54 protein-coding genes and 2 pseudogenes (1 of these 56 running past the window's edge) are annotated in these 57127 nt (G+C 58.5%); 47 read left to right on the top strand and 9 right to left on the bottom strand.

Annotated features, from left to right (window positions below):
• The 24 genes from I6F37_RS33890 to I6F37_RS33775 form a co-directional block, all read left to right on the top strand.
• Window positions 1-813, top strand: the 3' portion of a protein-coding gene (locus I6F37_RS33890; RefSeq protein ID WP_225129652.1) for a hydrogenase expression/formation protein. Its footprint begins 42 nt before the window's first position; the window shows 813 of its 855 coding nt (coding positions 43-855); its start codon lies off the left edge, out of view; its stop codon occupies window positions 811-813.
• 100 nt (window positions 814-913) lie between these two features.
• The gene (locus I6F37_RS33885) at window positions 914-2008 is read left to right on the top strand and encodes a hypothetical protein (protein ID WP_225129614.1); all 1095 of its coding nucleotides are present in this window, start codon (window positions 914-916) and stop codon (window positions 2006-2008) included.
• The gene (hypA, locus tag I6F37_RS33880; protein WP_225129612.1) at window positions 2001-2342 is read left to right on the top strand and encodes a hydrogenase maturation nickel metallochaperone HypA; all 342 of its coding nucleotides are present in this window, start codon (window positions 2001-2003) and stop codon (window positions 2340-2342) included. Before I6F37_RS33885 ends, hypA begins: the two co-directional genes overlap by 8 nt.
• Window positions 2342-3280, top strand: coding sequence for a hydrogenase nickel incorporation protein HypB (gene hypB, locus I6F37_RS33875; RefSeq protein ID WP_225140385.1), 939 nt, complete (start codon window positions 2342-2344; stop codon window positions 3278-3280). Before hypA ends, hypB begins: the two co-directional genes overlap by 1 nt.
• A gap of 13 nt (window positions 3281-3293) precedes the next feature.
• Window positions 3294-5549, top strand: coding sequence for a carbamoyltransferase HypF (gene hypF, locus I6F37_RS33870; protein WP_225129607.1), 2256 nt, complete (start codon window positions 3294-3296; stop codon window positions 5547-5549).
• Window positions 5550-5598: 49 nt separating this feature from the next.
• Window positions 5599-5784 carry a HypC/HybG/HupF family hydrogenase formation chaperone gene (locus I6F37_RS33865; RefSeq protein WP_306469171.1) on the top strand — a complete coding sequence of 62 codons (186 nt, stop codon included), beginning with the start codon at window positions 5599-5601 and terminating at the stop codon, window positions 5782-5784.
• Window positions 5781-6923, top strand: a complete 1143-nt coding sequence (gene hypD / locus I6F37_RS33860) for a hydrogenase formation protein HypD (protein WP_225129604.1) — start codon at window positions 5781-5783, stop codon at window positions 6921-6923. Before I6F37_RS33865 ends, hypD begins: the two co-directional genes overlap by 4 nt.
• Complete coding sequence (gene hypE, locus I6F37_RS33855) at window positions 6920-7966, top strand: hydrogenase expression/formation protein HypE (protein ID WP_225129602.1); 1047 nt, start codon at window positions 6920-6922, stop codon at window positions 7964-7966. Before hypD ends, hypE begins: the two co-directional genes overlap by 4 nt.
• Before the next feature lie 392 nt (window positions 7967-8358).
• On the top strand, window positions 8359-9471 hold the full coding sequence (gene ald / locus I6F37_RS33850; RefSeq protein WP_225129650.1) for an alanine dehydrogenase: 1113 nt from the start codon (window positions 8359-8361) through the stop codon (window positions 9469-9471).
• 706 nt (window positions 9472-10177) lie between these two features.
• A complete protein-coding gene (locus I6F37_RS33845) occupies window positions 10178-10372 on the top strand; it encodes a 4Fe-4S binding protein (RefSeq protein WP_225129601.1) in 195 nt (64 codons plus the stop codon).
• Window positions 10373-10566: 194 nt separating this feature from the next.
• Entirely contained in the window at window positions 10567-12063 is a 1497-nt protein-coding gene (gene sufB, locus I6F37_RS33840; protein ID WP_225129599.1) for a Fe-S cluster assembly protein SufB, read from the top strand.
• A 65-nt stretch (window positions 12064-12128) separates the two neighbouring features.
• Window positions 12129-12881, top strand: coding sequence for a Fe-S cluster assembly ATPase SufC (gene sufC, locus I6F37_RS33835; RefSeq protein WP_225129597.1), 753 nt, complete (start codon window positions 12129-12131; stop codon window positions 12879-12881).
• Between the two features lie 19 nt (window positions 12882-12900).
• Entirely contained in the window at window positions 12901-14223 is a 1323-nt protein-coding gene (gene sufD / locus I6F37_RS33830) for a Fe-S cluster assembly protein SufD (RefSeq protein WP_225129595.1), read from the top strand.
• Window positions 14220-15467: a cysteine desulfurase gene (locus I6F37_RS33825; RefSeq protein ID WP_225129593.1), complete on the top strand. Its 1248-nt coding sequence runs from the start codon at window positions 14220-14222 to the stop codon at window positions 15465-15467. Before sufD ends, I6F37_RS33825 begins: the two co-directional genes overlap by 4 nt.
• 465 nt (window positions 15468-15932) lie before the next feature.
• Window positions 15933-17435 (top strand): nitrogenase molybdenum-iron protein alpha chain, encoded by a 1503-nt coding sequence (gene nifD / locus I6F37_RS33820; RefSeq protein ID WP_225129591.1) that lies wholly within the window; start codon window positions 15933-15935, stop codon window positions 17433-17435.
• A gap of 66 nt (window positions 17436-17501) precedes the next feature.
• Window positions 17502-19058: a nitrogenase molybdenum-iron protein subunit beta gene (nifK, locus tag I6F37_RS33815; RefSeq protein WP_225129590.1), complete on the top strand. Its 1557-nt coding sequence runs from the start codon at window positions 17502-17504 to the stop codon at window positions 19056-19058.
• A 95-nt stretch (window positions 19059-19153) separates the two neighbouring features.
• Window positions 19154-20800, top strand: coding sequence for a nitrogenase iron-molybdenum cofactor biosynthesis protein NifE (gene nifE, locus I6F37_RS33810; protein WP_225129588.1), 1647 nt, complete (start codon window positions 19154-19156; stop codon window positions 20798-20800).
• Window positions 20801-20809: 9 nt separating this feature from the next.
• Complete coding sequence (gene nifN, locus I6F37_RS33805; RefSeq protein WP_225129586.1) at window positions 20810-22219, top strand: nitrogenase iron-molybdenum cofactor biosynthesis protein NifN; 1410 nt, start codon at window positions 20810-20812, stop codon at window positions 22217-22219.
• On the top strand, window positions 22216-22611 hold the full coding sequence (nifX, locus tag I6F37_RS33800; RefSeq protein WP_225129584.1) for a nitrogen fixation protein NifX: 396 nt from the start codon (window positions 22216-22218) through the stop codon (window positions 22609-22611). Before nifN ends, nifX begins: the two co-directional genes overlap by 4 nt.
• Window positions 22612-22617: 6 nt before the next feature.
• Complete coding sequence (locus I6F37_RS33795) at window positions 22618-23094, top strand: NifX-associated nitrogen fixation protein (protein WP_225129582.1); 477 nt, start codon at window positions 22618-22620, stop codon at window positions 23092-23094.
• The gene (locus I6F37_RS33790; RefSeq protein WP_225129580.1) at window positions 23091-23291 is read left to right on the top strand and encodes a CCE_0567 family metalloprotein; all 201 of its coding nucleotides are present in this window, start codon (window positions 23091-23093) and stop codon (window positions 23289-23291) included. The genes I6F37_RS33795 and I6F37_RS33790 overlap by 4 nt, the downstream gene beginning before the upstream one ends.
• A 12-nt stretch (window positions 23292-23303) precedes the next feature.
• A complete protein-coding gene (gene fdxB, locus I6F37_RS33785) occupies window positions 23304-23600 on the top strand; it encodes a ferredoxin III, nif-specific (RefSeq protein WP_225129578.1) in 297 nt (98 codons plus the stop codon).
• An 893-nt stretch (window positions 23601-24493) separates the two neighbouring features.
• Entirely contained in the window at window positions 24494-25333 is an 840-nt protein-coding gene (locus I6F37_RS33780; protein WP_225129576.1) for a host specificity protein, read from the top strand.
• Window positions 25334-25811: 478 nt separating this feature from the next.
• Window positions 25812-26207: a Rieske 2Fe-2S domain-containing protein gene (locus tag I6F37_RS33775; protein WP_225129574.1), complete on the top strand. Its 396-nt coding sequence runs from the start codon at window positions 25812-25814 to the stop codon at window positions 26205-26207.
• Between the two features lie 8 nt (window positions 26208-26215).
• Here I6F37_RS33775 and I6F37_RS33770 read toward each other — a convergent pair whose 3' ends face one another.
• Complete coding sequence (locus tag I6F37_RS33770; protein WP_225129648.1) at window positions 26216-26806, bottom strand: hypothetical protein; 591 nt, start codon at window positions 26804-26806, stop codon at window positions 26216-26218.
• Window positions 26807-27069: 263 nt separating this feature from the next.
• Between I6F37_RS33770 and I6F37_RS33765 the strand changes: the two genes are divergently transcribed.
• The 4 genes from I6F37_RS33765 (at window position 27070) to nifT (ending at window position 29114) form a co-directional block, all read left to right on the top strand.
• Window positions 27070-27390: an iron-sulfur cluster assembly accessory protein gene (locus I6F37_RS33765; RefSeq protein WP_225129572.1), complete on the top strand. Its 321-nt coding sequence runs from the start codon at window positions 27070-27072 to the stop codon at window positions 27388-27390.
• The gene (locus I6F37_RS33760) at window positions 27390-27626 is read left to right on the top strand and encodes a NifU family protein (RefSeq protein WP_306469170.1); all 237 of its coding nucleotides are present in this window, start codon (window positions 27390-27392) and stop codon (window positions 27624-27626) included. Before I6F37_RS33765 ends, I6F37_RS33760 begins: the two co-directional genes overlap by 1 nt.
• A gap of 100 nt (window positions 27627-27726) precedes the next feature.
• On the top strand, window positions 27727-28893 hold the full coding sequence (gene nifS / locus I6F37_RS33755; RefSeq protein ID WP_225129568.1) for a cysteine desulfurase NifS: 1167 nt from the start codon (window positions 27727-27729) through the stop codon (window positions 28891-28893).
• Window positions 28890-29114 carry a putative nitrogen fixation protein NifT gene (gene nifT / locus I6F37_RS33750; protein ID WP_027571421.1) on the top strand — a complete coding sequence of 75 codons (225 nt, stop codon included), beginning with the start codon at window positions 28890-28892 and terminating at the stop codon, window positions 29112-29114. The genes nifS and nifT overlap by 4 nt, the downstream gene beginning before the upstream one ends.
• Window positions 29115-30019: 905 nt before the next feature.
• Here the strand turns inward: nifT and I6F37_RS33745 are convergent.
• Complete coding sequence (locus I6F37_RS33745) at window positions 30020-30202, bottom strand: hypothetical protein (RefSeq protein WP_225153930.1); 183 nt, start codon at window positions 30200-30202, stop codon at window positions 30020-30022.
• Window positions 30203-30319: 117 nt separating this feature from the next.
• On the opposite strand from I6F37_RS33745, the gene nifB reads away from it, so the two are divergent.
• The 10 genes and pseudogenes from nifB (at window position 30320) to I6F37_RS33695 (ending at window position 36654) form a co-directional block, all read left to right on the top strand.
• Window positions 30320-31819 (top strand): nitrogenase cofactor biosynthesis protein NifB, encoded by a 1500-nt coding sequence (gene nifB, locus I6F37_RS33740; RefSeq protein ID WP_225129646.1) that lies wholly within the window; start codon window positions 30320-30322, stop codon window positions 31817-31819.
• A gap of 9 nt (window positions 31820-31828) precedes the next feature.
• The gene (locus I6F37_RS33735; RefSeq protein WP_225129566.1) at window positions 31829-32053 is read left to right on the top strand and encodes a 4Fe-4S binding protein; all 225 of its coding nucleotides are present in this window, start codon (window positions 31829-31831) and stop codon (window positions 32051-32053) included.
• A 357-nt stretch (window positions 32054-32410) separates the two neighbouring features.
• Window positions 32411-32725, top strand: a complete 315-nt coding sequence (locus I6F37_RS33730) for a nitrogen fixation protein NifZ (RefSeq protein WP_225129565.1) — start codon at window positions 32411-32413, stop codon at window positions 32723-32725.
• Window positions 32722-32961 (top strand): nitrogen fixation protein NifZ, encoded by a 240-nt coding sequence (locus I6F37_RS33725; RefSeq protein ID WP_225129563.1) that lies wholly within the window; start codon window positions 32722-32724, stop codon window positions 32959-32961. The genes I6F37_RS33730 and I6F37_RS33725 overlap by 4 nt, the downstream gene beginning before the upstream one ends.
• Window positions 32962-32975: 14 nt before the next feature.
• Entirely contained in the window at window positions 32976-33335 is a 360-nt protein-coding gene (locus I6F37_RS33720) for a DUF3024 domain-containing protein (RefSeq protein WP_225129561.1), read from the top strand.
• A gap of 34 nt (window positions 33336-33369) precedes the next feature.
• On the top strand, window positions 33370-33639 hold the full coding sequence (locus I6F37_RS33715) for a DUF6129 family protein (RefSeq protein ID WP_225129559.1): 270 nt from the start codon (window positions 33370-33372) through the stop codon (window positions 33637-33639).
• 41 nt (window positions 33640-33680) lie between these two features.
• Window positions 33681-34181 (top strand): annotated as a pseudogene (locus I6F37_RS33710) (aminotransferase class I/II-fold pyridoxal phosphate-dependent enzyme); the annotation flags it as partial.
• Window positions 34182-34448: 267 nt separating this feature from the next.
• Window positions 34449-34670: a hypothetical protein gene (locus tag I6F37_RS33705; protein ID WP_225129557.1), complete on the top strand. Its 222-nt coding sequence runs from the start codon at window positions 34449-34451 to the stop codon at window positions 34668-34670.
• Window positions 34667-35140, top strand: a complete 474-nt coding sequence (locus I6F37_RS33700) for a Rieske 2Fe-2S domain-containing protein (RefSeq protein WP_225129556.1) — start codon at window positions 34667-34669, stop codon at window positions 35138-35140. The genes I6F37_RS33705 and I6F37_RS33700 overlap by 4 nt, the downstream gene beginning before the upstream one ends.
• Before the next feature lie 1166 nt (window positions 35141-36306).
• A complete protein-coding gene (locus I6F37_RS33695) occupies window positions 36307-36654 on the top strand; it encodes a ferredoxin (RefSeq protein ID WP_225129554.1) in 348 nt (115 codons plus the stop codon).
• 442 nt (window positions 36655-37096) lie between these two features.
• On the opposite strand, the gene I6F37_RS33690 is transcribed toward I6F37_RS33695, so the two are convergent.
• Window positions 37097-37840 carry an OmpW family protein gene (locus tag I6F37_RS33690; RefSeq protein ID WP_225129552.1) on the bottom strand — a complete coding sequence of 248 codons (744 nt, stop codon included), beginning with the start codon at window positions 37838-37840 and terminating at the stop codon, window positions 37097-37099.
• An 862-nt stretch (window positions 37841-38702) separates the two neighbouring features.
• Window positions 38703-38861 (bottom strand): hypothetical protein, encoded by a 159-nt coding sequence (locus I6F37_RS33680; RefSeq protein WP_225129550.1) that lies wholly within the window; start codon window positions 38859-38861, stop codon window positions 38703-38705.
• 410 nt (window positions 38862-39271) lie between these two features.
• Between I6F37_RS33680 and nifH the strand changes: the two genes are divergently transcribed.
• The 7 genes from nifH to I6F37_RS33645 all read left to right on the top strand — a co-directional run bounded on the left by nifH (window position 39272) and on the right by I6F37_RS33645 (window position 47126).
• Window positions 39272-40156: a nitrogenase iron protein gene (gene nifH, locus I6F37_RS33675; RefSeq protein WP_027571409.1), complete on the top strand. Its 885-nt coding sequence runs from the start codon at window positions 39272-39274 to the stop codon at window positions 40154-40156.
• 148 nt (window positions 40157-40304) lie between these two features.
• On the top strand, window positions 40305-41096 hold the full coding sequence (locus I6F37_RS33670) for a nitrogen fixation protein NifQ (protein ID WP_225129644.1): 792 nt from the start codon (window positions 40305-40307) through the stop codon (window positions 41094-41096).
• A 295-nt stretch (window positions 41097-41391) separates the two neighbouring features.
• A complete protein-coding gene (nifV, locus tag I6F37_RS33665) occupies window positions 41392-42579 on the top strand; it encodes a homocitrate synthase (protein WP_225129642.1) in 1188 nt (395 codons plus the stop codon).
• Between the two features lie 468 nt (window positions 42580-43047).
• Entirely contained in the window at window positions 43048-43389 is a 342-nt protein-coding gene (nifW, locus tag I6F37_RS33660) for a nitrogenase stabilizing/protective protein NifW (protein WP_225129548.1), read from the top strand.
• 970 nt (window positions 43390-44359) lie between these two features.
• Window positions 44360-45472, top strand: coding sequence for an electron transfer flavoprotein subunit alpha/FixB family protein (locus tag I6F37_RS33655; protein WP_225129546.1), 1113 nt, complete (start codon window positions 44360-44362; stop codon window positions 45470-45472).
• A gap of 11 nt (window positions 45473-45483) precedes the next feature.
• The gene (locus I6F37_RS33650; protein ID WP_225129544.1) at window positions 45484-46791 is read left to right on the top strand and encodes an FAD-dependent oxidoreductase; all 1308 of its coding nucleotides are present in this window, start codon (window positions 45484-45486) and stop codon (window positions 46789-46791) included.
• 38 nt (window positions 46792-46829) lie between these two features.
• On the top strand, window positions 46830-47126 hold the full coding sequence (locus I6F37_RS33645; protein ID WP_027571403.1) for a ferredoxin family protein: 297 nt from the start codon (window positions 46830-46832) through the stop codon (window positions 47124-47126).
• A gap of 237 nt (window positions 47127-47363) precedes the next feature.
• On the opposite strand, the gene I6F37_RS33640 is transcribed toward I6F37_RS33645, so the two are convergent.
• The 4 genes and pseudogenes from I6F37_RS33640 to I6F37_RS33625 all read right to left on the bottom strand — a co-directional run bounded on the left by I6F37_RS33640 (window position 47364) and on the right by I6F37_RS33625 (window position 50307).
• Complete coding sequence (locus tag I6F37_RS33640) at window positions 47364-47912, bottom strand: carboxymuconolactone decarboxylase family protein (protein ID WP_225129542.1); 549 nt, start codon at window positions 47910-47912, stop codon at window positions 47364-47366.
• A gap of 6 nt (window positions 47913-47918) precedes the next feature.
• Window positions 47919-48473 (bottom strand): peroxiredoxin, encoded by a 555-nt coding sequence (locus I6F37_RS33635; protein ID WP_225129540.1) that lies wholly within the window; start codon window positions 48471-48473, stop codon window positions 47919-47921.
• Window positions 48474-48645: 172 nt separating this feature from the next.
• Window positions 48646-49193: pseudogene (locus I6F37_RS33630) on the bottom strand (DUF2478 domain-containing protein).
• Window positions 49194-49635: 442 nt separating this feature from the next.
• The gene (locus I6F37_RS33625; protein WP_225129538.1) at window positions 49636-50307 is read right to left on the bottom strand and encodes an ATP-binding cassette domain-containing protein; all 672 of its coding nucleotides are present in this window, start codon (window positions 50305-50307) and stop codon (window positions 49636-49638) included.
• A 711-nt stretch (window positions 50308-51018) separates the two neighbouring features.
• Between I6F37_RS33625 and I6F37_RS33620 the strand changes: the two genes are divergently transcribed.
• Window positions 51019-51180, top strand: a complete 162-nt coding sequence (locus I6F37_RS33620) for a hypothetical protein (RefSeq protein ID WP_225129537.1) — start codon at window positions 51019-51021, stop codon at window positions 51178-51180.
• Window positions 51181-51480: 300 nt separating this feature from the next.
• Here the strand turns inward: I6F37_RS33620 and I6F37_RS33615 are convergent, their stop codons facing one another.
• On the bottom strand, window positions 51481-52551 hold the full coding sequence (locus tag I6F37_RS33615) for a cytochrome-c peroxidase (RefSeq protein WP_225129535.1): 1071 nt from the start codon (window positions 52549-52551) through the stop codon (window positions 51481-51483).
• A gap of 3893 nt (window positions 52552-56444) precedes the next feature.
• On the opposite strand from I6F37_RS33615, the gene I6F37_RS33610 reads away from it, so the two are divergent.
• Window positions 56445-56690: a hypothetical protein gene (locus I6F37_RS33610; protein ID WP_225129534.1), complete on the top strand. Its 246-nt coding sequence runs from the start codon at window positions 56445-56447 to the stop codon at window positions 56688-56690.
• Window positions 56691-57127: the final 437 nt, after the last annotated feature.

The raw sequence follows: 57127 nt of genomic DNA, 5'->3' as shown, positions 1-57127 counted from the left end.
GTGGCGAGCAAGCTTGCCATGGGCTCTGGGAGCCTCGATGTATTCCATGGCGGGTCGAGGAGTGCGCTCGCCAGCGGTTGGCGCGATGGCGACGGGCTTGCAAGGAACTATCCAAATGCCACCGCGCTCTTATCGAATGCCGCTGCTGCCGTTGCCAGCCAGAGAAGGGGCGCTCGGACGCAACAGTACGGACTCGCGAATCTCAGCGATCCCGAGCGCAAGCTGATTGGCGAAGTGCTCGGAGAAGGTGAGATTGCTGGCGTGGTTGCGCTGCCAGATGGCACTTTGGCGCAAATCCGGGAGTCCGTGCTTGCGGGAATCTGGCGCGTGCGCATCGGGACCGATCCGGCGCACGAATATGTCGAGGTCGGAGCGATTCCGCAAATTGTCCGGCGCGCCGCAAGTGACCTGACGTCCGCCGATATTGTGATCCGCGCGGCGCCGGACGGCGCGATGAACGTGCAACCTTTGCTCGCGGAAATACGCGAGCGGTCGCGCGTCTGGCGGTTTGGCATGCGCGCTCACGTCATCAATCTCACGTTGCTGCCGATGAGCGTTATCGATCTGGCATTCCTGCAGCTCAGCCTGGGCAATGGCCCGGTCCAGCTCATCTTCCGCGGTTACGGAACGTGCCGAGTGCAGGCGACCGGGATCAGGAATGTCTGGTCGGTGCAGTTCTTCAATTCTACGGACAACATCATCCTTGATACGCTGGAGGTCGGCGGCGTGCCGATTGTTGCGTTGGCTGCCGACGAGGATTTCCAGGACTCTGCCGAACGCATGCAGGAAATTATTAAGGCGTACGTCACATGAAGAGCTTGGAGAACGTTCGGCGTCCGGGGGGATCCCGTAGACGGCGCGTGCGCAGCGACCGCCGGCATACCTTGCGCAGGATGTTTGCGGAGCGGTGCGCATGAGCCTTGCTGCCCACAACAAGATCGATGTCACCGTATCGCTTGCTGCCGACGTAGTCGCCGCGGTCGAGATCCTGCCGCGAGTCCGGCCGCCGCTGGGGCAGCTGTTCGCTGGCAAACAAGCTTCGTCGCTGCTTAAGGTGCTGCCGCGGCTCTTCGCATTGTGTGCCGCTGCGCAGCAAACCGCACTGCTGTCCGCGATCGAGACGGCGCGCGACGAAGTGATCACACGCACAACAAAACAGCATCGTATTGCGCTTATCGTTACCGAGCGCATCGCGGACTTGCTAAGGGGCCTCTTTGTCGGACATCTTGCGCAAGACGTCATCAGTGCGGCGGCAGTCCGCTCCGTGATGCGGGAAATCTCAGCGCTTGTCGGCACCACCCAGCCACCCTGGGGCTCCACTCAATGCGAAGCAACGGTGCGGATTGTGGCTGCGCTGGCCGCGCTCGGCATACCGAATGAGGGTGGCGCGCTGACATCCGGTAGCCCATTGGCGCTTCGCATTGCAGCGCTTGATGAGATCGACCTGAAGTCAATTCCGGCGGAGCACTCGTTCCTGTCCGTTGCTGACGACCGCAACATCATTAAACGGCTGCTCGTGGATGACGCTACATTTTGCCATTGTCCCGATCTTGACGGACATGCGCCCGAGACGGGTCCATGGGCGCGCCAAATGGCGCGTGATCAACTCTCGCCGAGCCCCTCCGGAGCGGCCGAGCGGCTGAGGGCCAGAATTGCTGAAATCCTCCGGCTATGCGCCTGGCTCAAGGCCGGTGCTCAGATTGAGTCGGCGGAGCATGGGATTATCGAAAGATATAGGCTAGGGCCCGGCCGTGCAGCGGCCGCGGTCGAATGCGCCAGGGGGCGTCTCTACCAAGCGGTTGAGCTTGATCCTCAGGGCCGGATATCCCGCTTCGAATTCCTTGCGCCGACGGAGTGGAATTTCCACCGCCGCGGACCGCTTGTCCGCAGCCTGCAGGGCGCGGTGCTGACGGCTAGACGGCGTCGGGATGCAGTCCATGCAGTGATTGCATCGCTCGATCCGTGCGTCGGATTCACCCTCAATTTTCGCGAAATTGGCGATGCATGAAATGGCGATTTGTCTTGGCATCATTCAAATCATCGAGGAGGAGGCACGTCACCGATCGTTTTCGCGCGTACGGAGCGTCTGTCTAGAGATGGGAGCGCTGGGCCATGCTGCGCCTGAAGCGATCAGGTTCTGCTTTGCTGTCGTTGCAACGCGGACCGTTGCCGAGGGCGCGGTCCTTAATATCGTCGAACGGCCAGGCATTGTCTGGTGCATGAGCTGTTCGAAAAGCGTTGAAATTGCACGGCGCGGTGAGTGCTGTCCTCGCTGCGGCAGCTATCAGTTGCAGGTAACCGCGGGCGAACAGATGCGCGTGAAAGAGCTGGAGATCGATTGATGTGTACCGTTTGCGGCTGCACCGACGGGACGCCGTCGACCGAACGCGCCAAGGCGCATGACGCGGAGAGCCACGCGCGTTACTATGTTGATATGCAGGACGATTTCGATCGCGGTTACCATCCGCATGGCGACCAAGGCCTGCAACGTTCATACCATGTTCGCGACAGTCATAGTCACGATCATCGCTTTGCCCATCACCAGGCTCATGGCGGGCAGGCGCTGCTGAGCGGCGGCGCCGGGCCGGCTGGCTTGAAGGCTGCGGGCATGAGCAGAGAGCGGGTCATTCAGATCGAGCGCGACATTCTTGGCAAGAATAATCGGATTGCGGCGGACAACCGCGCGCTCTTCGTAGCTGATGACCTGCTTGTATTTAATCTTCTGTCTAGTCCTGGTGCAGGTAAAACGACCCTGCTTGTCCGCGCCGTGTCCGAGCTCAAGCGCAGCCGTCCGGTCGGGGTCATCGAAGGCGACCAGCAGACCTCGAACGATGCCGAACGCATTCGGGCCGCCGGCGTGCCGTCCGTTCAAGTCAACACCGGCAAGGGTTGCCATCTCGATGCTGCAATGATTGGCGAGGCTCATCGGCGCTTGCCGCTGCTGATTGGCGGTATTCTCTTCATCGAGAACGTCGGTAATCTGATCTGTCCCGCAGCCTTCGATCTTGGTGAGGCCTGCAAGATCGTAGTCTTGTCGATTACCGAAGGTGAAGACAAGCCGCTCAAATATCCTGATATGTTTGCCGCTTCTTCGCTCATGGTGATCAACAAGATTGATCTAGCCCCGCTGCTCGATTTCGATTTGGGTAAGACGATCGAATACGCCAGACGCGTCAATCCGAAGATTGACGTGCTTGTAGTTTCGGCTCGTACCGGCGAGGGGTTTGGCGCGCTCTACGCCTGGATCGATAGACAGGCGAGGCCCAGAGGCCCATCGTAGAGGACACAAGGCGATGAACGCCGCAACCTCCTGCGACCGAACACGGCTACGCGTGCGCGTGAGTGGGGCCGTACAAGGGGTCGGCTTTCGTCCTTACGTCTATGGACTCGCTATGCGGTACGGATTGGCGGGATTTGTCATCAATGGCCCCGACGGTGTTACGATCGAGGTCGAGGGGCATCGGGCCTCGGAGTTTATCGCCACGTTGCCGCTCGAGGCGCCGCCATTGGCACGCATCGACCACATCTGCGTTCGGGAGACTGCGGCGCTCGCGGCGAAAGACTTTTCGATCGGCACGAGCGAAGGCGGCAAATTGTCAACGCAGATCGTCGCTGATGCTGCGGTCTGCCAGCAATGTCTCAGTGAGCTGTTCGATCCAGAAAATCGGCATTACCTTTACCCCTTCATCAGTTGCTGCCATTGCGGCCCACGCTACACCATCGCCGAACGGCTTCCCTACGATCGCCGCAACACCGTCATGAGGGTTTTTAGGCTGTGCGCAGCCTGCGCGGCCGAATATGGCGATCCGGAGAGCCGCAGGTTTCATGCGGAGGCGATCGCGTGTCCGACATGCGGTCCTCGGCTCAGCCATGAGATCAGCGCCATTGTCGCGGCAATCGCGGGTGGACAAATCGTGGCGATAAAGGGGCTGGGCGGATACCAGCTGCTTTGCGATGCGCGTAACCAGGACGCGGTGCAGCGTTTGCGCAGGAGAAAGCAGCGCCTTCAGAAGCCGTTCGCGGTTATGGTCGATTCGATAGAGCGCGTCAGCGAGATCGCGGAGGCGAACGTGCCCGAGCTTGCGCTGCTCGAATCCGTAGCACGTCCCATCGTCCTTCTGCCTTCGCGAAACAACCTGGCGCCCGACATAGCTCCTGGCTTGTCACGTGTGGGTGTCATGCTGCCTATAGTGCCGCTGCATCACCTCATCTTTCATGCGCTTCGCTCGGCAGGTGCATGGGCGGGGGCCGGCGCGGTCATCGTGGCTACCAGTGCCAATCTTGGCGGCGAACCGCTCCTGATCGACAACGCGCAGGCGCTGCGGCGGCTCGATGAGATCGCCGACCTTGTCGTGACCCATGACCGCGATATCCTGACGCGTGCTGATGACTCCGTGGTGTCAGTGGTGGCTGGCCGGCCACAATTCATTCGTCGTGCCCGTGGCTATGTTCCCGAACCCATCAGGCTTCCGAAGTCTGTGCCCCCCGTGCTCGCCGTCGGCGGCGCGCTGAAATCGACCATCACCATCACGCGGGACAACCAAGCGTTCGTCTCTCAGCATATTGGCGATCTGGATACGGCCGAAGGCGTTCGTGCGTTCGAGGAGACGATCCGACACCTCACATCGAGCCTTGACGTGGAGCCTGTCGTCGTCGCCCATGATCTGCATCCCGATATGGTTTCTACCCGGTTTGCGGAAGCAAATGGCCGCGAGCTGGTGGCTGTCCAACATCACCACGCACACGCTGCCGCAGTGATCGCCGAGCATGGCCATGCGGGACCTGCGCTTGCCCTGGTGCTCGATGGCCATGGCTTTGGTTCCGACGGCGGCAACTGGGGTGGCGAACTATTGTTGTGCGAAGGCCCGAGGTGCCGACGCATCGGGCACTTAGCGCCGCTGCAAATGCCTGGTGGAGATCGTGCAGCTCGCGAGCCCTGGCGCATGGCGAGCGCAGTACTACACGGGCTCGGCCGGGGTAATGAAATCGGGCCGCGCTTTGCGGCGCAAAGGCGGGCTGGATGTGTGTCGGCCTTGCTCGATCAGCCGGGCGGGCCCACCACGACCAGTGCGGGCCGGTTGTTCGACGCGGCAGCGGCGCTGCTGGGGATTGCGAGTTTGCAGAGCTATGAGGGCGAAGCGGCGATGAAGCTCGAGGCGCTGGTGGGGCGGACTGCGATTCTCGAAGCCGGCTGGACGATCGACGGCGGCGTGCTGTCGCTTCGTCCGCTGTTTGCGCAGCTGATTGCACATGACATTGACGCCGTGGGCGGAGCCGGGCTTTTTCATGGCACCTTCGCTGCCGCCTGCGTTGACTGGGTCACACGCTCTGCGCGGACAACCGGCGTTAATACTGTCGTTCTGAGCGGCGGCTGCTTCCTGAACGCGGTGCTGGCTGATGAGATCCCGCGCGGTTGCAGCGCTGCCGGCCTTACCCCGCTCGTGCCACGGCGGGTGCCGCCCAATGATGGCGGTTTGAGCCTTGGCCAGGCCTGGATTGCCGCTCTGCAGATTGCTCAACGGTCGTCCGCCAGGGAAGGAACAGCCTGATATGTGCCTTTCAGTGCCGGCAAGGATTGTGAAAATTCATCCCAACGACATGGCTACGGTGTCCATCGATGGCATCAGCCTGGAGATATCGATTGCTCTCATCGACGAGCTCGAGGTCGGCGATTGCGTCCTTGTCCATGTCGGCTATGCGCTGGCCAAGATCGATCCGACGGAAGCCAAGCGCACGCTGGAGCTCCTGCAGGAGCTAGGCAGTGCAGGAGAACGCCGATCATGAAATATGCCGACGAATTTCGCGACAAGGCCATCGCGCAGGGAATTGCGCGTGCGATTGGCGCCGAGGTCAGTTCGCAAAGAGCCTATCGGTTCATGGAATTCTGCGGCGGACACACTCATGCGATCTCCCGCTACGGCCTGGAGGATCTGCTGCCCGCGAACGTTCGCATGATCCACGGGCCCGGTTGTCCCGTCTGCGTTCTGCCCGCCAGCCGAATTGATATGGCGATCCGGCTCGTCGACCGACCAGAGGTCACTCTGTGCGTCTACGGCGACCTGATGCGCGCGCCTGGGTCGCAAGGACAGTCCCTGTTGCGAGCCAAAGCGCTCGGCGCAGACATTCGGATGGTCTACTCGACGCTCGACGCTATCCGGCTCGCCGAACAGGCGCCGAGCCGCGAGGTGGTCTTCTTTGCCATTGGATTTGAGACCACTACCCCTCCGACGGCGGTGATGATCCGGATTGCCGAGAAGAAGCGGTTGAAGGGCCTCAGCGTGTTCTGCAATCACGTGCTTACACCCTCTGCGATGCACAGCATTCTCGAGAACCCCAAAATCCGCGACACCGGCGGGGTTCCAATCGACGGCTTCATCGGGCCTGCACATGTGAGCACCATTATTGGCACGCAGCCTTACGAGCCTCTGGCGGAACAATTCGGCAAGCCGATCGTGATCGCGGGTTTTGAACCGCTCGATGTGATGCAGGCGATCCTGATGCTGGTGCGGCAGGTGAACGAAGATCGCTACGAGGTAGAGAACCAATACAGTCGTGCGGTGACGCGTGAAGGCAATCGGCGCGCCAAGGAGGAGGTATCGCAGATATTCGAACTGCGCGAGCAGTTTGAATGGCGAGGGCTCGGACTCGTCCCCAACAGCGGACTGAAGCTGAAGCAGGCTTACGCGCAATTCGACGCCGAGACGCGTTTTGCGATCCACGACCTGCGTATCGCAGACAATCCGGCATGCGAGTGCTGCGCGATCTTGCGTGGCGCCAAGCGGCCGGTCGACTGTAAGCTGTTTGGAACCGTCTGCACGCCGGAAACTCCCATAGGATCCTGCATGGTGTCATCAGAAGGCGCTTGTGCGGCGTATTGGGCCTACGGCCGAGTTCGCGATGAACAGTTGAGGCGGACGTCATGAGCGTAAAGGCTTATCAACGCAAGCTCGACATCGAGAACGGACGCGTTGATCTTTCCCATGGATCCGGGGGCCGTGCCATGGCACAGCTGATCTCCGGCCTTTTTCACCAAGCCTTTGGTAATGAATGGCTCGCCCGCTGCAATGATCAGTCCGCGTTTGACGTTGCGGCAGGCAGGATGGTGATGACGACCGACGGCTATGTGGTTTCCCCGCTGTTCTTTCCGGGCGGTAATATCGGGTCACTGGCTGTGCACGGCACGATCAATGATGTCGCGATGTCCGGCGCGCGTCCCCTCTATCTGTCGGCCAGTTTTATCATCGAGGAGGGCTTCCGGTTTTCGGATCTGAAGGCGATCGCGGATTCGATGGGCGCGGCAGCGCGCGGCGCTGGCGTTTACATCATTGCCGGAGACACCAAGGTGGTCGAGCGCGGCAAGGCCGATGGTTTGTTCATCTCTACGACCGGCATCGGGATTGTGGCCGATGGGCTCGATCTCTCCGCCGACAAGGCAAGGGTCGGGGACCGTGTGCTGGTGTCCGGTAGCGTCGGCGATCATGGGGTGGCGATCATGTCAAAACGTCAGAACGTCGCTTTTCAAACCGAGGTCGTCTCGGATTGCGCAGCGTTGCATAATCTCGTAGCGGTCATGGTTGCCGCCGGCGGTAGCAGCATCCGGGTGATGCGCGACCCGACGCGGGGTGGGCTTGCCGCGACCCTCAACGAGATTGCGCATCAATCTGACCTCGGGTTCCATCTGGAGGAAACATCCATTCCGGTGAAGCCCGCGGTTGCAGCTGCCTGCGAGCTCCTTGGTCTCGATCCGATCCATGTCGCCAATGAGGGCAAGCTCGTTGCGATCGTCGCGCCTGATTTGGCCGATGCCGTGCTTGCAGCCATGAAGGCGCACCCGCTCGGGTCCGATGCAGCTGATATTGGCGAGGCGGTGGCTGACGATCGGAAATTTGTGCAGATGGCGACCGGTTTCGGCGGCCGGCGAATCGTTGATTGGTTGTGGGGCGAACAATTGCCTCGGATCTGTTGAACACGTTGCGCATCGTCCAGTTTTTTGGAAACCAAATTTATGATCAATGGTCATTAGCCAAGCGCCATCAGCTTTGGAAACGATCCCTTCTATGGGCAAGTCTACCCAACCGGCACACTGCGACTCGGCTCTTCAAGAAGTTTCGGCGAGGCTGGATTTCGGTTGTTAGCTTTTTCACGAGCCGAGAACGCAATTCGAAACTTCATCGCGATCACGCATTTTCGACGGTTAAGCTCAGCGAGCATGGTCACTCGATCCGCTCGGCACCAGTGGGTTTGAAATCCTGCGAAGCTTGCCAAATATCGCTGAATTTCTGCGTCATTTTGACGGCTGCGTCGCAATATCCCTGCTCGCTTCCGATTAGAAAGGCGCTCCAGGTAGGGAGTTTTCAAATGAAGGTCGGAGTCCCCAAGGAAATCAAGGCGCACGAATATCGCGTCGGCCTTACCCCGGGAGCTGTCCGCGAATACGTGGCAGCGGGCCACCGCGTGATGATCGAGACCAATGCCGGCGCTGGCATTGGTGCAACCGACGACGATTATCGCAATGCTGGCGCAACGATTCTAACTTCCGCAGTTGAGGTATTCGCATCGAGCGAGATGATCGTAAAGGTTAAGGAGCCTCAGCCGTCCGAATGGTGTCAGCTGCGGGAAAATCAGATCCTTTTCACTTATCTGCATCTGGCCCCCGACCCGGATCAGGCCAAGGGCCTCCTGAAATCTGGATGCACCGCGATCGCCTATGAGACCGTAACTGATGCGCATGGTGGTCTTCCGCTGCTGGCGCCGATGAGCGAGGTCGCGGGTAGGCTTGCGATCGAAGCGGCGGGTAGCGCCCTGAAGCGGAGTGCAGGCGGACGAGGGCTGTTGATCGGTGGGGTGCCCGGTGTTCAGCCTGCCCGTATCGTGGTGATCGGAGGTGGTGTCGTTGGTACGCACGCGGCACGCATGGCGGTCGGTCTGGGCGCAGAAGTGACCATCATCGACCGTTCGATACGCCGGCTCCGCGAGCTGGACGAGCTATTCGAAGGACGCGTTCGCACCAGGTTTTCGACTATCGACTCCGTGGAGGAAGAGGTATTTGCGGCGGATGTGGTGATTGGTGCGGTGCTCGTTCCAGGTGCGAGCGCGCCGAAGCTGGTCCGCCGGAGCATGCTGAGCTCGATGCGCAAGAGGGGGGTGCTCGTGGATGTCGCTATCGATCAGGGCGGCTGCTTTGAGACATCGCACCCAACCACCCACGCTGATCCTACTTACGAAGTGGATGGCGTCATTCATTATTGCGTGGCCAATATGCCTGGGGCTGTACCGCTGACCTCGAGCCAGGCACTGAATAACGCGACGCTGCCGTTTGGTTTGGCTCTGGCCAACAAAGGTTTTTCCGCCGTGCTCGAAAATCCGCATTTGCGCGCGGGCCTCAACGTCCATCGGGGCCGACTAACTTACAAAGCGGTGGCCGAAAGCCTCGGGCTGCCCTTCTCACCGATCGAACAGGCTGCGGCCTGATCCCAGAGGCCCTTATGGGCGTTTCCTCCCTGACTTAGGCCACCCCTCGGGGTGGCTTTTTTTTGGCTCCATCGATCTGCTGACCGCCGTCGGCATAAGTGAAGGATCACCAGACGAGCGCCGGCTTCAGTCGCTCGCACGATGCGAGACAATGTACGTTCGCCCATACAGCGCATATGAATGCCGGTCTTGCCAGGTAATCGAAGGCAATTGAGAATGCGTCCCGCGGGTCCGCAGGGGACCCGCAATCACGGGCGACTTTATCTGGCGCGATCGCCGCGACCCTTTCTGGCTGGCTGTGGAACGCCGACCGGACCGGTGATGACTGCGCGGGCTGTTTATCGCGGTGCCGTCGCCGAGGCCGCCGGTGTCCCGTGACTGGGGCTTGGGGTCGACCTGATACACCGGCGGAGAACCTTGTGAAGTCGCGCGGCGCATCGATCATAGCCGCGGCACGACCACCTTAGGATGCATCGCAGGCTGGCTAACGCGGTTCACCTGATCGCTGACTGCCGAGAGATCGACCATGCGCAAACCACGGCATCGAGATCAAGCTGCTGTCATGCGCGTTGTAGGAATTGCGACACCGTGTCGAGGCGGCGACTTGCGTTATCGAAAATAGCCCAGACAAATCAAGGTTAACTGTCTGGCACAAGACTTGAAAGCAAGAAACTGTCGCGCAACTTTTGCTCATGGAATCGCAGTGATGGCCTACAAGATAATCGCATCCCAGTGCACCGTCTGCGGTGCGTGTGAGTTCGAATGTCCCAATGCCGCGATCAGCCTGAAGAACGATATATATGTGATCAATCCGACCCAGTGTACGCAATGTGAGGGGCATTTTGACGCGCCGCAATGCGTGGTCGTTTGCCCGGTGCCCGATACCTGCGTGCCGGCATAGGTGGGGTAGCCGATGAGAGGAGCTCCGGCGCGAAGCATGATGAAGAGGCTATCGTCAGCCGCCGCCGTTTGGATCCGTGTCCTGTTTCTCTCACTCGCTGGCCCAGAGTTGGCGGCGACTTGCACGATCCGCTCAGAGAGATTGCGGCGCTATCCTCGCCGGCGGGAGTTGTCGCTGCGTGAGTGGAGCGGGCAATGGTAGCCGTACAAGAGACGGTCGAGCGCGTGAAGCGCATCGACGTCGACCAGTATCGTTATGGGTTTGAGACCCTGATCGACACCGAGAAGGCTCCCAAGGGGCTGTCGGAAGAGATCGTAAAATTCATCTCACAGAAAAAGAACGAATCCGCCTGGATGCTCCAGTGGCGGCTGGAGGCCTATCGGCGCTGGCTGACCATGCAGGAGCCGACCTGGGCCCGCGTCGACTATCCCAAGATCGACTTCCAGGATCTCTATTATTACGCGGCGCCGAAGCCGAAGAAGACGGTCTCGTCTTTGGACGAGATCGATCCGGAGATCCTGAAAACCTACGAGAAGCTCGGCATCCCCTTGCGGGAAGTCGCCATGCTCGAAGGCGTCGAGCCGAAGGTCGGCGAGGAAGATCCGGCCCGGCGCAAGATCGCGGTCGATGCGGTGTTCGATTCGGTCTCGGTTGCCACCACGTTCAAGGCGGAGCTGAAGAAGGCCGGCGTGATCTTCATGCCGATCTCGGAGGCGATCCGCGAGCACTCTGAATTGGTGCAGAAATATCTCGGCTCGGTGGTTCCGACCTCGGACAATTTCTATGCGACGCTGAACTCGGCGGTGTTCTCGGACGGCTCATTCGTCTATGTGCCGCCGGGCGTGCGCTGCCCGATGGAGCTGTCGACCTATTTCCGCATCAACGAGCGCAACACCGGCCAGTTCGAGCGCACGCTGATCATCGCCGACAAGGGCTCCTACGTCTCCTATCTCGAAGGCTGCACCGCGCCGCAGCGCGACGAGAACCAGCTGCATGCCGCCGTGGTCGAGCTCGTCGCGCTTGACGATGCCGAGATCAAATATTCGACGGTGCAGAACTGGTACCCCGGCAATTCGGAAGGCAAGGGCGGCATCTACAATTTCGTCACCAAGCGGGGCGACTGCCGCGGCAACCACTCCAAGATCTCCTGGACCCAGGTCGAGACCGGCTCCGCCATCACCTGGAAATATCCGAGCTGCATCCTGCGCGGCGACAATTCCCGCGGCGAGTTCTATTCGATCGCGATCTCGAACGGCTTCCAGCAGGTCGATTCGGGCACCAAGATGATCCATCTCGGCAAGAACACGTCGAGCCGGATCATCTCCAAGGGCATCGCCGCCGGCAAGTCGCAGAACACCTATCGCGGTCTCGTCACCGCGCATCGCAAGGCGACCGGGGCGCGCAACTTCACGGCCTGCGACTCGCTGCTGATCGGCGACAAATGCGGCGCGCACACCGTGCCGTACATCGAGGCCAAGAACTCCTCGGCAACCTTCGAGCACGAGGCAACGACCTCGAAGATCTCCGAGGACGTGCTGTTCTACTGCATCCAGCGCGGGCTCAGCCAGGAAGAAGCGGTGGGCCTCGTCGTCAACGGCTTCGTCAAGCAAGTTCTGCAAAGACTGCCCATGGAGTTCGCAGTGGAGGCGCAGAAGCTAATCTCGATCTCGCTCGACGGATCCGTTGGATAACGAAACCTCCCGCGAGCCCCTCGAATGCGGCTCGCCAGACGACGCATTTCAGGGGGCAGATCAGAATGGCGCTACTCGAAATCCGAGATTTGCATCTTGGTGTCGAAGACCGCGAAATCATTCGCGGGCTGCATCTTAGCGTCCATGCCGGTGAAGTGCACGCGATCATGGGGCCGAACGGCTCCGGCAAATCGACGCTCTCGCACGTCATCGCCGGCAAGCCGGGCTATGAGATCACCGGCGGACAAATCTTGTTCAGGGGCGAGAACCTCTTGCGGATGGAGCCAAATGAACGCGCCGCCAAGGGCGTGTTCCTAGCATTCCAGTATCCAGTCGAGATCCCCGGCGTGACCACCATGAACTTCCTGCGCGCGGCACTGAACGCCCAGCGCAAGGCGCGCGACCAACAGGAATTCTCCACCCCCGAATTTCTGAAAAGAGTCCGCGAGGTGGCCGGTTCGCTCAACATTCCCCGGGACATGATCAAGCGCGGCGTCAATGTCGGCTTCTCCGGCGGCGAGAAGAAGCGCAACGAAATTTTGCAGATGGCGTTGTTCGAGCCGAGCCTGTGCATCCTTGACGAGATCGATTCCGGCCTCGATATCGACGCGCTGCGTATCGTCGCCAGTGGCATCAACGCCTTACGTTCGCCGGAACGAGCGATGATCGTGATCACTCATTATCGGCGGCTTCTCGAGCATATCGTGCCGGACATTGTGCACGTGATGTCGAAAGGGCGGGTCATGAAGAGTGGCGGCAAGGAACTCGCGCTGGAGCTCGAGGCTTGTGGCTACGCCCAATTCGAAGACGCGGCCTGACGGCTCTAGGGACTTCCCGATGAAGCAGGTTTTGGTCAAAGCCGACGCCGAACGCGCAATGGGCAATGTTTTCGCTGCGGCGCGTGGACGGCTGCCTGGTGCAGGCCCTGTCCCCCAAATACGGGCGAGAGCATTCGAGGTCTACGAGCGTACCGGCCTCCCGCATCGGCGCATGGAGGATTGGAAATACACAGATCTGCGCGCCCTGATCAGCGAGGTGCTGCCACTCGCTCCGCGGCCGGATGCGGAGGCGCTGGTGCGCGCAAAGGTCTCGGTCAAGCAAGTGGCTGCCGATCAGGCGGTCAAACTGGTTTTGGTGGATGGCATATTCGCGCCGGAGCTATCCGATCTCGGCAGGCTGGAAAACGAAGTCGTTGTGCGGTCGCTGCGAGAGGTTCTGGAGAACTCGGCTACTGGGGGCATGGCCGGTCTGGTGCTGTCGACGACGAGCGACTCGGCGATCGCGCTCAACGCCGCAATGGCGACAGATGGCTTGGTGATTACGGTCGCCGACGGCAATGCGGTGGAGCGTCCAATTCAAATCGTTCACGTCGCAACCGGACTGTCGGTGTCCACCTTTACACGTTGCTATCTGCAACTCGGTAAAGGAGCGCATGCGGCCATCGTAGAAAGTTTCGTCCCGGCTGAACGCGCGAGTGGCTATCAAGCCAACGATGCGATAATCGCCCTGGTTGGTGACGAGGCGAGCCTTTCGTATATCCGCGTGGCAGCTGCTGCCTCTGACGCCGTGAACATCTCGTCGGCGATCATCGCAGTCGGCGCCAGGGCTAAGCTCGACCTCTTCAGCATGACCTGCAGCGGCTCCATCAGCCGCTATCAGGGATTCATCACGCTGGCCGGCGAGGGAACCAAGCTCTCGGCGAATGGGGTTAATCTCATCAGGGACAAGCTCCACGCGGACACAACGGTCGTGGTCGACCACGCCATGCCACATTGCACCAGTCGGGAGAAGTTCCGCGCGGTCGTAGACGATTGCGGTCGCTCGGTGTTTCAGGGCCGAATTATCGTTCGTCCCGCCGCCCGGAAAACGGACGCCACCCTGACGACGCGAGCGTTGCTCCTATCCGACCAGGCCGAGGTCGACAACAAGCCGGAACTCGAAATCTTGGCCGACGACGTGACCTGCGGCCACGGAGCGACATCGGGTGCGCTGGACGACACTCTCGTGTTCTATCTGCGCGCCCGGGGGCTATCAGAGAAGGATGCGCAGATGTTGCTGATTAAAGCGTTCGTTGGCGAGTCGATTGAGGAGATCACTTCCGAGAATCTGCGCGATTTTGTGACGGCGCAAGCTGAACACTGGCTAAAGGCGGGGCGATGAGCGCACATACCGCCGTGAGCAATGGCATTTACGAGGTCAACCGTCTGCGTACAGACTTTCCTGCGCTCGCCATGACGGTGTACGGCAAGCCGCTTGTTTACCTCGATAACGCTGCATCCGCGCAAAAGCCCAACGCGGTGCTTGACCGTATGACGCAGGTGTACTCCAGCGAATATGCCAACGTTCATCGCGGCTTGCACTACCTCGCTAACGCGGCGACGGAGGCGTATGAAGACGCCCGTGCCAAGGTGGCGCGGTTTGTGAACGCGCATTTAAACGAAGAGATCATCTTCACCCGGAGCGCCACGGAGGCAATCAATCTGGTGGCGCAGACGTTTGGCCGTGAACGCATTAGCGCGGGTGATGAGATCGTTCTCTCGATTATGGAACACCACTCCAACATTGTGCCATGGCACCTTCTCAGGGAACGACTCGGTGCAGTGATCAAATGGGCCCCAGTGGATGATGACGGAAACTTTTTGCTCGATGATTTTGAGCGACTGCTGACCCCGCGCACCAAGATGGTTGCAATCACACAAATGTCGAACGTGCTCGGCACGGTGTTGCCGGTGAAAGACGTGGTGAGGATCGGGCATGCTCGTGGTATCCCGGTGCTGGTCGACGGCTCGCAAGGATGCGTCCATCTGAGCGCCGACGTCTGCGACATTGATTGCGATTTCTACGTCATGACGGGCCACAAGCTCTATGGTCCGACGGGGATCGGTGTGCTTTACGGCAAGTCTGAGCATCTGGCATGGATGCCGCCCTTCAATGGCGGCGGGGAGATGATCCGCGACGTCTCGCGTTCCGGCGTCATTTATGGTGATCCGCCACATCGCTTCGAAGCGGGTACGCCGCCGATCGTCGAAGCCATCGGTTTAGGGGCGGCTATCGATTACATCAACTCAATAGGCAAGGTGCAAATCCGCAGGCACGAGCGCGCACTGCTCGCTTACGCGCAGGAGAGGCTGACGGACATCAACTTCGTGCGCATGATCGGGACCCCGGCCGAGAAGGGGCCGATCATTTCCTTTGATATGAAGGGTACGCATGCCCATGATATTGCTACCGTCGTCGACCGCGCTGGTGTAGCGATGCGGGCGGGGGCCCATTGTGCGATGCCGCTGCTCAAGCGCTTCGGCGTGCTGGCGACGTGCCGTGCGTCACTCGGACTTTACAATACACGTGAAGAGATTGATGTGCTCGTGCGTGCGCTTATCAAGGCGCGGCAGCTGTTATCGTGATCGGCGAGCCTACGACGCCGGGTGGCGAGGCAGCTCGCATTGAGATCTGGAGCATGAGGTCATGCACCTCATCGTCATCGTAGCACGTAAGCACCTGTAGATCTCAGCAGGCATAGATAGCATTGGCGAGCCTGTGTAGGCCACTCGGCCTTGCAGCCGGTCTTCCTGTTCGGCCGCTTTCGGCGAGCGCCGATTGCAGAGTATTGCGATCGCGGACACGCTCGAGTATTGGGCGGGCAATTTCACCCATAACCAGCCCTTGTTCCATTTCGAACAGGGCCAAGCCAAGAGTTCTCTGCCCAAAGCGTGATGTCGGGTTCGCAACAACACCCCCTATCACCGCACGAGGCGCGCTAAGCGATTTTGATTGCTCTGTTTTTTGTGCTCACGAGATGCTGGCATGCTGGTTGCAGAAGTCTTGGCAAGAAGCCGCCCTCGCAACAGCTAACCTTTGAAGGACATCAGATGAGTCTCGCCACGACCCAGAGCATCGCAGAAATCAGGGCTCGCAACAAAGAGCTGATCGAGGAGGTGCTGAAGGTCTATCCGGAGAAAACCGCGAAACGGCGTGCCAAGCACCTCAACGTTCACCAAGCCGGCAAATCAGACTGCGGGGTGAAGTCCAACATCAAATCCATACCCGGCGTGATGACGATCAGAGGCTGCGCCTATGCAGGGTCAAAGGGGGTGGTCTGGGGACCGATCAAGGATATGGTTCATATCAGCCATGGCCCGGTCGGCTGCGGTCAGTATTCGTGGGGCTCGCGACGCAACTATTACGTTGGCACGACGGGCATCGATAGCTTCGTGACCCTGCAGTTCACCTCCGACTTCCAGGAAAAGGATATCGTATTCGGTGGCGACAAAAAGCTGGTCAAAATTCTTGACGAAATCCAGGAGCTGTTTCCACTCAACAACGGCATCACGATCCAATCGGAATGCCCGATCGGATTGATCGGTGACGACATCGAGGCCGTGTCAAGAGCGAAATCCAAGGAATATGGCGGCAAGACCATCGTGCCGGTCCGTTGTGAGGGCTTTCGGGGTGTGTCGCAGTCACTAGGCCACCACATTGCCAACGACGCGGTGCGCGATTGGATTTTCGACCAGCTCGAGCCGGATGGCAAACCAAAGTTTGAGCCGACGCCGTACGATGTTGCGATCATCGGAGACTACAATATCGGCGGCGACGCCTGGTCATCACGAATTCTGCTGGAGGAGATGGGCCTGCGGGTGATCGCGCAGTGGTCCGGCGACGGTTCTCTGGCTGAGCTCGAGGCAACCCCGAAAGCAAAGCTCAACATTCTGCATTGCTACCGTTCCATGAACTACATCTCACGCCACATGGAAGAGAAGTTCGGTATCCCTTGGTGCGAGTATAACTTCTTCGGACCTTCAAAGATCGCAGAGTCTCTGCGCAAGATTGCGGGCTATTTCGACGACAAGATTAAGGAAGGCGCCGAGCGGGTGATTGAAAAGTACCAGCCGCTGGTGAACGCTGTGATCGCAAAATATCGCCCGCGCCTGGAGGGCAAGACGGTGATGCTGTACGTCGGCGGGCTCCGTCCGCGTCATGTGATTGGTGCATACGAGGACCTCGGGATGGAAGTCATTGGCACCGGATACGAGTTCGGTCACAACGACGACTATCAGCGCACAGCTCAGCATTACGTAAAGGACAGCACGCTCATCTACGATGACGTCAATGGCTATGAGTTCGAGCGCTTCGTCGAAAAGCTCCAGCCTGACCTCGTCGGCTCGGGTATCAAGGAAAAGTACATTTTCCAAAAGATGGGTGTGCCGTTCCGGCAGATGCACTCCTGGGACTATTCGGGCCCATATCACGGCTATGACGGCTTTGCGATCTTTGCGCGCGACATGGACATGGCGATCAACTCGCCGGTCTGGAAGAAAACGAAGGCCCCCTGGAATCAAGCTTCGAGGGCGAAGCTCCTGGCTGCTGAATAAATCAACTTATCTCGCTCTTTGGGAAAGCCGGGGCGACACCAACCTCGATAGTGAAGGATTTCAACAATGGCGCAGAGTGCCGAACACGTGCTCGATCATCTCGAGCTGTTCCGCGGTCCAGAATACCAGCAGATGCTGGCTAAGAAGAAGATATTCGAGAATCCTCGCGATCCCGCCGAGGTCGAGCGTATCAAGGAATGGACAAAAACGGCCGAATATCGCGAGAAGAACTTTGCGCGGGAGGCGCTAGCGGTAAATCCGGCCAAGGCATGCCAGCCGCTTGGCGCCGTATTCGCCTCTGTTGGCTTTGAGGGCACGCTGCCCTTCGTCCACGGCTCTCAAGGTTGCGTGGCTTACTACCGCAGCCATCTGTCGCGGCACTTCAAGGAGCCTAGCTCCTGCGTCTCTTCGTCGATGACGGAAGACGCTGCCGTATTTGGCGGCCTGAACAACATGATCGACGGGCTCGCGAACAGCTACAACATGTACAAGCCCAAGATGATTGCGGTCTCGACGACCTGCATGGCCGAGGTGATCGGCGATGACCTCAACGCCTTCATCAAGACGTCGAAAGAAAAAGGCTCGGTTCCGGCAGACTTCGACGTGCCATTCGCCCACACGCCAGCGTTCGTCGGCAGCCACGTTACCGGTTATGACAATGCGCTCAAGGGCATTCTGGAGCATTTTTGGGACGGTAAGGCCGGAACAGCGCCGAAGCTGGAGCGCAAGCAGAACGGGGCGATCAACATCATTGGTGGGTTCGATGGCTATACCGTCGGAAACCTTCGCGAGATCAAGCGCATCTTGGCGTTAATGGACATCCAGCACACGATTCTAGCGGACAATTCTGACGTTTTCGATACTCCGACAGACGGCGAGTTCCGGATGTATGACGGAGGCACGACCCTGAAAGATGCGGCCAACGCGGTTCACGCCAAGGCGACAATCTCCATGCAGCAGTGGTGCACCGAAAAAACGCTGCCATTCGTGGCTGAGCATGGACAGGACGTCGTATCCTTCAACTACCCCGTGGGCTTATCGGCAACGGATGACTTTATCCTGGCGCTGTCACGCATCAGCGGCAAGGAGATTCCCGAGCAACTCGCGCGAGAACGTGGCCGCCTGGTCGACGCGATCGCTGACTCCAGCGCGCATATCCATGGCAAGAAGTTCGCGATCTATGGCGATCCGGATCTTTGCTATGGGTTGGCTGGGTTTCTGCTCGAACTCGGCGCCGAACCGACCCATGTGCTGTCCACCAACGGCAACAAGGCGTGGCACGAAAAAATGCAGGTGCTGCTTGCAAGCTCGCCATTTGGGCAGGGCTGCCAAGCCTATCCGGGCCGAGATCTCTGGCACATGCGCTCACTCCTGTTCACCGAGCCAGTCGATTTTCTGATTGGCAACACCTATGGCAAGTATCTGGAGCGCGATACTGGAACGCCACTGATCCGCATCGGCTTTCCCGTTTTTGATCGGCATCATCATCACCGCTCCCCCCTGTGGGGCTATCAGGGCGGCTTGAATGTGCTGGTGAAGATCCTGGACAAGATCTTCGATGAGATGGACAAGAAGACAAACGTTCTTGGCAAAACTGACTACAGTTTCGATATCATTCGTTGATGAGCGACCGTGCGCGTGCCATCGCCAAAGCACTTGAAATGACACAAGCACACGAGGGTTGACCACGCAATTAGTTTGCGCTGAGAGGAAAAAGGATGAATTCACTAGCGGCCACGCTCCAGAATATTTTCGACGAGCCGGGCTGCGCCAAGAACGGCAGTAAGTCGGAGGCTGAACGCAAGAACGGCTGCACCAAACAGCTGCAGCCGGGTAGCGCTGCCGGCGGCTGCGCTTTCGATGGCGCCAAGATTGCGTTGCAGCCGTTCACCGACGTCGCTCACTTGGTGCATGGTCCGATCGCGTGCGAAGGAAATTCCTGGGACAATCGCGGCGCGGCGTCGTCCGGCGCGAATCTGTGGCGCACTGCATTCACAACCGATTTGAGCGAAACCGATATTGTATTCGGAGGCGAGAAGCGGCTCTGCAAAGCGATCAAGGAGATCATCGAGAAGTGCGACCCGCCCGCCATCTTCGTCTATCAAACCTGTATTCCGGCGATGATCGGCGACGACATCAACGCAGTCTGTAAGGCAGCATCTCAAAGGTTCGCAAAGCCGGTGATCCCGATCAATTCGCCGGGCTTCGTCGGCTCGAAGAACCTCGGTAACAAGCTCGCCGGCGAGGCCTTGCTCGAGTATGTGATCGGGACGCAAGAACCGGACTATACCACGCCGTATGACATCAACCTGATCGGGGAATACAACCTTTCGGGAGAGCTCTGGCAAGTGAAGCCATTGCTAGACGAGCTTGGAGTACGGATTCTCTCCTGCATCTCCGGGGATGGCAAATATCGCGAAGTCGCGTCATCTCATCGCGCGCGGGCGGCGATGTTGGTGTGCTCAAAGTCCATGATCAACGTCGCACGCAAGATGGAGCAACGCTACGGGATCCCGTTCTTCGAGGGGTCGTTCTACGGTATTCAAGATTCGAGCGAATCGCTGCGTCAGCTTGCCCGCTTATTGGTTGAACGCGGCGCGCCGACAGATCTGCTCGGGCGCACCGAAGCAGTGATCGCGCGCGAGGAAGCGTGGGCGTGGGCTGCGATAGAGCCGTACAAGCCGCGATTCGAAGGTAAGAAGGCCTTGTTGATTACCGGCGGCGTCAAGTCGTGGTCGGTCGTTGCGGCACTCCAGGAAGCAGGGCTTGAATTAGTCGGAACCAGCGTCAAGAAATCAACCAGGAAGGACAAGGAGCGCATCAAGGAGCTCATGGGGCAGGATGCCCACATGATCGAGGACATGACGCCGCGCGAAATGTATAAGATGTTGAAGGACGCAAAAGCGGACATCATGCTATCGGGCGGCAAGTCGCAGTTCGTCGCGCTGAAAGCGGCGATGCCCTGGCTCGATATCAACCAGGAGCGTTGCCACGCCTATATGGGCTATGTCGGAATGGTCAAGCTGGTGGAGGAGATCGATAATTCGCTCTCCAGTCCGATGTGGGAGCAGCTACGTCGACCGGCACCATGGGAAGCATTGGCCAAGGCGATGGTGCAGATACAATCGCCGATGGCCGCGATCGCCCGCGATCCGGCGCTCGCCGAAACCGCGCGCCGCGCGAGGAAGATCTGCGTGTGTAACAGAGTCGATTTGGGCACGATTGAGGATGCAATCTATGCGCACGGCCTGAAGAGCGTCGCAGCGGTCAGAGAGCATACCAATGCGGTCGGTGGCTGCTGCCAAAGACGCATCGAAGATATCTTGGTGTCCGAACCATCTGCCATGCGACAGGCCGCAGAATAGCGAGGCGTCATGGCAATCGTCACGGCGCCGACAAAAGCGTGCGCTGTCAACCCGCTGAAGATGAGTCAGCCGATCGGCGGCGCATTCGCGTTCATGGGGCTGCGCGGGGCGATGCCGCTTCTGCACGGCTCCCAGGGGTGCACATCCTTCGGTCTCACGCTCTTTGTCCGGCATTTCAAAGAGGCAGTACCGCTGCAGACCACCGCGATGAGCGAGGTCGCGACCGTACTCGGCGGCTATGAGAATCTCGAGCACGCTATACTGAACATCTATAACCGAACCAAGCCAAAGATCATCGGAATCTGCTCGACCGGTATCACCGAGACCAACGGCGACGATGTGGATGCCTACCTCAAGCTAATCCGGAGCAATCATCCGCAACTCGCAAAGTTGCCACTGGTGTATGTCTCGACGCCGGATTTCAAGGGCGCGTTCCAGGACGGCTGGGAAAAGGCTGTGGCGCGCATTGTGGAGGTGCTGGTGGAAGGGCCCAACGCCAGCGGCCTGCGGGATCCATCGAAGGTGAATGTTCTGCCGGGATGTCACCTCACGCCCGGCGACCTTGATGAACTCCGTGTCATACTGGAGGATTTCGGGTTGATCCCGTCCTTCCTCCCTGATCTGGCGGGATCGCTCGATGGGCATATCCCCGATGAGTTTACGCCAACGACCATCGGCGGCATCAGCGTCGACGAAATTGCGAGCATGGGCCGCGCCGGGTGGACAATTGCGATCGGCGCGCAGATGCAGCGGGCGGCAGAGGTCATGCAGGGCAAGACCGGCGTGCCTTTTCGTGTCTTCGAGCGGTTGTGTGGCCTGTGTCCGAATGACGAATTCATGACGTTCTTGAGCGAGATCAGCGGTCGCCCCATACCGTTGAAGTATCGGCGCCAGCGCGGTCAGCTCGCCGATGCAATGCTGGACGCGCACTTCCATATTGGCGGTCGCAAAGTTGCGATCGGCGCTGAGCCAGACCTCCTGTTCGATCTATCCGGCATGCTCCACGATATGGGCGCGCAGGTGACGGCGGCCGTGACGACCACTCAGTCGGGGGTGATCGAGCGGATTAAGACCAAGGAGGTACTCATTGGCGATCTCGAGGATCTGGAAGGGCTTGCCAAAACAAAGCATTGCGACCTGCTGATCACGCACTCGCATGGCAGGCAAGCGGCTGCTCGGCTGAAAGTCCCGTTCTATCGTACGGGTTTTCCGATGTTCGACCGACTTGGTGCGGGACACCAACTATCCGTGGGCTATCGTGGTACCCGCAATCTGGTCTTCGATATCGCCAATCTCGTGATCGCGCATCGTGAGGAGAACGATCGGCCTACGCCCGACAAATGGCGAACTGCGGCCGGATCGCCGCGATGCTCGGGATATCGCAGTTCCACCGGCGCAGCTGAGAGGTCGAGTGCATGAAGGTCGCGTTTGCCACTCAGGACCTGAAACGCGTCGATGCCCATTTTGGTTGGGCAAAGAATATCGCGATCTACGATGTCACGCCTAGCGGGCACGTGTTTCTCAAAGCGGTTGAGTTTGAGGGCGATCTAAAGGAAGACGGCAACGACGACAAGTTGGCGCCCAAGATCGACGCAATCAAGGATTGCGCAATCCTTTACGTCGGCGCCATTGGCGGTGCTGGGGCTGCGCGAGTGGTCGCCAACAAGATCCATCCTATCAAGGTGAACAAGCCAGAAAGCATTCTGGTGTTGCTCGAGAAACTCGAGCGCGTACTGAAGGGCACGCCACCTCCCTGGCTACGCAAGGCTATGGCAAAAGACCGACGGCGAACCTTCGAGTTCGACGAATGAGGTGATATGACCGCTAAAATAGAGCAGCAGGGAAACGCCGCCGACGCGCCGTTCCTCGTGGAGTTGATCAAGGTTTGGCGTGCTCAGGACACCAACGGAGCCTTGGAGGCGAGGAGCGATCTCGATCTGCTCGAACTCTATATTCTGGACAAGGAGAAACGGCGCGCATTGCCGATTATCGGTGATCCTGATCCCGATCCACTGTGGCGGCTTAAGCTTTTCTTCGATGCGGTCGCGCTCTCGATCGAGAGGGAGACCGGCGCGATGACCCAGCCGATTCTGGATCTGCATCATGAAGGATTCGCCCGCATGGTGCTCATCTCAGGCCGTCTGATCGCCGTGAACAAGCAGCTGCGCGATGTGTATCGCTTCGGATTTGATAGTTTGGTGAAGCTCGCGCAGCAGGGCGACAAATGTGTCAGCGACGGAATCGGCCTGATTCGGAAATTTCCGGACGTGGCGAACTATTGGGGATATTCATGAGCGATCGTGAAACACTGAAGGCCGAACTAAGGAAAGTGTCCGCCAAGGCGATACAGGCCAAGCTGGATCTGCACGACCTTTCGGAAGAATTGCCCATCAACTGGACCTCGATCATGGTGGTCGCGCAGAAGGCGTACGATGCTTATGCCGAACTTGAGCGCGAGAGTCTCGCCTTGAAGGCGCTAGAGAATACTTAAAAGGGGCAATGCATGTCGTTCCAAACACGAGACGGACGCGACTGGACGCCACAATACTTGATCACGATCGATGCAAAGAAATGCATCGGCTGTGGCCGCTGTTTCAAGGTGTGCGGTCGAGATGTCATGACTTTGAAAGGAATCGGTGAGGGAGGCGAACTTGTCGACCTCGACGACGAGGACGATGAGATCGAAAAGAAAATTATGGTTCTGAATGATCAAGGCGCCTGCATCGGCTGCGGTGCATGCGCCAGGGTTTGCCCGGCCAACTGCCAGACGCACACTTTGGCGGTACCTGAAGCAGCGTGAGCGAACACACTCGTCCTGTTGTGGCAGGCGAGATATACGTGAGGCAAGGCGCAATTGTGATCAGGTGAACTCAGGTGAGGACGGCATGCCAGAAGGATGTCGACCAAGCATCGAATAGCAAGATCGAGCGGCGAAAGCGTAAGCATTACCGAGGCGATGGTTGGCGCCTCGGGCTATGTCATGCCGGCATAATATCCGTTGCTCACGAACCACTCGTCCCCAAGGTTCGCGTATTCGTAGGAGGCGAGCTGCGCCTCGCGCCGCACTAGGTGGATTGAAGCCTGTCATGATTGAGGCCGAGGAGTCTACTTTGAAAGGCAGTTAGCCACTACATCTGGCGATTTGATCCGAGCGGATCCTGTGCATGTCTGCTTGCGGATCAGGAGAAGCTTATGTTCCCGCCGCGCCGCCGATCGTGGACAATGGTGTCTGCCTAGATGGTCGATTCTACAGGGACGGGATGCGCCGGGAACACCTTAGTTGGTCTTTTGCACACGCCCAGCGGGGACGACATTTCGCTGCCCCACATGGGCATCGAGCGCACATCGCAAAATCAGGACGCGGAACAATTGGCACGCAGGTCTCTAATTCTCGTTGCGGGTTCATGGGTCGATGTACGTGGTCGGGCGGGGTAACCCATCTGCTAATAGGAACGTGCAAGTCATTATCATAAGCATCGGTTTCTTCGACGGATCGTAGCCGCCGATATTACGTGCGATTCCACCCACAGATCGCGGCTAGTCGCAGCTACGCGCAGACTGCGCGGGGTAGCCACGTGTAAACGCTGAGTGCTTTGGTCAGGTTGTGGTCAGCTAGGAATTCTATCCTCGCAGGCAGAGCCGCGCGTGGGCGAGCTCGATTGCGTGCAACTTTTCTCATAGGAGAGCGGTCTGATGTATGGCAGAATCGTTGGCTCATCCAGCCAGTTCACAACCGGTAATGACGATTCGTCAGAAGCGGGAGATAGTCCCCGATTTGCGGAAACAGTTGCAGGGATGGAGCCAAGTGGGTCGTCATCCGAACCAGCGGCGTCATACTCTCTCGTTTCCGAACCGCCCATTAGAGAGATCCCCGACCGCGAAACCTTCAGGAGAGGAGTCGAGAGGTTCTTGCGCAGCGATATCATGCAGATCGCCGAGAACCCACAGGAATACTCAGATTTCGTCTCCCAGAAGGCTGAGCGCGCAGCAACCGTTGCTGGAAGTTACGCCTACACCTACGACGATCCAAATAAGCCAGCACGATTTTACAGCTACCGGTTGGGCGACGAAATTGTCGGGCTATTAAGAGCAGGAGGCCCGGTTCGGATCAAAGGAGACCAATTTCAACAACAGTTTGGGCGGAACGATATCACGTCCGTGGTAGATCTTAGGGTAACTCATCCGCTTGTCGAGAACGCTGGCGACATCTTGCTACAACATCTACTGCGAGAGGACGGCGACCATCCGCTGATCATGTCGAGGCCGGCCTTACCAGGCATGGAACCCCGCCTTGCGGACATGGGTTTTGTTCACGTGGGCCGTAACCACTGGGTGCTTGATCCTCACCAAAATCCCGAAGTGTGGACGAAGAACGAGAATGACAAGTGGCAGCGTGTAGACAAGCCTACGAAGTATCTTTCCAAAGCTGGGGGCAGTGATGTCGGTCCTCAGAGAAGCTACGACTCGGATTCCTCGGACGACGGCGCTTCAATTTACCTGGAGCGCGCTCTTAGGCGAATGCCCCTCGAGTAAATTGGCTGCATAGCAGCACCGGGCCTGAAATGATGGGCTTTCGACCGTTCTATAGCGGACGCAATGGTCTTACTTCAAGGGGCGACGCTCGCAGCGTCGCCCCGGCGGCCGAAACGACCGTCTAGCCCCTCTCCGAGGCTCTTACGATGCTCGCGGGGGATAGGCGATCCGAGGGGCCCTAACGGGGTTGCCACGGCCGTGGCCATCAACGAGCAGCAACGACCAGCCACCGCATGTAGCTATCCGGCAAATCGTGCAGAATGCTTGAAGCCGAAAGCTGTAGCTGGGCGGGCTTCATGGAAGGGCAGCACGGCCCAATCGTCGAACGAACTGGCCTAATTGTGCGTTGGTAATGGGGTGAGCTGCAATAAGCTTGCGCATTGGATTACCACAGACACGATCCGCTCAGGCACTTGCACACTTCTTGCACGTTGATTGCACAACGCAATGAAAAGCGCCTTGCAATAAGCGAGTATGAATGCAGCCAAATCCCATCTATGCAATTTGCGGCTTTAACGACATTCCGAGCCGCCAAGCCATGGGATTCCATCTTATGGTCGTTGAAGATGACGGCAATCACCGGCCGTGGTCCATCATTGTGGTGCGCTGGGGCAAAAAAGTGCTTGGCTATGTCAATAAATGCCCGCACAACAGCGTCAAATTGGATTGGGAGCAGAACCAATTCCTGGATCCTTGCGGCATCCGGCTGATGTGCGGCAAGCACGGTTCGACCTTCGAACTCGGCACCGGGCGGTGCGTCGAAGGTCCATGTCAGGGTAGAGCGCTCACGCCGATCGCGTTGGCAGTTCTGGATGGTGATATCTGTGTCCTCGGCGTGCGTCTTGTCGAAGACGATGCATCGCCAAACAACTGAAGACCGCCTCAGACCGGGCGGTTCTCGTTGCGGTTTTTCACCGGCTCCATCCTCTTTAGCCCGCCGTCGTAAGAGATCTCCTCATAGGACAGATCGAGATCCTTTGCGGCATCGAGGAGGTAATCAAGCTTGCCGCCCGGATCGAGCTTCTTGATGTCGTCCTTGTTGAGCCCGACCAGCTCCATCATCTCCTTCCAAACGGTCGATTCATCGCAGGGCAAGACGTGAAAGTTGATATCACCGAACTTGATTCGATATTTCGCCAGCAAATCGATGTTGTTGCAAAACATGAAGTAGCTGCCGGTTGGGCTTAAGGCGCCGTCAAGGACGGTCGCGACGTCAGCAAGATACGCGAAGGAGTGTAGGTAGCCGGCCAGCACCGGAATAGTGCGTTCTCCGTCCTGCGCGATCGTCAGAACCTGCTCGATCGAATAGTCCGGCGGTCGCTTCTCGTCGGCGACCTGAGTCTGGAACTTCAGTGCGACGTCGCCACGAAAGCCGAACCGGCCCGGCTTGGTAGTCGCGCCTTTGAGTACGGCGTTGAGCAGGCGGCCCTCCTTCTCAAATCTGCCGAGTGCGGTGTTCTCGATTGCAGTCATTAAATTCGTCCTCGATCTAAGCTCTTCACCGACGCCTTGGCCGGTGCCAGATGCGATGCAAATTGCTTGCCGTTGCATGCGTAGCTGCCCGCGCGTAGCTTAGAAAGAAAACGCGTCAGGGGGCCGCGCCTAGTCGTGTCAGGAACCCAACACCGGTTCCAAAGTCAACAGGCGCGGTCCGAAAAAGTGCGCATCATCAAGCGCCTGCGCGCTGGCACGTGACTTGCCCTTAACAGCTAGATCCAAGCTGATGAGGGAAAGCCGTGATCAACCTGACGGACAGCGCAGTGAATGCAATCAAGAGCGCGATTTCATCGTCGGCGCACCCGACCGGCGGTCTGCGCGTCATGATCGAAGCAGGCGGCTGCAATGGATTTAAATACAAGATGGGCCTGGCCGAGGAACCGAAGCCTGACGACACCGTGATCGAATGCGACGGGTTGAAGGTGTTCGTCGATAACAAGAGCCGTGAGCATCTGGTCGGCACGACCATCGATTTCGTGATGGCACTGGAGAGTTCTGGCTTTACCTTTCACAACCCGAACGCCACCGCGAACTGCTCCTGCGGAAAATCGTTCAGCTGATGAAAAAAATCGTTCAGCTGATGAAGAGGACATATCGAAGCATGCCGGCCGAACAACTGAGGCAATCGTCGTCCACTGCGACAGACCTAAAGCGTCGCATTCGCGGGGCTCTCGAAGAGATACGCCCCAATCTGCCACGCGATGATGGCGACTGTCAGCTGATAGGCATCGATGGCAGCAGCAGGATCATGGTCACGCTGACCGGTGCCTGCACGGTTTGTAGACTTCGCGGGTGACGCTGGAAGGCATTCAGGCGCGGCTGGTTGATCAATTCGGCGAATTGAATCTGGTCCCCGTTGCTGCTGCAGGCGAGGCAATGGATGAGCGAGGAATAGAATGCCGATCTACCTCGATAACAATGCAACGACCCGGACCGATCCATCCGTTGTACAAGCCATGTTGCCGTTCTTCACCGAGCAATTCGGCAATGCCTCGTCGACGCATGCCTTTGGCGACGAGGTCGCGGTCGCTGTGAGGCAGGCCCGGCATAGCTTGCGGGGCCTGTTAGGGAACGCATACGATCAAGAAATCGTTTTCACTTCGGGAGGGACCGAGGCGAATAATGCCGCGATCCTCTCTGCGCTTGCGACGCAGGAAGACCGAGACGAGATTGTCACCACCTCGGTAGAGCACTCCGCCGTTCTTGCGTTAACCAAGCAATTGGCGGCAAGAGGAGTCAAGACGCACATCGTACCCGTAGATTCCCGCGGCCGGCTCGATATCGAGGCGTTTCGCTGCGCGCTCGGGCCACGCACAGCGATCGCCTCGGTTATGTGGGCCAACAACGAGACCGGAACGATATTCCCTGTGGAGTTTCTGGCCGGGTTGACCCGTGAGGCGGGCGCGCTGTTTCACACCGATGCAGTCCAGTCCATCGGTAAGGTGCGCGTAAACCTAAAGGACAGTGCGATCGACATGCTGTCGCTATCCGCGCACAAACTGCACGGCCCCAAGGGAATCGGCGCGCTATATTTGCGCAAAGGGACAAAATTCCGGCCGCTGATCTGCGGCGGATCACAGGAACGAGGACGCCGCGGCGGGACTGAGAATATTCCCGGCATCGTCGGCCTGGGAAAGGCTGCCGAGCTCGCGGCGGAGCGGCTCGAACCGGAGCGCGTTCGCATTGGCGCGTTGCGCGACCGCCTAGAGCAGGGAATTTTGCACAATGGCGAGTGCGTTGCGCTCGGCGATATCAGCAATCGGTTAGCGAACACGGCCACTATTGCCTTCGATCATCTCGAAGGCGAAGCCATCGCCCACCATCTCAATCGGGCCGGTATTGCCGTGTCGCTCGGATCAGCCTGCAACTCCGGCTCAATGCAGCCTTCGCATGTTCTGCGTGCCATGCAGGTGCCGGCGTGGCGGATGCGCGGCGCGGTGCGCTTTTCTCTGTCACGTGAAACCTCGTTCGCGGAGGTCGATGAGGTCGTGTGCGCAGTGTCCGACATCGTGGCTCGCCTGCGCGCCACCTCCTGCGTCACAGCCAAGGAGTTGACCACGTGAAAATCATGATCCGCCGGTCTCCGGACGCGGGCCTGTCGATATACGTGCCAAAAAAGGATCTCGAAGAGCCAATCGTGGAATCCGAGCACGAGACGCTATGGGGCGGCTGGATCAAAGTAGCTAATGGCTGGGTGCTCGATTTGCCCGAGATGGCGAGCGACACACGGCTACCGATCACAATCAACGCTAAAAAACGGGGCGAGAACGGGGACGATCCCTGAAGGCGCCCCCGAAGATCGACTTTGTCGATGCGGCCGATGCAAAAGCCACGCTCGTGGACGAGGGCCGCGAGCATTGTTCCCCATCTCGGTCCTGGCCTCGCCGAATTGTGCAGATCCGATATGTCGACCACGCCAGAGGCGTTGCCCGGCTTCTTCGAGCGAGGTTCCGCTGCCGCGGCCGGCTAGGGGCAATGCGTTGGCGTCGGCGCGACAAGTCGAGATCAGCAAAGATCGGTCCGCCGTGACGGCATTGATGGCGCGGGCTTTCGCTCGGCCAGTTCAGCCGACGCGGTCGCGCCATCATCTTGCGTCCCTGTCGCTGCGAGTCATAGTCGACATCTGGTATGATGCCGCCAGGCGCCCGGCGCTGGATAAGCGCGATGGATGGGTCGAAGTGCAGGGTATCACCCGCGTCGGCATTGGCGAAAATCGCTGGTATCGCCTTTACGATTCGCTTGCCGAGAGGTCGGCAGTGCGGTGGCCGTCAGCTGGGCGACGGGGGTGCTGTACAAGTCGCATGGCAGCGTGCAGCCGGCCAACACCTTCCTTATCTCCGACGCGGACTACGTCAGGCGTTGACCGAAATCGACATTCAGACGCCAGTTCCGGACATCCATCAAGGAAAGGCGAACAGACCTTTCTCTTGATCGGCTGTCGCTTCAACGAACAGCTGTTGCGTAGCTATGCGGCGGTAGATCATCAAGCGCTCGGCCAGCACCCACTATGCCATCGTTGATGGGGACGCGCTCTCTCGCAACGAGCTCCGCTTTCTACTCGAGCAACGCCTGACACCGCTTGCGATTGGGTTCCCTTGCACGGTTGAGATACTGCTCACCCATTAGTGGCCTTATGAAGCCCGGATCCCCCAGCTCCTATCGTGGGAGCCGCAACGCGAGAAAACCCGTTCAGATGGAGCCGGTTCCGGCGAGCTTAGCGCGAGCATGCGCAAGCCGTGGAGCTCTGCGTGAGAATGACGACGTATCTGTCGCATCGTCAACAAGCGCATCATTGCTCTTCTTTCGTGCGCCAGCGACGATGGTTTCCGCTAACTCCTTGGCGTATGGCTGCAATTTCATCGTCTGCGCCATGGCATGCAAGTTGCTATCCAGCTTCTTTGATCGTCCTGGGGGGCGATGATGCCAGCAGGGAAAAATGAAAATGAACGCGGAAAGTATGTCAAAGCTGCAGTGGATAGCGGCAAGATGATGCAGCCCGCCCCCGAGCATAAGCGCTGCCGCGCTTCGGCCAAGACCGGACAGGCGAGCTGCGGCTCGCACGCAGGCCAAGGCGATCTGCCGACCGAAATCTGGGAAAAGGTCAAGAACCATCCCTGCTACAGCGAAGAAGCGCATCATCATTACGCCCGTATGCATGTCGCGGTCGCGCCTGCCTGCAACCTCCAGTGCAATTACTGCAACCGAAAATACGACTGCGCCAATGAATCGCGTCCGGGTGTGGTGAGCGAGAAGCTCACGCCTGAGCAGGCGGTCAGAAAAGTGCTCGCGGTCGCGACCAGCATTCCGCAGATGACGGTGCTTGGCATCGCTGGACCGGGCGATGCTCTGGCCAATCCAGCAAAGACGTTCAAGACGTTCGAGCTGGTCGCCAAGGCCGCTCCCGAAATCAAACTGTGTCTGTCAACGAACGGACTCGCACTGCCGGACTATGTTGATACCATCGTCAAGTCCAAGGTTGACCACGTCACCATCACCATCAACATGGTTGATCCCGAAATCGGAGCCAAGATTTATCCGTGGATCTTCTTCAACCACAAGCGATACACGGGTATTGACGCGGCAAGAATACTCACCGATCGCCAACTGCAAGGTCTCGAGATGCTTAGCGAACGAGGTATCCTGTGCAAGGTCAACTCGGTGATGATCCCAAACATCAACGACGACCACCTGATCGAGGTCAACAAGGCGGTGAAGTCGCGCGGTGCCTTCCTTCACAATATCATGCCGCTGATCTCCGCGCCCGAACACGGCACAGTATTTGGCCTCAACGGTCAGCGCGGACCGACGGCGCAAGAATTGAAGGCGCTGCAAGATGCTTGTGAAGGAGAGATAAAAATTATGCGCCATTGTCGCCAGTGCCGGGCCGATGCGGTCGGTCTGCTCGGGCAGGACCGCAGCGCAGAGTTCACCACCGATCAGGTCATGAAAATGGACGTCGAATATGACCTAGAGATGCGCAAGGCATATCAGGGCAGGGTAGAGCATGAGCGTGCCGCCAGAGTCGCGGTCGCCCAAAAGGAGCTTGCGAAATTTGCCGGGGAGATGAGCGCGATCACTCTTCTAGTGGCCGTCGCAACCAAGGGCTCGGGGGTGATCAACGAGCACTTTGGGCATGCAAAGGAATTCCAGGTCTACGAACTTTCTACATCCGGCGCCAAATTCGTCGGCCACCGCCGCGTGGACGTTTACTGCCAGGGCGGTTATGGCGAGGAGGACAGGCTTTCCGCCATCATGCGTGGCATCCATGACTGCCATGCGGTCTTCGTCTCCAAGATAGGCGGCTGCCCGAAAAGCAATCTGATCAAGGCAGGGATCGAGCCGGTCGATCAATATGCCCATGAGTTCATTGAGAAGTCGGCGATCGCCTGGTTCAGATCCTATCTGGATAAGGTGAAACGCGGGGAGATCCAGCACGCGCAGCGCGGCGACGCCGCGATCCCGCAAGGATCTCTTTTCTCCGCAGGCTAAGGGGGATATATGCCATTCAAGATCATCGCCTCGCAGTGTACGAGCTGTTCAGCCTGCGAACCCTTATGCCCGAACGTTGCTATCTCGGAGAAGGGGGGCAGCTTTGTCATTGAAGCGGCGAAATGCACTGAATGTGTTGGCTATTTCGACGAGCCGCAATGCGTCGCCGCCTGTCCGGTCGACAATACCTGTGTGGTTGACACGTCCTTTCCTCGCTACCAGGCGCCAGTCTAAAGTGTGAACCCCATGAACGGCACGCCAAGAGCGGGTGCTGAAAACGTCGCAAGCTTCGTGCTGCGCGTTGGCGGCGGCGCGGACGCCGACGTTCGGTCCTCCATCACGGACGACGACTGCGCTGGCTTGCCCTGCGATCGTGCTGTTGCTGGTCGGCAGCACGGCCCTGGCGGGCATTTCATTCTGCGCGGCGGTCCAAGGCGTTTCGCGATTCCGAGAGCGGCCTTCCTACCCAGCGCTGCTGTCGTCGATGAGACTGACCACGCCGCGCGAGTATGAAGTGATGCAGGATCTCGCCTGCCGTGGGCGAGGCAGCTTCCTACATCTCTAGAGGGAGCGATGCATGAGGAGCGGTACATGAACAGCATTGTTCGCGACAGCGACGTCGTCGAGCTCAGCGACCCGCCCGTCTTCAGCTTTGGCCAAAAGCTGCGAGCCAATCGCACCATCCGCAATGATGGCACCTATCGCGGCAAGGAGATTGGCGACGTCTTAGTCAAGAAGGGGGAGGTCGGTTATGTCGTCTCGATCGGCACGTTCCTGCAGCAATTCTACATCTACGGCGTTGAGTTTTTGGAAAGCGGCTACCGCGTTGGCATGAAGCGCAAGGAGCTAGAGCCGGTGGACACGTGCGAGGAGATCGATGATCTGCCATTCCCGGAGGAGTCATGACTCAGCCCGGCGTTCCGAAATATCAGCGGGGCCAGCGGGTCAAAACCGCAGTCGACCTCATCAACGACCACTCATATCCCGACATGGAGCCCGAGGGAGTCTTGCTCGCGGCCGGAGCGACCGGCGAGATCATCAACGTCGCGATCCATACCGAAGCGAACGTGCCGATCTATATTGTCGATTTTGGTGAGCAGATGCTCATCGGCTGTCTTGAAGAAGAAATCACAGTGCTTTGAATGGAGGCTTCGCGATGAATGCCGCGCTGATGAGAACGGTAAAGGCCGGGCTGGTGCCTCACCCCAACGAACTCGATCGCAAACGGATCGAGCGCGGCTTGAGCTCGCGCAAGCGTTATCTCTACGTCTCGCCGAACGTGACGCCGGTGAGGGGCGGCTACCTCGTCGAGAGCCCCTGTTGCTCGCGCAACATCGACAAGGATGGCGCTCTCATCGATGTCGCACTGATTCATTATGATGCCGTGAGCGGGATCTGGAAGCTGTTTCGCAAGAACCACGCGCGAGGAACCTGGGAATTTTACAGCCTTTACCATCGGTTGACTTCTGCAATCGACGAATTGAATGCGGATCCGGAGCGTCTGTTCTGGCAATGACGCCGCGCCTTTGACGAGTCATAGAGGAGCCACGATGGCGCTCACCGCGGAGGAATTGATCGAAATCGAGCGGCTGCTTGCAGCCGATCGCGCCGAGATGGGTCCGTTTGTCGAGCTGCGGCACCGCTTTCCACAGCTTGCTTGGGTGCGCTGTGATGCGTCGGATGTGGCGGATCAGCCGTTCCGGCAGTTTCCGCGTTTCGACCTTCATCTGATCGATGGATCAGATCACTGCGTGCAGATTACGGCCGATCCGACGCGGGCGACCGGCATCGTATTGGCCAAAAGGAATGTGCGGCGGTGAGCACTGAACTAGCAGAGTATCGGCTTGATGGTGCGCACACTGTGGAGGAGAATACATCATTCATTCCACTGTTCGATTCCGATATCACCTTCTCTGAGCTCTCTGCCGTGGAGACGCTGCTGTGTTCGCCGCAAATTTCCAACGGGCGGATCACTGAGGCGTTTGAGCACGCTTTCGCCGCCTATCTTGGTCGCAAATATGTTGATGCGGTCTCGAGTGGTACCATCGGGCTCCTGCTTGCGCTGAAGGCGCTCGGCATCGGCCCGGGGCAGGAGGTTTTCGCCTCGCCCTACTCCTTTCGCGAAACCGCGCATGCCACCAGTCTCGCGGGCGCACGAGTGGTATTTGCAGATGTCGATTATTGGTCGGGAGCATTAGTCCCAGCGAAGGCCAAAGAGCGCATCACGGCCAACACGCGGGCGATTGTCGCCGGCAATCCTAACGGTCATCCCGCGCCGTGGTCGGAACTGCGTGCGGTCGCGCAGCGCCATCAGCTGCTGCTTTTGGAGGATTACACCGAGGCGATTGGATCGAGCTACAAGGACGGATTGAGCATACGTCGCTTGTGGCAGCGTTGCCTGGTGCGGATCGTGATCCACACAAATGCGGGAGCACGCCGTGCGGTTGGAGGCACGCACTCGTGTTAAGTCCGCGCGAGAAATGCTCCAAGCGGGTGAAGAATACCTGCTCGATAGTACAAAAGGCGCGGCGTCTAAGGCGCGGCTTGAGCCCCCACGCGCCAAGGTGCCCGAGTCGAGATCGTCGGTGTACGGTCGGGATCCTTAGAGTTGCCAAAACAGGGGATCGGTATGAGCTCGCAAGAAGTCATCATCCACGTCCGCTTCGGTCCGGACGGGAGGGTGATCCAGATCAGTGAGCGTCCGGCGAAGCTCACGCCGATCCAATGGTTTGATGTCCTGAACGCCCGTGCCAGCTCGGCTTATCGGCCGCTCGCTCGTGGCCGCGGGATTTTTCGGCTGAGCCGGACTGCGATCGAAGCCTTCAAGCAGGAAACTGCGAGGCCGGGATGAGCGAACCGATAATCGGCGACCTGATGAGCGATAAGACGGAGGTTTTTGCCGTCTGCCCGGCCGATGCCCTCGAGCGGAGTGGGGCCATGGGCTTCAGCCTGTCGCGGATCGATGATAGGGGCGAGAGCCGCCCGTTTCCAATTATTGTGGTGCGCACCTTCGGCAACGACTATTTTGGTTACGTCAATCGTTGTCCGCATGAGAGCGTCTGGCTTAACATCGGCACCGGTGCGTTTTTCTCGTCAGACCGTTCCTTTCTCAGATGCGGCCGGCACGGCGCAAGATTCGAGATCGACACTGGGATGTGCATCGACGGCCCCTGCGATGGACAATCGCTTGAGCCGGTACCGCTCGCCGTGATCGAAGGTGACGTCTGCCTGTGCGGCGTCAGGCTGCTGGAGGACGATCGGTCTGCCGACCCGTTCGCGGACAGCGACGAAACCATGGATATCACGATCCATCCGGACTAACGGGCCTATCGCTTTGTTATGCTCAAGCTGCTTGAGGCGCCTTGCCGTCGGATGAAGCCGTCGTACTCGTGAGCGTTGGCAGATGCGTGTCACGGCTGTTGATTTGTGAGACAAAACGGGCACCTTGCGCGGATTGCAGCCCTGCCACTCCGCGACCTCCGTCGCACCAAGAAGCTGCCCTTGCACTAGCTCGCCAAATCGAGCGGGCAGGCAGGACATGCTTCCTACTGCAGGCGATATGTTGGAGAGGGAAATGCCCCCGGCGGCTGGAAGTTCGCCGAGGGCATCGTCTGGGCTGGGAGAATGTGGGGCCCAGACTGACAGGACCGTTTGGGGAGGAGGAATGACGATCCTGTGTCAAAACTCTTTGGCCGGCGGACGCAGCTGGCGTTATTGCCTGCGCTGCAACTGCCATGCCACTCCGTTCGTGCGAGGCCCTTAGCGGATGTCAGCTAGGACCCGTTAGGAGCAAATGCATGTGAGCAGGTGCTCGTTGTTCGTCGCAAATTTGCCGCTGCAAGCGCGTCTTGACGTGTATCGTGGGAAGCCTGCGGGCCGCTGCGTTGCCGGTTTAACGTTCCTGCCAATCGGGATTGCGGCCGGCTTGGTCTGCAGCCTCAAAGGTGGCTCAGCAATCATCGCTGTCTCGTTGGGCTCTTGCGACAGGCGCTATCTGTTGAGCAAACGATAGATCGGCAGCGACGGAACACAGCAGCAGGCCGAGGCGGGAGGTCAAATGCTATGCGAGTTTTGTCGTGTCCGAAACAGAAGCGAACGACGTTGTCGCAACCTGCGCAATAATTGTGAGTCGCGCCGCGAAAAGGAAGGGATCGTTGGACAAACGAACGTTACGCATCTGGTGTGCAACTTGCTTTGGAGAAGTTGAATGATGAGCAAGTGATGCGGGAGTAAAAAGGTCGCGATGATGGCAGAAGAGGTTGGAATTGATCAAAGAGGCTGATCCGGACGCGAAGGTGTCTATCGCTGATCTTCAGCGATGACAACCACTATGGCACCCGCTCATTTCGCCAGCATTGGCAAGCGCGAGTGGGAATCAGTAGCATCAAAGTCTTCGATGCAGCGTTTAATCGTAAGAGATTGTGGGAGCGACGTGCTCGCACCTTGTCATCTTTTCAGATGAAGCCCATTGATCACAGGACAGGCGCATGAACTCAGAAGCCGAATTCGAACTTCCTCAACTTTATAGGCATCATGTCTTTGCCTGCAACATGCAGCGTCCGCCAACTCATCCGCACGGCAGCTGTGGCGCCTTTGGCGCGCAAGCCCTGTGGGATCGAATGAGCAAGGCGGTCGAAGCGCAAGGCCTCAACGATATTGGCTTCACGATGGCAGGCTGCCTTGGCTTTTGTAACGCTGGTCCCTTGATGGTAGTCTATCCCGATGGAGTGTGGTATCGCGCGACCACGCCTGAGGACGTTGACGAAATCGTAAACTCCCACCTCAAGCAGGGCAAACGTGTCGACCGCCTTGTGATGGTGCTAAAGCGAAGCTAGAGGCTTCGCCCAGCGGCCACGTGCCCGGGCTAGCAAGCATGGACGGCTTGTCAGTCCATGAGCTGGCCGCCCGGAGCTAGGATCGTCTGAGGTTGAGCGGAGGCCTCACGCTCTGGGTCTGCGAACAGCAGGTCATTGACCTCGGCGCGGGTGTTGCCTTTTTTCTCCGGGCCGATCGGCAAATGGCGCCTTTTGCAACGCGAACAAGAATATGAACACATGCTGGGTCGATCTGTTTGTGTACCGTCACTCCATGCCGCGCGATCCGTAGCTTACAGCGAGAGCAATGCTGCGAATGGCTCCCCGCTTCTCGTGAGATGACGCGTCCTTGACGCGTCATCTCGCTCCCTGCTTGCACAGCGGTGAGGTTAGGGGACGCGCTCGATGAGCTCGTACGTCCGGAATGATCAAACGGATTCCCCATTCTGCTCCTGTTCTAGCGTCAGAACCTGTAAGTGACGCCGCCGCTGACGAGCCATGGATCGATATTGGCGCGCCCGGTGACGGCAATCGCATTGTTTACGGTCGCGGAGTACTCCGGCCGCAGCCACAGCTTCTTCACGTCAAAGTTGAGGCCCCAGTGACGATCAAGCATGTAATCGAAGCCGAATTGGACCGCCGCGCCGAATTGGTTGCTGATGTGCAAATCCGTCACCGCAAGACCGGCGGGCGACGTATTGGCTGCCGATTGGTTGAAGAATGCGGTGTAGTTGATGCCCGCACCGATATAGGGTTTGAGCGCGCCGAATTCGGTGAAGTGATATTGCAGGGTCAGTGTTGGCGGCAACAGCCAGGCTTTGCCGATATCGAGGCCAGTGAGCGCGCCATTGCCGCTGATGTGATGGCTGGTCACGCCGAGAATGAGTTCGGCGGCAACGTTTTTTGTGAAGAAATAGGTGATGTCGAGCTCGGGTACGGCTTGATCGCTGATCGAAAGGCCAGAACTTGGTGAGGACAGCGAGGGGGCCCCGGCGATGCTGACCGAGCTGCCTGCGGTATCCGGCAAAACGCCAAGCACGCGCAGGCGGATCATCCATGGATTGAAGGGTTCGATCGGAGGCGCTTTATAGTAGACCGGCGTCCGACCCAGATCCGCAGCCTGTACCGAGATGCTGGCCAACGAGGTCGCGAGCGCGAGGAGCGATGCCCTCGTCAGAACTGTCCTTGTTCTCATCGAATTCTCCATTCCAAAATCGGCGCGAAGAGCCGCGCGAGATCTCTGTGACACTGGGGAATGGCGGAGGATTTGATACCGATCAAATGGGAGCGGCCATAGCGCAATTATGCCGCTAAGTTGCATAAGGATCACGGCCGCGAAGCGTTGTGATCTGTTCTGATCGTTATTCAATTGAATAGAGCAGAATGTCTTCAAGAAACCGCTTCTCGCCTTGGTGCTGTGATCCAATCCGTGCCGCGGAGGTCATGCGCGATAAAGGCGGCAACTGCGGCGGCCTCTCACACACTACACAGGCGAGAAGCGCGGCATTCGAGCGCAATAGAGGCGATGCCCCTTACGGAGCAGTCACTCGTGCGAGCGTCTCAGGGAAGGTCCCGTCGCTTACTACCGGTGAAGGAAGCCGGAAGTGGGAAACGGCATCTCTGCCTCGCTTGATAGCGGTGGGTACCCTCCGCCCGTTTCTCACGTCTGCGGACAACGCGTACGGTTTGCTTCGTGCAAGCATCCGCCGAGATCATCTTGCGTGTTGCCGCCAAGCAGGGACAGCACGGGCTCATGATCGAGTCCGGCACATCGTGCCCCGTCTACGTCGATCAGCGGTCGTCGTATCAGGAGCGGATCGACTATCATCAATGCGAGCGCGCTTGCCGGGTCGATAGTATCGGATTGACTTCGCCTGACTTGATACGGGGGGCAGCTCGGTTGAACCAGGCTTTGACCGGCACATTGCCGAAGAAGCCGCGCAATTTCTCCGCATCCCATGAATCTTTCAAGATGTCTCGGGCGATCACGTCGGACTTCAGCTTGAATCTGACGCGCGTTAGTGGCGCAGCCGGGCTTCTGATAAAAGATGATTGTCGCCACGACATACCTATGTAGGCGCGCTGAGCTGAACGATTGGCATGGCGCGGCTGCTTTCGGGAGCCCATTCGAATTTCTTGCCGATCATCTCCAATGTCAGCGCATCAAGCGCCGTACCGTATTTGCAACACTCGCGGCTGGTCCGCCAGGTTTCGAGCCCGACCGGCATATTCACTGTCCTAGGATCGCCCGGCTTGCGAGAAGAGGACAAAGTGCCGTTCCACACCAGAAGGCATCGGAACAGGTCTCGCCAAATCGGCTTTTCGCGTAGATTGTTGTGGTCGTTGTTAGTTTTCTGACAGTCGCGCAGATCCTGTCAGATCCAAAATAGCCAAGGCCTCACTCACCGGCTGGTGTTTTTTAGAAACGTAATCAGAAGCTTAAGGAGCGCGGTCAAGCGTTGGCACGGCGGTTGCTAATAAGCGACAGCAACACTGAGTGAGGGCTGAGTGCACGCCGACGCGTAACACGAGCGATGCGCTCCTTCCCTCGAACCCGTGTGCCCCCGTTTCTGAGAGAGAAACAAGCTCGCGCGCAAGAAGCGCGCAACTTTTGGCAAATCGGTTGATGGAGAGCAACATGTCTTCACTGAGACAAATCGCGTTCTACGGGAAGGGCGGCATCGGCAAGTCGACCACTTCGCAGAACACGCTGGCGGCGCTGGCCGAGATGGGTCAGAAAATTCTGATTGTAGGGTGCGATCCGAAAGCGGACTCGACCCGCTTGATTCTGCACGCCAAGGCGCAAGACACGATTTTGAGCCTTGCAGCGAGCGCCGGCAGCGTTGAGGACCTCGAGCTCGAGGACGTAATGAAGGTCGGCTACAAGGACATTCGCTGCGTGGAGTCCGGTGGTCCTGAGCCGGGTGTCGGCTGCGCCGGCCGCGGCGTCATCACCTCGATCAATTTCCTGGAGGAGAACGGAGCCTACGAGAACATTGACTATGTCTCATACGACGTGCTCGGCGACGTCGTTTGCGGTGGTTTTGCGATGCCAATCCGCGAGAACAAGGCGCAGGAAATCTATATCGTGATGTCCGGTGAGATGATGGCGATGTATGCTGCGAACAACATTTCCAAAGGCATCCTGAAATACGCGAACTCTGGCGGCGTGCGGCTGGGCGGTCTGATCTGCAACGAGCGGCAGACCGACAAGGAGCTGGAACTGGCGGAAGCGTTGGCCAAGAAGCTAGGCACTCAGCTGATCTACTTCGTGCCACGCGACAACGTGGTGCAGCATGCCGAGTTACGCCGCATGACGGTGCTTGAATATGCACCCGATTCCAAGCAGGCCGATCACTATCGCAATCTTGCGACCAAGGTTCATAACAATGGCGGCAAAGGCATCATCCCGACCCCAATCTCCATGGACGAGCTCGAGGACATGCTGATGGAGCATGGCATCATGAAGCCCGTGGATGAATCCATCATCGGCAAGACCGCCGCCGAACTCGCGGCCTCGTAAAGGTCGCGAGTCGCGGCCTTGTAAAGGCGCGCGACGGATGCCGGTCTCCCTCACCGCCCATCCCGGGAGGCCGGCATTCTGACGATCGACCCTGATCAAAACCAGGATGCGGCACGCAAACCTGACCATTGTGGAAACCCGCAAAATTATGTTCGAAGCGCACTTCCTTCCGTCGCCGGCTGCTTGTGCCGTTGATATCAACAGCCAGATGCACAGGGGAATTGCAACCTATCGCATGCTCACCGGTGTGCCTCCTACAGATGCCGATATTACCATTGACAGCGATCTCGATCGCCATGTCCTGGCGTCTATCCTGGCGGCTGCCACAATGGATGGTGGCTCTCTTCCCGAGAAGGCTGGCCTGTCCGGCCTTGAACTGGTGGCCTTGCTGGAGCAGTACTTTCCCTCGCTTGAGATCAAGCTCGCGGAGCAGCTCTCGGATTTCGAGTGCGAAGAGGACGACGAGATCGCAATGTTGCGCGATCTCTTGCTCGAGCAACGCTCGACGGAAGGGGATATCGGCCGCTGGCTGGCTGCGATGATCGCGCGCCGTGCCATTGAGCCAGACCACCTGTGGGAAGCGCTCGGCTTGCGCAATCGTGGCGAGCTCTCTCGGCTGCTGAGCCGCCATTTCGCGCCGCTCGCCGCGCGCAATGTCAACAATATGCGCTGGAAGCGTTTCTTCTACCGCATGCTTTGCGAGAATGAAGGGCTCGTGATGTGCACAACACCTGTGTGCAAGCAATGTGACGACTTCAACCTGTGCTTCGGCGAAGAAAGCGGTGAGAGCCGGATGGCCGAGCGCCGGCGCGATCTTCTGTTCCGGGCGGCTCGGCCGGTCGTTGCCGGAGACTGTCCATCTGAACTGCCAGGAGCGTCCGCTATCGCCCCGTCATCCGAGAAAGCCTCGCCGGATTTGGTAAGTCGCGCGGGAGGTTGAGGGCGCGGCCGACGCCGCTTCGATGTGAGCGAGTGACCATGTGTCCAAGGCGGCGGCGGGCCCAAGTGGACCGCGACAATTCTCACATCCTGGCGAGCCGCAATTGCTAACGTTCGAACTCGGCGTAGCAACAGGCAAGGCGTCCGCTTCATGACCTGTCGCATTTGCGACAATTCATTTGCTCAAGAAGGTCGAGGACGGAAGGGGTCATTCGTCAATGGGTTGGACGGGATGGCAGGCTGGCATGCTGGTTGCTGAAGCGTAGGTAGGTCAAACAATGAGGAGCTCTCGCGTGATTGCCGCCAGCACCGCCGCCAAATCGTCCTGGTCCGACCAGGTGCGCGCCAAGCCTACCGTGCTCAACGACACGACATTGCGCGACGGCGAGCAGGCACCTGGCGTTGCGTTCACCACAGAGGAAAAGCTGGCGATCGCGCAGGCGCTGGCGCGGGCCGGAGTCACGGAGATCGAAGCGGGAACGCCGGCGATGGGCAACGAGGAGATCGCCGCCATCCGCGCCATTGTCGAAGCAGATCTTCCGCTGACCACCATAGGCTGGTGCCGGATGCGGGAATCTGACGTCGACGCGGCGATCGAAGCAAAGGTGTCCATGATCAATATCTCGATCCCGACCTCCGATGTTCAGATCGCGGCCAAGCTAGGTGGTCATCGCGACCTGGCGCTAGAACGGGTGAAGCGAGTGGTAGGCTATGCCTGTGAGCGCGGACTTGAGGTCGCCGTCGGTGGTGAGGACTCCTCCCGCGCCGACATTGATTTTCTCATCAGGCTGATGGCGACTGCAGAAGCCGCGGGCGCGCGTCGTTTTCGTATTGCAGATACGCTCAGTGTGCTCGATCCCGACGCGACCTACGCGCTGGTCGGAAATTTGCGTGCGACAACCGATCTCGAACTCGAATTTCACGGTCACGATGATTTAGGACTCGCAACCGCGAACACGCTCTCCGCCATCAGGGCTGGCGCGAGCCACGCCTCAGTGACCGTCATCGGGCTGGGCGAGCGGGCCGGAAATGCACCGCTCGAGGAAATCGCGGTCGCACTCAAGCAGCTCTACGGGCGCGAGACCGGCATCATACTCCGGGAGCTCGAGAACGTCGCCACGGTGGTAGCAGCCGCGGCCGCACGTGCGATTCCTATGAACAAGGCGATCGTCGGACAGCATGTATTTACGCACGAATCCGGCATTCATGTCGCTGGCCTTTTGAAGGATCGACGCACCTATCAATCGCTTGATCCCGTTTTGCTTGGCCGCTGCAACCGCTTTGTGTTCGGCAAGCATTCCGGACTTGCGGCGATCACCGCGTTACTCGATGAACTGCAGCTCGTCGCCAGCGACGATCAAGCCAGGCAGATCCTGTCGCAAGTCCGCAAGTATGCGATCGAGCACAAGCTGCCAGTCGAGCGCGAAACCGTGGCGGCGATCTGGCGCGACGTGTGCGGATGCTTGGCAACCCAGCCCGCGTGAAAAGCCGTGCCCAGCAACGTTTGCGTCGACCCTTCGCAAACCGACGCGCCGCAAGGACAGTGTCCCATGTCGCTGATGGCGCAAGCGGCGCCCAGCTTTCGCACGTCAGATCCCTGGCGCGATCTCACCTCCAAATCTTAGTTCCCGTTCCGCCATACATGCTGTGATCTCCTACACAATGACGAGCCGTCCCCGGACTGCCAATCGGCATCTTCTCGCGCGGCTGATTTCCGGTCCGACGACCGTCCTGACGAGCGTCAACCTAGATCGTGGTTTGGCCATTGATCCCGGATCTTCATCGGGACTGGCTTCGTCACCGGCGGACCCGCCGATCTGGGCAGCGAAGTTGAGAGCACCGCTTTCCGGGTTGTGGCGTGCGCATCAGCTGTGCGAGGCAGGACGGCAGCAGTCAACAGGCGCAACCCCATCTCATTGACCGTCCAGAGCTAATCTGAAGGAGAAGTTTCGATGATCAACTCATCCCCGGCAGCCGGTATCCTGGTTCGGCTCAGCAAGGCCTCGTCGGCAGAGGATTTTTTTTCGCTGCTAGGCGTCGATTACGACCCTAAGATCGTGAATGTCGCGCGCCTTCACATCTTAAAGCGCATGGGACAGTATCTTGCCAAAGAGCAATTTGCTGGTGCCGCCGAGCCGGAAATCAGAGCTCGGTGCAAGGCGATGCTGGAGCAGGCCTATGCCGATTTCGTGGCATCGTCACCGATCGACCAGCGAGTGTTCAAGGTTTTGAAGGATGCCGTCGCAGACCCTAAGAAGGCCGCTGCCTTTGTCCCGTTGAGCGAGCTGAAGTGATCTCGCGGTCCACTGCAAGCAAGGTTTGCCGGCGGGGCGCCATGGCAACCCGATGTGCAGCCTTCGTCCTTATCCGGGTCAACTCTCTGCAACCACGACCCGAGCGGCGCCTGTCGTATTCCCGACCCATGTCTGGACTGGTCGTGTCCACGGTATCAGCGGCTATTTCAAGTGTCTCCCAAACCATTACTTTCGACTGACTTTCAAGGGTTTTTGCAACTGGTACGACACTTGCTGTTGTCCTGCCGGTATGATCATCGCTGCCGACAGATGCTAGTCGTCCGAGATGAGATTGAAGGAGACCCATGATGCTGCTTTTACTGCCTGCCGAGCGCTGCGGCATCATCTCGTGGCCTACGATCGCGCAGGTCCGTTCGAAATGGTCTTTGACGCGATCGAAGTTCCGTATCGACGGTCAGATGGTGGTCAATGGATAAGTCGCCCGTTCGCGCTACACCTGGAGAGGGTATGCACAGCGTCATCCCCATCAAATCGGCCCCCGATTCCGCTCAGATTTGTATCCATCTCATGGCGGACAGCACGTTAGGAAGAGGGCCAAGGTCGGCGCATGCGGGTTGTCGGCGCTGGAGGCTCGGGATGGATTGCGTGACAGGTGCGTTGCGGGGATCGCCCTCGCCGTCACAGTCAATGTGGAGCCGCTGGGCCGAAAGTGAGGCGCAGGTATTGCGCAGCGAACGGACACGCCAACTCAGGCATGGAAGCGACCGGTCAGAATCACCGCGGCCGCATTCGTCGAACCCGGCGCGCAAGGGTCCAGTGTGGAAGACCTCTCCAAATCCGGCCGGACCGGTACGTCTATCGCGACGACGGGTCTTGTTGTGCGGCCGGTCGGACCAGGCTGACGGGGCAGAGCAACCGGCCACCTGCTGACCAAAAGTGATCTTCAGTCAACGAAGCTAAAAAGCGACCTGTGGCGCGGGCGCGCCTATCTTTGAGGGGAATTTTGAGTATGAGCAATGTCACCAGAACGGCCATGCCGGCGGCGGCCGGCCGCGCAGCAGCAAAAAAGGAACTGCCGGAGCACTTTAAGGCGTACAAACACGTTTGGGTCTTTGTTGAGCTGGAGCGCGGCCAGGTGCATCCGGTTTCCTGGGAACTCATGGGGGCGGGGCGCAGGCTTGCCGACAGGCTAAAAGTGAATCTTGCCGCTGTCGTTATCGGTCCGGAGGGGCAGCACACACGTAACGCCGCGCTTGATGCCTTTTGCTATGGCGCCGACCTGGCCTATCTCGTGAGCGACAATGTTTTGTCGGATTACCGCAACGAATCCTATACAAAAGCGCTAACCGAACTCGTCAACACATACAAGCCCGAGATCCTGCTATTGGGGGCGACGACGCTCGGTCGCGATCTCGCAGGTTCCGTGGCGACGACCCTGTCGACCGGGCTCACTGCCGACTGCACCGCGCTGGACGTCGACGCCGATGGTTCGCTTGCGGCAACGCGTCCGACCTTTGGCGGCTCGCTGCTCTGCACAATCTATACTTTGAATTATCGTCCGCAGATGGCAACCGTCCGCCCGCGGGTCATGCCGATGCCTGAGCGCGTCGTACGCGATGCCGCTCGTATCATCGTCCATCCGCTCGGTCTTATCGAAGACGATATTGTCACAAAAATATTGTCGTTCCTACCCGACCGCGATGCAGAAACGTCCAATTTGGCCTATGCCGATGTCGTGGTTGCGGGCGGTCTGGGACTGGGATCGCCTGAGAACTTTCGGTTGGTGCGCGAGCTCGCAACGCTGCTTGGCGCTGAATATGGCTGCTCGCGTCCTCTGGTGCAAAAAGGCTGGGTCACGTCTGACCGGCAAATCGGCCAGACGGGCAAGACCATCCGGCCAAAGCTCTATATTGCCGCCGGCATTTCCGGCGCGATCCAGCACCGGGTTGGTGTGGAGGGCGCGGATCTGATCGTCGCCGTCAATACTGACAAGAACGCTCCGATCTTCGACTTCGCCCATCTCGCGATCGTCAGTGACGCCATGCAATTGCTACCCTCGCTCACGGCCGCATTTCGCGCCCGGCTTTTGCCGAATTCGCGCGCCCGGATCGCGACGGCCTAGAGGAGATGATGATGATTGAAGAGAGATTCGATGCGATCGTGGTCGGAGCCGGTATGGCCGGCAATGCGGCGGCATTGACCATGGCCAAACGCGGCATGAAGGTGCTGCAGCTCGAGCGGGGCGAATATCCCGGATCGAAGAATGTGCAGGGCGCCATCCTCTATGCCGACATGATGGAAAAGCTGGTCCCCGAGTTTCGAGAGGAGGCGCCGCTCGAACGTCATCTGATCGAGCAGCGGTTCTGGATGATGGACGATCGCTCCCATGTCGGCATGCATTACCGCTCAGACGACTTCAACGAGGAACGGCCGAACCGGTATACGATTATACGGGCCCAGTTTGACAAATGGTTCTCTTCCAAGGTGCGGGAGGCTGGCGCGACCGTGCTGTGCGAGACGACCGTCACCGAGCTTGTACGGGACGAGCGTGAAAGAATCGTCGGTGTTCGTACAGATCGCCGAGACGGCGAAATACATGCCGATGTCGTCGTGCTGGCCGAGGGGGTCAATGGCCTGCTCGGGACGCGCGCGGGCCTGCGCGCGCGGCCGAGACCCGATAACGTTGCGCTCGCGGTGAAGGAGATGCACTTCTTGCCTCGCGAGACTATCGAGGCGCGCTTCAATCTCAAGGGCGATGAAGGCGTCGTGATCGAGGCGGCCGGTACCATTTCCCACGGCATGACAGGGATGGGTTTCATCTATGCCAACAAAGAGTGCATTTCGCTCGGCATCGGTTGTCTCGTTGCCGACTTCCAGCGCACGGGCCGGACGCCCTACGGCCTGCTCGATCAATTCAAGAGGCATCCTTCTGTGGCGCCCCTGATAGCAGGGTCCGAAGTCAAGGAATATTCGGCGCATCTCATTCCTGAAGGCGGGTACAAGTCGATCCCGCAGCTTTATGGCGAAGGCTGGGTCGTCGTGGGCGATGCGGCCCAACTCAACAATGCCATTCATCGAGAGGGCTCCAATCTCGCGATGACTTCCGGCCGTATCGCCGCCGAAGCGATAGGTCTGGTGAAATCGCGCGGCGAGCCGATGAGTGCAACAAATCTGGCGATCTACAAGAAGATGCTGGACGACTCCTTCGTCATCAAAGATCTAAAGAAGTACAAGGATTTGCCGCCCCTGATGCATACGCACTCACAAAACTTCTTTCTCACCTATCCGCAGCTCATCTCCAAGGCGATGCAAAACTTTGTGCGCGTCGATGGTACGCCCAAGGCTGAGAAGGAGAAGGCGACCCTGAAATCCTTTGCCAAGGCGAGGTCATGGACAGGTCTGTTCGGCGATGCTTATCGTTTTGCACGGGCCTGGCGCTGACCGGGACAGCGTGAAGGCTAACAATGGAAGGTCAAAGCATGAATGTCGAACCCCCAGTGCGCGTCGAAGACAAGCTGTATTACAACCGCTATCTTGTCGACATCGGTCATCCTCACGTCAAGGTCCGTGCGCACACGACGCCATCGCCGCAGCTACTTGCACTTTTGAAAGCCTGCCCCGCGCGATGCTACGAGCTCAATGACGACGGCCAGGTCGAGATAACCGTTGACGGCTGCATCGAGTGCGGTACCTGCCGCGTGATCGCCGAGCCCACCGGCGACATCGAATGGAGCCATCCGCGCGGCGGATATGGAGTGCTGTTCAAGTTTGGGTGATGGTGGAAAAAAGGGCGGGCCGTGGTGCGACCGAGGTTAGGCGATAGGATCTCACCGCATGTGTGGCGCATTCCGCGTCAGTTGCACGGCGCCTGGAATTCGAGCAAGACGCTCTTCATGCGGACGCTGCGCAAGACATGATTTGCAGATGTCCCGCTCGTTCGGGAGCCGCAAAGGGCTCGTTGTGGCGTCACTGAGTGGCGCCACAACGCAGTCGATCGTATGGCAGAAGAAGGATCAGCCCCTCGCCCGAGAGGGGGTGGGCCCAGCGGCCTCGATTGCGATCGCCACTGACTGCATGATCGCGGCAAAGCGTACGGCGGTCTGGATCGCTTCGGAACTGACGCCCGCGGCTCTCAGTGTCTTCTCATGGGCATCGATGCAAGCACCGCAGCCGTTTATGGCCGAGACCGCAAGCGACCACAGCTCGAAATCGGACTTGTCGACGCCGGGATTGCCGATGATGTTCATACGCAGCCGTGGCGGCATCGTCTTGTATTGCGAGTTGGAAACGAGGTGAGCGAAGCGGTAGTAAACGTTGTTCATTGCCATGAGGGAGGCTGCGGCTTTTGCTGCGGCGATCGCCACAGATGTCATCACGGCGGCGGCAGCCGATTCGATCGCGGCAATCAGGGCTGCGTTGCGGGTGGCAATAGCGCTCGCCAGCAGCAGCCCGTATTTTTGCTGTGGCGAAAGCGTCTCATCGGCCACCAAGGAGGTCAAGTTAAGCCTGACATCCTTCGCAAAATCTGGAATCCTGTCGCTTAGTTGTTCGATCGACGACATGCTGCCTCAAGCAACCTTCAAGGTTTCGCCGCCGATTTCGCGGTTGCAGGGACAGAGCTCGTCGGTTTGCAGCGCGTCCAAAACGCGGAGCGTGTCCTTAGGACTGCGCCCGACACTGAGATTGGTCGCATAGACGTGCTGGATCGTATTTTGGGGGTCAACAATAAAGGTGTAACGATAAGCAACCCCTTCAGGTGAACGCACGCCAAGACCATCGACGAGCGTTCCCTTTGTGTCTGCAAACTGCCAGATTGGCAGATTGTGCAGGTCGACATGTGAGCGCCGCCAAGCGAGCTTGCAGAACTCGTTGTCAGTCGAACCACCGAGTACAATCGCATCGCGGTCGGCGAATTCCTTGGAGAGCCGCGCAAACTCAGCGATCTCTGTCGGGCAGACGAAGGTAAAATCCTTGGGATAGAAGAAGATGACCTTCCATTTTTCTGCAAAACTCGCCTCGGTCAGCGTCTCGAATGCACTCTGTCCTCCTTCTTCCTGCGCTTGAAAACCTGGCTTCACGCCTGTGATTTCGAACGGCGGCAACTGACTTCCAATTCCGAGCATGCTGTCCTCACAAATTTGCTTTTGTAGATCGTGATTTCACTGTTGAAGCAAACTATATGCCATCCGTTCTCGGGAGTGGATTCCAGCGGCTTTGATACGAGCATGCTCGCGCGCTTGGAGAGTCGATCAGCGCTAAGTTCTGAAAAATCAGTAGCCAAGCGCTTCGCTCCAACTATTTACGATCACAAGGCAGCAGCGTGCCAACGCCCGCGCTGAAGGGTCGCCAGTCGGCAAGGCATTTCTTCGGAACGGCCGTTAGGACTACGCCTCGGGTGATCGCGTCAACGAATTCGGCGCGCAGGCCCCGGCCAGCTGCTTCTTGTCTGGCGAATTTGTTGGTCATGAGAAGATCGAACTTGTTGCGAAGTGCCTGGGAAAGGACAGCTGCGGCCTTGGCAAGCGCATTTGTACCGAGATTACAGGACCTCCGCTGCTGAGTGGCTGGGAGATCGAGATCTCTTGTCCCGTCGCAACGTCGATTGTGATCATGACGTGCGTCACATTTGCGCGCATCGAGTGTCGCTGCACGATGCCGCCGAAGCGTAGGCCTTGCTGCGCGATATCCTGAGCGAACTGGGCGAGTAGCCTATCGGCATCGTCTTTTGGGCGGTAGTGAATTGCCCCCACACTATACGGACCTATCTGATCCAGATCATCGATCACGGCTGGGATCCTGTTGATGTGTTTCTCTTGTCGGGGAATATCTGTCGAGGTTCTCATGCGGGTCGTGGCGGGTGTTGCAAGCACCGCTCGGCAGCCGCAAGCGGAACGGCGCGAGCGACCTCGGCGAATACGTCCGCTCCATCGCTGAGCCGTAGCGCATCAAAGGACCGGCGCGTGATGCGCGCCAAGAGCTACGCCAGAACGGCCAATTTCAACAGTCAGAAGAAGGTGACCTCTGCCTCGTCGAACGGCAGAGAGGCTTTGTGCGTGCCGGAAATACGTTGAGGATAGAGCTTGCACGCGGGCGCTCACACGCAATGCTGACGTCGCCGGCTGCGATGCGGAGCCGCAGCTGCGCGCCCGGTCTAAGCGGCACTCCAGGTATCAGAAGGCGTGCCCCCTCTAGGCGGAGCATGATCAGCCCATAGCGTCCGTAGCCGCCGACCACGGTATCAAGACAGACTGCCGCGTCGCGGCGCCTGGCAAGCGCCGGTTCGCTCTAAACGACATGGAGCGGCCCTGCCGCAGTCATGACGCCATCTTTCATCATGACAAGATGATCGGCAAAACGCTCGATATCAGCGATGTCATGGCTGATGTAGATCATCGGCAGTGGGAGCTGTTCCCGCAGGCGCTCGAGAAATGGTAGGATCTCGCATTTGGCGGAGCGGTCGAGCACAACGAGTGGATCGTCCAGCAAATGCAGCCTAGGCTGGCCTAACAACGCGCCGCCAAGCGCAAGTCGCTGTCGCTCGGCCGCGGAAAGATGCGATGGCGAACGCTCGAGCAGTGGCGCCAAGGCGAGTAATTCGACCACACCATCAAAATCGATCAGTGTCGGTGTCGATTTTGACGCGTTATGTAGAAGGGTGCGCCGTACAGACCAATGAGAGAAAAGAGTTGGTAGCTGGAATACATATGCGACGGGACGCAGATGAGGCGGTCGAAATGTCGTCTCATCCTGCCAAATCTCTCCATCGACCGCACAAAATGCGTTCGGCAGACGCTGCACGCCCGCGATGCAGCGCGCGAGTGTGGTCTTGCCGCACCCGGGCGGACCAAAAGTCGCTGTGACGCCTTTGGCTGGTACGCTGAATTGCGCATCTAGCGGAATGTTTGCGAGAGAGCCGTTGAACGTAACCTCTATATAGCCCGCTTTTGCTTCTCTCATGAACCTGCGCCGGTGCTGTATCTTCCCATCCAAGACACGAGCACAATCACTGCAATGGAGATCATGACCATGCCTCCGAAAATCCAGTCCGTGCCGCTCCAGCACGGCGTCTCTACTCGGGTGAGGGCATAAGGTGCGGCGGCGAACTGCAGAACGGTGTTAAGACCAGAGGCGTCTTCATCTCCCAGCCGCGAGGATTGTGACAATCGGACGCTGCCCGGTTGCGCTTGCCAATGAGACACCTAGCAACGCGACGTTCTCAGCCTGCTTGGCAAAGCCGAGGGCTTCTGCTGAATGTCCAAATGGCCCGGCTTGAGAGGTTTGACGGTAAAGATGTCGGCTCGCGCCAGAGCTGAATACTGGCTCGGGATCAGAAATCCGCATCAAGCCTCCCACAGCGTTGCTAGCCGATTTGAAGTTTGCGCCGGTCGCCATAGTCGTGGCCCCTGCATTCTCGGGTGCGAGCAGCATCAAAGCTAGATCGATCTGGATGAATCGGATAAGCCTCATTGGAACTCCGGCTCCGCCGTCGCGACTGGTTGATCCCTGCCCAGCAATCCGCGTGCCGCTTCAATGAATATCTGCGCGTCTAGCGGTGAAGGAGGCTTTGTATCGGGCTCCACTCGGCGTAAATCGCCGCATGTCATTGTAGGGCTTTGGACGCTCGCGTCACCAACCGCACATGCAGGAGCTACGAAGTGGAAGCTGAGGATGATCGATCGCCTCTTGCATTGGAGATGGTGCTTTGGCGAACATGCGGCCGTAAAACTCGTCAATGATGCACAAGTCCATGTCACCCGATTTGGCGCACCTTCCGGTGTGCGCGGAGGTGAAAGTCGGCAGCGGGGCGCTTGGGAAAAAGGGCTGATGTGAGATGAGATGCTGTGCCCGCGAGCTACGGGAGAACGTCTTCCTGGCCGCACCGGTCGCGGGCGCATCTCAGGCGCGCGGGCCTTTGTTGCAACGCGAGGTGACCCAGGATTGAGCTGCCCAAGTTGGATACTTTTACAGGCTCCGAAGGAATTCTTGCGTCAGCGACGAACCGTTGGGACTCGAGGCTCGCAATTGCAGCCTGCTAAATGCTCCAGCTTGGACCGCGATATCGCCTGATTTCGCTGCGGCAGCGGTATCTTCCTCGCTAATCACAACGCCGCGTGTCGCTATCGTGAAGGCTTATTTGTCTAGGCAAGGTTTTGGGGTTGCAATGGTCCGCGTTGGCAGCATCGGGTAATCGATCTTTGGCAGCTGCCCGGTGAGCGAATTCAGAAACGCTACAATCTCGTCAGATTCTTCATCACTGAGCTTTGCGCCAAGCTGAACCTCACTCATCACGCCAACCGCTTGCTTAAGACTCCAAACCTGACCGGAATGGAAGTAAGGAGGGCGCAACGCGACGTTCCGCAACGGCGCGGAGCGGAAAACATATTCGTCCCCGAGATCCTTGGTGATGGCAAAGCGACCCTTGTCCTCCCTCGGAAGCAGCCTTTCGGCGGGCTTTTCAATCATGCCGAACGGGAAGTATTCTTGTCCACCGACGTTGATTCCGTTGTGGCAAGAGGAGCATCCCTTTGCGATGAATAGCTTTAGCCCAGCTTTCTGCTGATCAGTGAGAGCATATTCATCGCCCTCGAGGTACTGATCGAATGGGGCGGCGGGAGTAATCAAGGTCGCCTCGAAAGCCTCGATGGCCTTGGCGAAATTTTCAAACGTAATTGGCGTCGCATCGTTGGGAAAAGCCTTGCTGAACATAGCGACATAATCGGTCATTGAATTCAATGTTCTGAGCACGCGATCGGGCGTCGCATTCATTTCGATGCTGGCCTGGACAGGGCCCGCGGCCTGCGCCTTAAGATCCGCCGCGCGTCCATCCCAGAACTGCGCCACGTTGAAGACTGCGTTATAGACTGTTGGCGCACGACGTGACCCCAGCTGCCAGCGATGACCAATCGACGTCGGGCCGGCATCTACCCCGCCCGTCCCAAGGTTATGACACGTGTTGCAGCTAATAACCCCGCTCGCCGATCGCCTCGGATCGAAAAACAAGGATTTGCCAAGTGTGACCTTTTCATGGGTAATAGGATTGTCCTTCACCGCTGGAACGGTTGAGGGAATCGGCTTGAAAATGCGCTTGGCGGCGCTCATCAAATCCTCATTGGCGCCTGCTGCTGGCGAAACCAGAATGGCTGAGGCCATAACACTTAACCTGCCGACCCTGGAAAACTCGCGTACCGCTAATCTCCTCATGTGAAGTCTCGCTTTTCTCCTAGATCGTGGATTCGCGAACATAGCCCTCGGTCCCAGAAAGACCTGTAGCAGTCAACGTCGAATGGTGTCTTCCGTGTTCCGGCTAGGCCGCACCAAGGCTGACGTTCTGCCGGTGTTACTAGCAACCGGTGTGCCAGCGGGGCTCAAGGTCGAAGCTGCTGAGCCGGTTTCAAGCAATTGCGCACCGTGAATAGCAGCAGGCCGCATGAGGCTGTCATGGACGGTACGTGGCAGTTGCGACAATCACCACCAGGCAAGGTATCCTGGCCTGTCGGTCCAAACCTCTGTGCTTCTCGGAAAACCCATCTACCGAACTCTTTTGACTCTGCAAATCGGATCGCGAACAAAAGGAGCTGCGTCGACGCAGTTTGTTACTGATCGTCTCGATGCGTGCCCTTTGCGGCTTCAACCGCTTCACTAAGCTAAGCGTCATCCACCAGCATCGGTAACGTTCCTACCCCGGAGGCAGCCGGTCCGGCGCGCAGTTGTCGGGAGTTCGTCCTGCTGCGCCCAATGAGGGCATGCCCGTCTCAGAGCGATTCACACATGCCGGACGACGCTCAAAGTGCTTGAATCGACCGTAGCGTCAGGTTGTAGGCCTTGCGAAGGCAGAACGCCATATTGGGAGCCAGCATCGCCGCACATGCTAAACAGCCGATCTCTGTTGGACCTCCGTGTCTTCGCAACGAGCGTGTTATTCGTGGCGGGACGATGATTCGGGAGGCCGTAATCATTGCGGCTGCCCCGCAACAGCGCGACCATGGCTGCCGAGGCGCCGGTAAACAGATTGAGGAAAGAGTAATAGTTACCGATATGCGGCTTAAGACAGATTTGGTGGGTCATGAGCGACGAATGAGCTGGATTCCCAATGCGCATCGCTGTGCAGCGGCCCTCATTGCGATCGTGATCGCGATCGCAACGGCGTGGTGCACAGGCTACGCTCGCGCGCGAGATCGGCGGGCCGAGGAAGTCTTGACCTCCTGCAGACCGGACGTGATGCGCTTCTGTAACCGCTTTACAGGGCGTGGCGATGCGGACGTGGCCATGTTTTGTCTTAGGGACAATTTCAAGAACTTGCGCGGAGAATGCCGCCGCAGGATGCCAATCGCGGCGGAGAGAAACGACCGACCGAGACGGCGTCTCAACAGGCTTCCGGTCGTCCTCCATCGAGAGTGAGGCGTCCGAGCGGCAGTCGCAGAAATCGAGCGACAGTTAGGTGTTCCAGACTGACGGGAGCCGGAGTTTGGCCCTTGGCCGAAAGTCGATCGGGCTGAAGCATCAGCCTGCCGAGCCGCAGTTCATTTATCAGGGGCACTGAGCTCTGTGAATCGATTCGCCTCGATCAACGATCGATGTGCGCCCACGCGTGTTACGAGGTTGTAATGCGCTCCGAACTTCGATTTCGTACTGCAGCAGTTGCGCTTTATTCTGAGCTGCTGCCATTCGCTGACTTTGAGGCCGTCGTGAGATTGCCATCGGCCTAACTGGTCGGAAGGGGAATCTGCGTAAACTGCAGTGGTTGCGGCCGGACATTTGCAGAAATCCGTGCTGCTCATCATGGTATGGCGTTGTGCCCGGCAACCAAGTATTTTCCGGCAGCTGGCTAAATCGGCTACAACTGGCAAAAGATCGCCGGTATCCTCGCGTTGGATGTTTCTTCAATAGCGGTCTTCCTCAGATTTCTCAGCTGGGAATTAGCCTGGTCTTGACTGGCGGGCTCAAGGTACAGATACAGCTAGGAAGCCTCTTAGCCGCCCATCGACTTCCCGGAGGAACCGCTTGATGCCATTGCGGGGTTCTCGATGGGCGCTTCAGGGGAGTCGCTTCGTCCGATCGTGGTGCTCTTGGCCGAATACACTTTAGGGCTCAAAGTCAAAGGAAACGACGTCGACAAGAGCCGTTCAAAGGCAGAAAGCTGTTCAAGCAGACGCCTCTCAACGGCCTTGCGCTCTGCGTCAGGTAGGTCCCTTTTAAGGAATCGACGGCAGCGCCAGACTTCGTTCCGCAGCCATCTGATCTCACTTAATGTATCATCAATTGAAGTCATCACAGATCTAGTTCACTTCGTCCCTGGGGTATCAAGCATATCTATCGTCACCGAGCGGCCATTCCTTGGCTCCGCATTCCTGCCGAATAGTTGATCCGAGAACTTGCGACCTCCCGCCTGTTCTTCGCGGTAGGCGGCGAGCAGTTGGATGTATGCAACTCTATCAATCAATATCACCCTACACCGCGCGTGTGACGAGAAATCGCGGCAGATCCTCGCGTTTTCACGGCGCCGCGGTCGTGTGCCTTGCACAATTCCAGCGCTCATTGATTGGTGCGCCAACACCGGAGAGCAGTTAAGCCCATGCCCGCCACGCAGACGGCTCAAGCAGGAGCTGGTAACACACAACGCATGTCCCCATGGTCGATGGCAGCGGAATATGCAAGCGTTTGACGGCTTTGTTGCCTGTTCAGGCGCTGGGCGCGACCTGACTTAGGCCAGCAGCTCGCGAGCCCGAACGTAGCGATGTCGACCTCTAGCGGCCCAAGCGGCATAAGGCGATGGCGGCTTCATTGCGAGCTCCGATGGTGGTCGGTCCCGCGCTGCTACGGCCATTCGCAGTCGCTTACCCGATGAATCATCGATGGGCCGAGGTGGACCTCATCAACATAATGGGAAAGCCGCGGTGGTGCGATTTTGAGGAAGGCGAGCCAGGCTGACTGCGATCCACGGCGCGCGCCAGCCAATCAAAGAAACGCACGCGCCGGGATTGGATCCAAGGTAAAATGTCGGCTGGACGCAGTGTCGAGCCAAATGAGCATTCCACAGACAATCATTGCTATCGACATCCGCTGTGCACGCCTCAGAAGACCGATTTATTAGCTTGAATCTCACGTTGCGACAGGTTGTCCGCTTGCTGATGCGTTGACGGCGCAACGCAAATGGAGACCGAGAGGACGGCCTGCTGATTGCTAGTTTTCTCGTTTTGCGGGCGATGGCCAGGAAAGCCATTTCCGTCGTCACACGGGGCGCCGGGCCAGCCATTGCCCCTACACTGATCAGTTGGAGTCGCCAGATCGCAATGATGGAATGATGCAGGCAGCAGAAATATGGTTGACCACAGCCGTAGGCGCTTTTAACGCAACAGCGAAAGCGCGCTGGCTAAACAGCCCGCGCTCGCAAGCAGATACTCCAACGGAATAGCCGGTCACTCCGGCCAGAGGCGATGACCCGCAGCACTGATGCCGCGCAGAACGCTGCGGTGAAAGCTCGGAAGGCCTTATGTCCTTTCAAACCACCCTCACGAGGGCGCTAGGCGAAATCGATTGCGCCGGCGACATCGTTAAATGCTCAACAGTGGTGGTCACGCGCAACAAGCAACTGCGCACCGTCGACCTTTCGATGTTCCGGAAAGGGGCGGCGGTTGAGTTTCAATCTAGATTTCTGGAGTTTCGAGGAAAGCATCCGCGTCGGAAGATCGTGGGCTACGCCACGACATGCAATGCGTTGAGCCGAAAGGCCGGAGGCTAGGCCGGCCAGGACGTTTGCCAGAGAATAGCTTCTCGAGTGTCGCATCTTGACGGCGTTCTGATTGGGAAGGTCGGAATTAGGGCCCCTTCCATATTTGTACCATCATTCGGTCGGCACACTCCAAAAGAGCGGAATGCCGCTGTGGAGCTATCAGAATCGTGCAACTCACGCAATCTGAAGCCGTGCGCGTGTGCTGAGGATAAGCGGTCCGAGCAGGTGAGGTAAACGACCATCTCTCGAAAGCAGAGTTCAACGGGCATGAAGCTGCGATGTTGAAGATGACTGTCCGTCGCAGCGACACTCTATGCGATGTGGTCGCCAAAGGAACTGAACAAAAAATCAGAAGGACTAGGTCTTGAGCCAGGCGGAGAATGACGTCGTCGAGCACATGCTCTCGTCATTGACGACCAGCGTGTTGCAGAATCGTATCGCACCCTCCGAGGAGCAGGTGATGCATCATTTTGGGGTAGCCTGCGAGAGAGTGGGGCTGATTGCGACCGAGGAGATAGCAATACGTATACTGAAACGAGTTTCATGCGAGATCAACAAGTCTCAGTCGATGCTCAAGTTCATTGATCGCGGCGCCGCTCGATTACACTGAGCTCGACATATAAACTCTGTCGCATCAGTGCAGATACAGCCGTCCGGTCATTCAGTCGAACGTGCACGGATCAAGAGCGTCTCATGGGCGCTTGCCTGTCGAGGTCTGCGACGGTAAGCCGAGGGGGATGGCCGGTTCACGTGGCCGATGTCAAAAACGCAAGGAACTCGTCATCGGAGAATTTAACGGGCCCGTGTTGTTAGCATTTGAGTGCGCGCGGGTCTCGTAGCCAAGGGCGAGCGGCGTTAGGCGCGATGGGCTGCAAGCTTTTAAGCTCAGCTATAACACAAGCGTTTGAACGCGGGGAGAAGTGGGGCCGCCTCGCCGCAAGCGACAGCAAAGTTGCCGGCGCAAGCGCGCCGCTGCCGGCGTGCCGGCGCCCGGCATCAGTCGGCCCAGCTCGAATTCATTCGCCTGCGGGGCGCTGAGCCTAAGGT

This window comes from Bradyrhizobium sp. NBAIM08, assembly GCF_020193935.1.
In the GTDB taxonomy this organism is placed as follows: Bacteria; Pseudomonadota; Alphaproteobacteria; order Rhizobiales; family Xanthobacteraceae; genus Bradyrhizobium; species Bradyrhizobium yuanmingense.
Note: the sequence above shows the minus strand (reverse complement) of the source record. Positions and strands in the feature narration are given on the sequence as shown.

Bases quoted from the DNA above. Each gene is read 5' to 3' on its own strand.
- nifX (WP_225129584.1), top strand. From the start codon at position 22,216: ATGAAGGTCGCGTTTGCCACTCAGGACCTGAAACGCGTCGATGCCCAT.
- I6F37_RS33825 (WP_225129593.1), top strand. From the start codon at position 14,220: ATGAGCGCACATACCGCCGTGAGCAATGGCATTTACGAGGTCAACCGT.
- I6F37_RS33795 (WP_225129582.1), top strand. From the start codon at position 22,618: ATGACCGCTAAAATAGAGCAGCAGGGAAACGCCGCCGACGCGCCGTTC.
- sufC (WP_225129597.1), top strand. From the start codon at position 12,129: ATGGCGCTACTCGAAATCCGAGATTTGCATCTTGGTGTCGAAGACCGC.
- I6F37_RS33770 (WP_225129648.1), bottom strand. From the start codon at position 26,806: ATGACTGCAATCGAGAACACCGCACTCGGCAGATTTGAGAAGGAGGGC.
- hypA (WP_225129612.1), top strand. From the start codon at position 2,001: ATGCATGAAATGGCGATTTGTCTTGGCATCATTCAAATCATCGAGGAG.
- I6F37_RS33845 (WP_225129601.1), top strand. From the start codon at position 10,178: ATGGCCTACAAGATAATCGCATCCCAGTGCACCGTCTGCGGTGCGTGT.
- nifN (WP_225129586.1), top strand. From the start codon at position 20,810: ATGGCAATCGTCACGGCGCCGACAAAAGCGTGCGCTGTCAACCCGCTG.
- ald (WP_225129650.1), top strand. From the start codon at position 8,359: ATGAAGGTCGGAGTCCCCAAGGAAATCAAGGCGCACGAATATCGCGTC.
- fdxB (WP_225129578.1), top strand. From the start codon at position 23,304: ATGTCGTTCCAAACACGAGACGGACGCGACTGGACGCCACAATACTTG.
- I6F37_RS33735 (WP_225129566.1), top strand. From the start codon at position 31,829: ATGCCATTCAAGATCATCGCCTCGCAGTGTACGAGCTGTTCAGCCTGC.
- nifE (WP_225129588.1), top strand. From the start codon at position 19,154: ATGAATTCACTAGCGGCCACGCTCCAGAATATTTTCGACGAGCCGGGC.
- I6F37_RS33865 (WP_306469171.1), top strand. From the start codon at position 5,599: ATGGCTACGGTGTCCATCGATGGCATCAGCCTGGAGATATCGATTGCT.
- nifH (WP_027571409.1), top strand. From the start codon at position 39,272: ATGTCTTCACTGAGACAAATCGCGTTCTACGGGAAGGGCGGCATCGGC.
- sufD (WP_225129595.1), top strand. From the start codon at position 12,901: ATGAAGCAGGTTTTGGTCAAAGCCGACGCCGAACGCGCAATGGGCAAT.
- I6F37_RS33615 (WP_225129535.1), bottom strand. From the start codon at position 52,551: ATGAGGAGATTAGCGGTACGCGAGTTTTCCAGGGTCGGCAGGTTAAGT.
- nifW (WP_225129548.1), top strand. From the start codon at position 43,048: ATGATCAACTCATCCCCGGCAGCCGGTATCCTGGTTCGGCTCAGCAAG.
- I6F37_RS33730 (WP_225129565.1), top strand. From the start codon at position 32,411: ATGAACAGCATTGTTCGCGACAGCGACGTCGTCGAGCTCAGCGACCCG.
- I6F37_RS33715 (WP_225129559.1), top strand. From the start codon at position 33,370: ATGGCGCTCACCGCGGAGGAATTGATCGAAATCGAGCGGCTGCTTGCA.
- I6F37_RS33645 (WP_027571403.1), top strand. From the start codon at position 46,830: ATGAATGTCGAACCCCCAGTGCGCGTCGAAGACAAGCTGTATTACAAC.
- I6F37_RS33635 (WP_225129540.1), bottom strand. From the start codon at position 48,473: ATGCTCGGAATTGGAAGTCAGTTGCCGCCGTTCGAAATCACAGGCGTG.
- I6F37_RS33745 (WP_225153930.1), bottom strand. From the start codon at position 30,202: ATGGCGCAGACGATGAAATTGCAGCCATACGCCAAGGAGTTAGCGGAA.
- nifK (WP_225129590.1), top strand. From the start codon at position 17,502: ATGGCGCAGAGTGCCGAACACGTGCTCGATCATCTCGAGCTGTTCCGC.
- I6F37_RS33655 (WP_225129546.1), top strand. From the start codon at position 44,360: ATGAGCAATGTCACCAGAACGGCCATGCCGGCGGCGGCCGGCCGCGCA.
- nifB (WP_225129646.1), top strand. From the start codon at position 30,320: ATGCAGCCCGCCCCCGAGCATAAGCGCTGCCGCGCTTCGGCCAAGACC.
- I6F37_RS33640 (WP_225129542.1), bottom strand. From the start codon at position 47,912: ATGTCGTCGATCGAACAACTAAGCGACAGGATTCCAGATTTTGCGAAG.
- I6F37_RS33680 (WP_225129550.1), bottom strand. From the start codon at position 38,861: ATGCCGGTCGGGCTCGAAACCTGGCGGACCAGCCGCGAGTGTTGCAAA.
- nifS (WP_225129568.1), top strand. From the start codon at position 27,727: ATGCCGATCTACCTCGATAACAATGCAACGACCCGGACCGATCCATCC.
- I6F37_RS33725 (WP_225129563.1), top strand. From the start codon at position 32,722: ATGACTCAGCCCGGCGTTCCGAAATATCAGCGGGGCCAGCGGGTCAAA.
- I6F37_RS33760 (WP_306469170.1), top strand. From the start codon at position 27,390: ATGAAAAAAATCGTTCAGCTGATGAAGAGGACATATCGAAGCATGCCG.
- I6F37_RS33650 (WP_225129544.1), top strand. From the start codon at position 45,484: ATGATTGAAGAGAGATTCGATGCGATCGTGGTCGGAGCCGGTATGGCC.
- hypF (WP_225129607.1), top strand. From the start codon at position 3,294: ATGAACGCCGCAACCTCCTGCGACCGAACACGGCTACGCGTGCGCGTG.
- I6F37_RS33705 (WP_225129557.1), top strand. From the start codon at position 34,449: ATGAGCTCGCAAGAAGTCATCATCCACGTCCGCTTCGGTCCGGACGGG.
- I6F37_RS33780 (WP_225129576.1), top strand. From the start codon at position 24,494: ATGTATGGCAGAATCGTTGGCTCATCCAGCCAGTTCACAACCGGTAAT.
- hypB (WP_225140385.1), top strand. From the start codon at position 2,342: ATGTGTACCGTTTGCGGCTGCACCGACGGGACGCCGTCGACCGAACGC.
- I6F37_RS33620 (WP_225129537.1), top strand. From the start codon at position 51,019: ATGATCGATCGCCTCTTGCATTGGAGATGGTGCTTTGGCGAACATGCG.
- I6F37_RS33670 (WP_225129644.1), top strand. From the start codon at position 40,305: ATGTTCGAAGCGCACTTCCTTCCGTCGCCGGCTGCTTGTGCCGTTGAT.
- I6F37_RS33775 (WP_225129574.1), top strand. From the start codon at position 25,812: ATGCAGCCAAATCCCATCTATGCAATTTGCGGCTTTAACGACATTCCG.
- I6F37_RS33690 (WP_225129552.1), bottom strand. From the start codon at position 37,840: ATGGAGAATTCGATGAGAACAAGGACAGTTCTGACGAGGGCATCGCTC.
- hypE (WP_225129602.1), top strand. From the start codon at position 6,920: ATGAGCGTAAAGGCTTATCAACGCAAGCTCGACATCGAGAACGGACGC.
- I6F37_RS33695 (WP_225129554.1), top strand. From the start codon at position 36,307: ATGAACTCAGAAGCCGAATTCGAACTTCCTCAACTTTATAGGCATCAT.
- I6F37_RS33885 (WP_225129614.1), top strand. From the start codon at position 914: ATGAGCCTTGCTGCCCACAACAAGATCGATGTCACCGTATCGCTTGCT.
- I6F37_RS33790 (WP_225129580.1), top strand. From the start codon at position 23,091: ATGAGCGATCGTGAAACACTGAAGGCCGAACTAAGGAAAGTGTCCGCC.
- sufB (WP_225129599.1), top strand. From the start codon at position 10,567: ATGGTAGCCGTACAAGAGACGGTCGAGCGCGTGAAGCGCATCGACGTC.
- hypD (WP_225129604.1), top strand. From the start codon at position 5,781: ATGAAATATGCCGACGAATTTCGCGACAAGGCCATCGCGCAGGGAATT.
- nifD (WP_225129591.1), top strand. From the start codon at position 15,933: ATGAGTCTCGCCACGACCCAGAGCATCGCAGAAATCAGGGCTCGCAAC.
- I6F37_RS33625 (WP_225129538.1), bottom strand. From the start codon at position 50,307: ATGAGAGAAGCAAAAGCGGGCTATATAGAGGTTACGTTCAACGGCTCT.
- I6F37_RS33700 (WP_225129556.1), top strand. From the start codon at position 34,667: ATGAGCGAACCGATAATCGGCGACCTGATGAGCGATAAGACGGAGGTT.
- I6F37_RS33720 (WP_225129561.1), top strand. From the start codon at position 32,976: ATGAATGCCGCGCTGATGAGAACGGTAAAGGCCGGGCTGGTGCCTCAC.